The following is a 57671-nucleotide window of genomic DNA, read 5'->3' as shown; positions in this document are numbered from 1 at the left end:
GAGCAGGTTTTGTCCGAAACCATTTCGCGTTCTCCCGATGCAACTGTGAGTCAGGTGGCCTGGCAGGCTGCCATCCGGCGCCGGCCGGGCATGTTGCTGATCCACTACAACAGTCGGCATGTGATGGAGAAAATCCTGACACCAGGCGAGGTCAAGATCCCCCCGCAGGCTATCATCGATGGCAGCGTTCACGCCGGCCTCGATGTGGCGCTCGGCGATCTTCGCGAGTGGCATGTGTTGCGAGCCTGGTGCAGATCTTGTTCGCACCATGCAACGGTAAACCTGCCGGGCTCATCGAGCGCTATGGAAAACGCGCTTTGTTCGGTTCGGTCGAGCGAGGGCTTTTCTGCACCAGTTGCAGGGGAGGGCCTGTCAGACTGGAAATTCACAAGCTGCCACGCAATTGAGAGCCGAATAGGTGCAAGATCAGATCGATTTCTTCCAGGCCAACTCGGCGCTGGCATTATTCAAATCCATCGCATCGTCGCCGATCAGCGGCCGGACTGTCGAGAATGCGGGCAATCTCAGCCGGTCGGCTTCGGCGCATAACATTGCGGACCACCGCGGACGGGGACAGTCGGCCCCGCGTCCCGTCCTGCGGCCCGCGCTATGCTGACGCTCCTACGGCTGTCCCGTTCACCGCCCGCGGCGGGGGCGAATTTCCTTCGTCCTGCGCGCGACAATTGTCCGCTGTTGCGGACGCAAGCAGGACTGCGGCTTATACGCCTTTCTTCCTTTGAGCGCCGACGGTCGCCGGCGCGGGATGCTTGGGCATGGAACCGAATCCAAGGCAGGGTATTGAATCGGACTATGTATCCGAGTTCCGCATGTCGGCTGTAGACGGCACCCTCAGTAAAAGGCGCACACGGCCCAGAGACTCAGAATCTGTCCCTACAAATCGGCTCCCGCGGTTTCGACCCTTCCAGCTATGCACGCTGACAGACCACATACCGGTCGGCGGGGATTGGCTTTTCGAGATGAAGTTCGACGGCTATCGTGCCCAAATCGCCATCTCCGGCTCGAATGTCGTCGTTTATACGCGCAATGGCCACGACTGGACCCGACAGTTCAAGGTGATCTTGCCGCCGCTTCAGAGACTGACCAAAGGCGCGGTGCTGATCGATGGAGAGATCGTCGCTATCGACAGCCAGGGCCGCACGAACTTCTCCATGCTGAAAACCGGCATCGCCGCGGGTATGCCGCTCAAGTTCTACGCCTTCGATCTGCTTGAGTTCGATGGCGAAGATCTGTCGAACCAGCCGCTCCTCGAACGCAAGGCGCGACTTGAGTCCCTGCTGGGCACGCGCCGCCCTGACGACAGTCTGCAATTCTCCAGCCACATCGTCGACCAGGGCAAAAGGGTGTTCGACGCCATGTGCGAGGGCGGCCACGAAGGCGTCATCGCCAAGCGCGCCGACAGCACCTACGTCGGCGACCGCACCTGGAGTTGGCTCAAGATCAAGTGCACGAAACGGCAGGAGTTCGTCGTCGGCGGTTATCGCCCAAGTGACACGGGACGGGGCATGGCCTCGCTGATCCTCGGCACTTACGATCATGGCAAGCTCATCTATCGCGGCCGCGTCGGCACGGGGTTCACCGAGGCGGAGCGCAAGGACATCCTCGCGAAGCTCGAGAAACGCCGTCTTGAGAAATCGGCTTTCGCGTCCGTCCCGAGAGACATTGCCCGACGTGCCAAATGGGTGAAGCCCGAACTTGTTGCCGAGGTTACCTATGCCGAAGTGACACCGGACGGCAGTTTGCGGCATCCAAGCTTTGAGGGCATGCGCGAAGACAAGCGAGCCGACCAGGTGGTGATGGAAATGCCGAAGACGCCGGCAACTCCTGGCTCCGCCAACCTCGATCCGGGAATTGGCAAGGAGATCGCCGCTGCTGTCGGCGTCAAGCTGACGCATCCGGACAAGATCATGTATCCGGCGACCAAGGTGACCAAGGCCACGCTCGCCGCCTACTACGCCGCGGTCGCCGAGAAGATGCTGCCGCACATCCAGGATCGGCCGCTGTCGCTGGTGCGCGATACCGATGGCGACCTGCAGCAGACCTTCTTTCAGAAGCACAGACTGCCAGGCCTGCCCAAGGCCATCCATGACGGCCAGTTGGAGAAGATGTCCGGTAAGGAAAGCCGCATCTTGTGGGTCGATGACCTGGCTGGGCTGATCGCGGGCGTCCAGATGAACGTGCTCGAATTCCACATCTGGGGAAGCCGTCGCCAGCAGCCGGATCTGCCGCACCGGATGATCTTCGACATCGACCCCGACGAGGGCTTGGGCTTTGCTGCCGTCAAGCAGGCAGCCCTCGACATTCGGAGCATTCTGGAAGCGCTTGGACTGCAGTCGTGGCCGTTGCTGTCCGGCGGCAAGGGCGTTCATGTGGTCGTCCCGCTCCTCCCGGAGGCAGACTGGGACGAGGTCAAGAGCTTCTGTCAGGACTTCGCCGAACTGCTGGCCCGTACAGATCCGTCGCGCTTCGTCGCCAATATGAGCAAGGCGAAGCGCAAGGGCCGAATGTTTCTCGATTACCTGCGCAATGGCCAGGGCTCCACTGCAATCTGCCCCTGGTCGACTCGGGCACGCGCGGGGGCGTCGTGCGCGGTGCCTGTCAGCTGGGATGAGTTGCCCACCTGCGAAAGCGCCAACGGTTTCGATGTTTTAGCCGCCGCCGCGCGGGCTCAGTTGCCCGAAGCCTGGGAAGGTTATTTCGACGTCGCACAAACGCTTACCGACCGCATTCGGCACGCAGTCCGGCGGCAATAACCCATACTAAATGGTCAGCGACACTAGCTGATTGGCGCGGACCGCCCTTGCCCCAAGTTCGGGAGCGTTCCCCTTCGAGGCCCCGGCAACGCCTCTAGAGTGAGAGTACGGACCGGTTTGCCGTGACGGGTTGAGGGCTGGAGGAGAGGCCTCCGGCGCCCGTCGCGGAGAAACGCGATGTCCAGACATTACGCTCGCGCCGGCGCCAACCGGACAAGCCTCTATGATGATATCACCAACAAGATCATCGCCGAGCTGGAAGCTGGGCGCTTTCCCTGGGTGCAGCCCTGGGGCACGGCGGCGGCACAAGCACCCCTCGCCATGCCGGCCAATGCCGCCTCTGGCCGCGCCTATTCGGGGATCAACGTGCTGATCCTGTGGGGTGCGGTCGTTGAGCATGGCTTTCCCGTCCAGGGCTGGCTGACTTTCCGCCAGGCGCTATCGCTGGGCGGCCATGTCCGCAAGGGCGAACACGGGACCACCGTCGTCTATTCTGACCGCTTCATCCCTGACGACGAGAAGAAACGCGCGCGGGAGACCGGCGAGGCAGCCCAGGCGATACCGTTTCTGAAGCGCTTCACCGTGTTCAACGTTGCGCAATGCGAAAATCTGCCCGACGACCTGGCGGTGTTTCCGCCCGCACCAGAGCCCGGACTGATCGAACCGGCCGTCGAGGCACTGATCAAGGCGACAGGGATCGATTTCCGCATCGGCGGCAATAGCGCCTATTATGTGCCGGCGCATGACTACGTGCAGGTGCCGCCTCCGCAGGCGTATTTCGAGACCATCGACTGGCACCGCACCGCCCTGCACGAGCTTGGCCATGCGACCGGCCATGCCTCCCGCGTCGGCCGTGACCTCGGCGGCGCGTTCGGCACAAAGCGATATGCTTTCGAGGAACTGGTCGCCGAAATGAACGCAGCCTTCTGCTGCGCCTCGCTAGGTATTGTGCCGACCATGCGCCACGCCGATTACCTGGCCTCCTGGCTCGATGTCCTGCGCGAAGACAACCGCGCCATCGTGCGTGCCGCCTCCCAGGCCAGCAGGGCAGCCGACTGGTTGCTCGCCTTCCTTCCGCAACCTGACAACGGAACCAGGGCAGGGCCCGCCAACGTCGATGAGGTCGAAATCGAGAAGAGGGCGGCATGATCGTTCTCACCGAGGAACTGCGCGTGCCTGCTCGCCAATAGCCGCGATCGCGACGCCGAACGCGTACCGGTGGTGAAGCTCCTTCAAATCAACTCGGCGAAGGAATTTGGCGCGCAACCGCGCTCGAGATGACGTCGATCCGGCTGCCTTTCGGCATCGGCATCGAGCGGGACATGCTCTTTGGCACCGACCTGCCGATTTCCGTCTGGGCAGAGGCCGTCCGCCGGGGCGGAAACCATCGCGACGCCGAACGCAACTCGACCATGGCGGCCAATCCGGCCGAGACGGCGAGTGAGGTCTCAGCTTGTAATCCGCAAGCCGCAGATTGCCAAAGTCGTGTCTGCGGCGCTGTCCCACCTCTGGATCTTCGGTGCGGCGCAGTCCTCAGAGTGAGAGGGCTGCGCCCGCCTTTTTTGACGGGTTTGGAGGTCGAGAGAGTCTCGGTCGCCCCGTTGCGGAGATAATCCCATGGCTACGCCCAAGCAGAAGATCACCCTCAACGCTTCACGTGACATCCCCTTCAACAAGCTGATGCTGAGCCAGTCCAATGTCCGGCGCATCAAGCGCGGGGAAACCATAGAGGACCTCGCCGCGTCGATCGCACGGCGCGGCCTGCTCCAGAGCCTCAACGTCCGGCCAGTATTGGACGGCGAGGGTAACGAGACCGGCATGTTCGAGGTGCCGGCTGGCGGGCGCCGCTATCGCGCGCTGGAACTGCTGGTCAAGCAGAAGCGCATGATCAAGACCGAGCCAGTTCCCTGCGTCGTCAGCGACGCCCACAGCGCGGTCCCGATCGAGGAGGACTCGCTGGCCGAGAATTTTCAGCGCGAAGACCTCCACCCGCTCGACATGTTTCGGGCCTTCCAGACCCTGCACGACCAGGGCGCGAGCCATGAGGAGATTGCCGCACGCTTCTTCGTCTCCGCAACATTCGTGCAGCAGCGCCTCAGGCTGGCCAGGGTTTCGGCCAAGCTGCAGGAGATTTACGAGCAGGATCGCATGAAGCTCGAGCAGCTCATGGCCTTCACCGTGACCGACGATCACACGCGTCAGGAGCAGGTCTGGGAGGCGCTGGAAAACTCCTGGTCGAAGGAGCCGCAGCAGATCCGGCGCCTTTTGACGGAGACCACGGTGCGGGCAAGCGACCGTCGTGCGCTTTTCGTCGGTGTCGACGCGTATGTCGCTGCCGGCGGCATGGTGCTGCGCGACCTGTTCGAGGCCGACAATGGTGGCTGGCTGCAGGACCCCGCTCTGCTCGACCGCTTGGTCCGCGACAAGCTGAAGTCGATCGCCGACGAGATCGCGGCGGAGGGCTGGAAGTGGATCGTGGTCGATGTCGATCTGCCTTATGGCCATAATCGCGGTCTGCGGGCACTGGCCGGCACCCCCGCCGATCTGACCGACGCGGAGCGGGCGGAGCGCGAAGCCCTGCGGGCGGAGTACGATCGGCTGGAAACCGAGTATGGCGAATCCGACGAACTACCCGACGCGGTCGATCAACGTCTCGGCGAGATCGAGTCTGTGCTGGAGGCATTCGAGAACCGCCCGATGAACTACGATCCCGCCGATATCGGCCGCGCCGGTGCCTTCATCAGCATCGACCGTGACGGCGATCTCGTCGTCGATCGGGGCCATGTGCGCCCCGAGGACGAAGCGATGCAGGCGATCGACGGCGACTCTGCCGAGCCAGGTTGCGCCGCCGAGAACGAAGACAGCAGACACAATCCTTCGGCCCGCGCCATTATCACCATCGGCGCGCAGGCGTCTGAGGCTGAGGAGGATGACGGCGACACCATCAAGCCGCTACCCGAGCGCCTGGTCATCGAACTTACTGCCCATCGCACGTTGGCGCTGCGCAATGCAGTGGCCGAGAACCAGCATGTGGCCATCACGGGGCTCTTGCACAGGCTCGTCCTCGACACCTTCGGTCAGCGTTCCGCCATCGGCTGCGTCGAGGCCTCCGTCCGACATGTCCACTTGCCGTGGCAGGACGTCGGTCTCAAGGACAGCCCTGCGGCCAAGGCCGTCGATGAGCGCCATGAGGCATGGAAGAGCGTCATTCCACTGGATGACGACGAAACCCTATGGGCGTGGCTCGACGGACTCGATGAAGCAAGCCGGCAGACGCTGCTGGCGCATTGCGTCAGCTATGGGATCAACGCCCTGTTCGAACGACCCAATCCCTACGGCAGCGGCGTTTCCCAGCATGGACTCGATCAGCGCCTGCGTGAAGCCGATCGGTTGTCCCGTGCCACCGGGCTTGACATGGTAGATGCCGGCTGGCGGCCGACGGTGGATAACTATCTCGGTCGCGTCACCAAGTCCCGCATTCTCGAAGCCGTGCGCGAAGGCGCCGGCGACCAGGCCGCCCAGCTTATCGACCATCTCAAGAAGGCCGACATGGCCAAAGAGGCCGAGCGCCTCCTGGCCGATAGTGGCTGGCTACCCGAACCGCTCCGCCCTAGCGGCAATGACGCCGCCCAGCCGAATGCGAGCGAGGAAGCTGACCTCCCCGAATTCCTGGCCGGTGATGACGAGGACGGCTCGGCCGCCGATGACACTGCCGCACAAGCGGCAGCCGCCGAATAGCACCGTTGGCGGAGTGGCGCGGGTAGCTCGGCCCTTTCTTCTTCACTATGAGTTCACGCCGTTCGATCATCTTGCCGAGGGCAATCCCTATGATGCCTACCTGCCGCCCGATCCCGACAGCGCCAATGGTTTCCTACAGAAGTCGGAGCCTGACGGCGGAACATGATCGAGATCGGTTGATACCGGCAAGCGCTCCACCTCACGGCCGGGCGCTTGTTTCATGTTGGCTTCGGCGCGGTCCGAGAGGGAGAGGCGAGCCGGGATGGGTTTGAATCCGCGCGGTCCAGGGAGAGCGCCGCACGGGTCGATCCTGTCCCCGCTCTCCCGAGGTTCACACCATGTACATGATCTCGCCCGCTGCGACGGTTCCCGCAGTCGCGCCGCTCCCGCTCCCCCAAACCGGTGCAGCCGGCGCTATCTTCGCCGCCGCCGGCCTGCTGCTTCCCCATATCGAGCGCGGCGACTGCATCGACGCGCCAAAGCTGCGCTCGGCGATGGAAGCCGCATTCGGCGCCTCCGACGCCGCCGGCGCCTGGGACTGGAAGCAGGCCTACGATGCCTGCGAGGCCGCGACGGTCCTTTTCCTCCGCAAGTACGGAAAGGCGCTCTTCCGCAAAGCCGAATCTCCGGCTTCACGGCTGTCCGCTTTGTCGAAGATCGCAGGGCTCATGCCGACGCATACGCGCCGGTCCGAAGAAGCACAGACCTTCCAGCAGTTCTCGACGCCGATTCCGCTCGGCCTGGTCGCCGCAACGGCCGCCGCCATCACGCCCGGCGACCGTGTGCTGGAGCCTTCCGCCGGCACCGGGCTGCTCGCCATCCTGGCCGAGATAGCCGGCGCCTCGCTCATCCTCAACGAGCTTGCCGAGACGCGCGCGGCACTTCTCTCGTGTCTCTTTCCGGGCGTCTCCGCCAGCCGCTTCGACGCCGCCCAGATCGACGACCATCTCGATCCCGGCGCCGTGCCGAGCGTGGTGCTGATGAACCCGCCCTTTTCGGTCATGGCTAATGTCGAGGGCCGCATGGCCGACGCGGCCTGGCGGCACATCGCCTCGGCGCTGTCGCGCCTTGCGCCCGGCGGGCGGCTGGTGACGATCACCGGTGCGAGCTTCGCGGCCGACAGTCCGGCCTGGACCCCGGCCTTCACTCGCCTGCAGGAACGTGGCCGCGTCGTCTTCTCCGCCGCCATCGACGGCTCGGCCTACGCCAAGCATGGCACGACCTTTCCGACACGCCTCACCGTCATCGACAAGCTGCCGGCGAACGATCCCACCGTTTTCCCGGATGCTCCCGGCATCGCTCCGGATGCGGGAACGCTCCTCACGTGGATTGAGGAGCGCCTTCCCGCGCGGCCGCCGGTCGTGATGGCCGCCGTTTCGAGCGCGGCATCGGCGGTCGCCGCTCCCCGCACCGTGCACGGCTATCTCAAACGCTCGGCGAGAACCACGCTACGCATGTCGATCGCCGAACCGGAAGCCATCGACCTCGCTTATGAGGCTGTCGACTGGCAGGCGGCCGAGGGGGGTCAGATCAGCGACGCCATCTATGAGGCCTACGGGCTGCAGGCGATCCGCATCCCTGGCTCTCGGGCTCACCCCACCCAGCTCGTTCAATCGGCGGCCATGGCCTCGGTGGCGCCACCCAAGCCGAGCTACCGGCCGCGCCTGCCGAAGAACGTCCTTGACCTGCTCTCGTACGCGCAGCTCGAGACCGTCATCTATGCCGGCGAGGCTCATGCCGAGTATCTCGCCGACGCCTGGACGTTCGACGATACCTTTGACGTGGTTAGCGCCGCGGCCCATGACACCGCGGGTGCCGTGCGCTTCCGGCAAGGCTTCATGATCGGCGACGGTACGGGGGTAGGCAAGGGCCGCGAATCCGCCGCCGTAATCCTCGACAATTGGATGCAGGGCCGTCGTAAGGCGGTCTGGATCTCCAAGTCCGACAAGCTGATCGAGGATGCGCAGCGCGACTGGTCGGCGCTCGGCATGGAGCGCTTGCTGGTCACCCCGCTCTCCCGCTTCCCGCAAGGCAGGCCGGTCACGCTGGCGGAAGGCATCCTATTCACCACCTATGCCACGCTACGCTCAGACGATCGCGGCGAGAAGGTTTCGCGGGTCAAACAAATCGTCGAATGGTTGGGTCCGGATTTCGATGGGGTCATCATTTTCGACGAGGCGCACGCCATGCAAAACGCCGGTGGCGGCAAGGGCGAACGCGGCGACGCCGCTCCCTCCCAGCAGGGCCGTGCCGGCCTGCGGCTGCAGCACGCCCTGCCGAATGCCCGCATCGTCTATGTGTCGGCGACTGGCGCCACCACCGTGCACAATCTCGCCTATGCCCAGCGGCTCGGCCTCTGGGGCGGCGAGCATTTTCCATTCTCGACCCGCGCCGAGTTCGTCGAGGCGATCGAGGCCGGCGGCGTGGCGGCGATGGAAGTGCTGGCACGCGACCTCAGGGCACTCGGCCTCTATACGGCCCGCTCGCTCTCTTTCAATGGCGTCGAATACGAACTGCTCGAGCATGAGCTGACGCCCGAACAGGTCCGCATCTATGACGCGTACGCTGGGGCCTTCGGCGTCATCCACAACAATCTCGATGCGGCGATGCAGGCGGCCAACATCACTGGCAGCACCGGCACGCTCAATGCCCAGGCCAAGTCGGCCGCGCGCAGCGCTTTTGAAAGCGCCAAGCAGCGCTTCTTCGGTCATTTGTTGACCAGCATGAAGACGCCGACCCTGATCCGCTCCATCACCCGCGATCTGGAGGAGGGCCATGCGGCCGTTGTCCAGATCGTCTCGACGGGCGAGGCGCTCATGGAACGGCGGCTGGCCGAGCTGCCGACTGAGGAATGGAACGACGTCCGAGTCGACATCACGCCGCGCGAATACGTCCTCGACTATCTCGCCCATTCCTTCCCGGTGCAGCTCTATGAGCCCTTCACCGACTCCGAAGGCAATCTGTCGTCGCGCCCGGTCTACCGCGATGGCCAGCCCGTCGAGAGCCGCGAGGCGGTCGCTCGGCGCGACGAGCTGATTGCCAAACTCGCCAGTCTACCGCCCGTGCCCGGCGCGCTCGACCAGATCGTGCAACATTTCCGCGCGGACCTCGTGGCCGAGGTCACTGGCCGCTCGCGCCGCATCGTGCGCAAGGGCGACCGCTTGGTCGTCGAGAACCGAGCAGCGTCGGCAAATCTGGCCGAGGCGCAGTCCTTCATGGACGATCAGAAGCGCGTTCTGGTGTTTTCCGACGCCGGCGGGACGGGTCGTTCCTACCATGCCGAACTCTCGGCCCGGAACAGGCGCCTGCGCGTCCACTACCTGCTCGAGGCCGGCTGGAAGGCGGATACCGCGATCCAGGGCCTGGGCCGCACGCATCGCACCAATCAGGCGCAACCGCCGCTCTTCCGGCCAATCTCGACCAATGTGAAGGCCGAGAAGCGCTTCCTCTCGACGATCGCGCGCCGCCTCGACACGCTCGGCGCGATCACTCGGGGTCAGCGGCAGACGGGCGGCCAGGGCCTGTTCCGGCCCGAGGACAACCTTGAAAGCCACTATGCCCGCGATGCCTTGCGGCAGCTCTATCTCCTGATCGTGCGTGGCAAGGTCGAGGGCTGCTCCCTCGAGCGCTTCGAGGCGGCAACGGGCCTCAAGCTTATGGATGCGAACGGCATCAAGTACGAGCTGCCGCCGATCACCACCTTCCTCAACCGCTTGCTGGCGCTCACCATCGATTTGCAGGGCGTGCTGTTCGGCGCCTTCGAACAGTTGCTCGCTGCGCGGATCGAGGGCGCCATCGCCTCCGGCACCTATGATGCCAGCCTAGAGACCCTGCGGGCCGAGAGCTTTGTCGTCACCGATCGGCAGGTCATCTACACCCATCCGCGCACCGGGGCCGAAACCCGCCTGCTGACGATCACCGAACGCAAGCGCAATGGGCCGATCACGCTCGATGCGGCGCTCCATCATCTCGGCGACCCGCGCGCCATGCTGCTCGTCAACGCGCAGTCGGGCCGCGCGGCGGTGCAAATCCCGACCACCAGCGTCATGCTGGACGACGGCGAGATCGAGCGGCGCGTCCGTCTGATCAGGCCGATGGAAGGCCAGAACATGCCGCTCAAGGCTATGGGCGAGACCCGCTGGATCGAGGCCGACCGTGAAGCTTTCGCCGCAGCATGGACTGCGGAGGTCGCCGAGGTTCCCGAGTTCGCCGATGCCGTGCTGCACATGGTGACGGGCCTGTTGTTGCCGATATGGAAGCGTCTGCCAACCGAGTCGACTCGAGTCTATCGGCTCCAGACCGACGAGGGCGAGCGCATCATCGGCCGCCGCGTCTCCCCGGCTTGGGCCGCCAACGCCATGCCGACGGGCGTGGCATCGCTATCGCCCGCGCAGGCGTTTGCGGCTCTGATGGACGGCTCGACCATCCTCGATCTTGCCGAGGATCTCCAGCTTCGCCGCAGCCGCGTCATGGGCGCATGGCGCATCGAATTGTCCGGCTTCACCGACATGATGCGCGAACGCCTCACAGCCTACGGTCTCTTCCACGAGATCATTTCGTGGAAGCTCAGGATGTTCGTGCCGATAGACGTCAACGGGCTCGCCGTGCTGGAGCGCGTGCTCGACCGCTTCCCAATCGAGCGGGTCATCGAGCGGGAGGCTGCATGATTCCGCGTCACGCTGCATCCAACCTCGCAAACCGCCTCGGCGAATATGCCGAAGCGGTGTGCCGCCACTACCTCTCCAATGGCCGTCGCCAGGGCAACTATTGGACCGTCGGCGACGTCCGCAATGCGCCGGGCCGCTCGATGTTCGTGCGCCTGCAGCCATCCCCGAAGGGACCGCCAGGCAAATGGACCGACGCCGCTACCGGCGAGCATGGCGACCTGCTCGATGTCATCCGCGAATCCCTCGGACTGGTCAACTTCCGTGACGTCGCTGACGAGGCGCGCGTGTTTCTCGCTATGCCAGATGCCATGCCACCCCGACCGGCCGCGTCGATCCCGCGGGTCCCCATTGGATCTCCGGAAGCGGCTCGCCGACTGGTCGCCATGGCGAAGCCGATTATCGGCACCCTCGTGGAAACGTACTTGCGTGGACGTGCCATTACGACTCTGTATGGCACCGGATCGCTGCGGTTCCATCCGCGCTGCTACTACCGGCCCGACGATCATGGACCGACCGAGACCTGGCCGGCGATGATTGCCGCCGTTACCGATCTGGATGGGCATCTGACCGGCGCGCATCGCACCTGGCTCACACCGGACGGCACGGGCAAGGCACTCGTCGACACACCGCGTCGGGCAATGGGTGACCTTCTGGGTCACGCCGTCCGCTTCGGCGTACCTGGCAGCGTTATGGCGGCAGGCGAAGGCATCGAGACGACGCTATCGCTCAGATGCGCCTTGCCCGACATGGCGATGGCGGCAGCACTCTCGGCAGCCCATCTTGCCGCCATCCTGTTCCCGGCGAACCTGCAGCGGCTCTATGTCATCCGCGACAACGATCCGGCCGGTGACGGTGCCCGAGACAGCCTGCTCGAGCGCGCGACGGACGCCGGAATCGAGGCAATCGTGCTGTCGCCGGAGACGGAGGACTTCAACGAAGATCTCCGCCATTTCGGACTTGCCGCCTTCCGGGCCTCGATTGCGGACCAGCTCATACGCAAAGATCGTATCCGCTATCTGACACAGGCGGCATGAGCCGTGAGGGGAAGCGTGCGGCGGCGCACGGTGCCGGCAGCGTCGCATGGATGCAGGGCCGCCGGCAGAGAACCGCGACCCGGCCTTCGAGATGGCGATCGGGCCCACGAACTGGCCGGCCAGGCAATGGCGGCGGCCGACTATTTTCCGGCGGCGCGCGACTACTCGCACATAGCAGCGATTGGTCGCGACGCCTTTCCATCGCGAGGCAAAATAGCCGGCCGCCGCCATCCTCCGCTGCGCTCCGGCCCTCCGCTTCGCTTCGGGTGTCGGGCCAACCCGCCCGTGGGCTCTCGTCGCCATGAAGGCCGCGAGAGCCGCGGTCAAACCGACGGGAGCATCCCCATGAGCGAGCACGACGACATTGAACCGCACCACGCCGCTTCTCCGACCGATCACATCCTGACCGAACTCCAGCTCTATGGCTGGCGCCCATTTGCGGACGAGCCCGATCCGCGACCGCTCCCCGGTGGCGACCACGTGGCCGGAGCCGTGGCCGACATCTTTGACGCCCTCATCGGCACCCTGGCCGACACGCGCCTCGAACCCGACCTTGATGACCTGCTCTGGTCCCTCACCAATGTCTTCCACCGAGCTGCACAACGGATCGAGCGGCAACTGGACGACAATGAGCAGGCCCAGCGCCGCCTGCAGCGCGAACAGGATGGCAGCGAGATCAAGGCGGTTGAACTCGAGACACTCACCGCCCAGGGCCAGACCATGATCGAACGGCGCGATGCCTTCGAGTTGATGCGTGACCAGGCCGCCGACCACTACGATCAGTACACCGGCTCGGCCTGGCGACCGCGCACGGGATCGATGATCAACCACCACCATCTCACCGCCGCAATGATCGATAGCCGCGACTTCCTCGCGGCCAGGCGGCGCGCGGAAGCCGACGTCATGTTGCCCGCTGGCTCCAAGATCGCCTTCTCCGGCGGCGATACCGCCGATCACGAGCTAATCTGGGCAAAGCTCGACCAAATCCGTGCCAAGCACCCCGACATGGTGTTGATGCACGGCGGATCACCGAAAGGCGCTGAAAAGATCGCCGCCCGCTGGGCCGATCATCGCAAGGTGCCGCAGGTCGCCTTCAAGCCCGACTGGAGCAAACATGCCAAGGCCGCTCCCTTTAGGCGCAACGACCAGATGTTGGCGGTCATGCCGATCGGCGTCATCATCTTCCCAGGAACCGGCATTCAGGAGAACCTTGCGGACAAGGCCCGCAAGCTCGGCATTCCGGTCTATCGATTAGGCAGCTCGTGAGCGCCGGTGCAAGTACGTCTTTCACGACGCGAACGGCAGGTTTGCGCCCAATGCCGGCCATTCCCACCGGTGCTTGCGAATTCCCGTAAGCGGTCAAAGGATGCCTGCCCGAACGGTCGTGTTCGAGTAGTTGAACGCGGTTCAACGGTGTAGCTGCGGGACCTACAAGTGGCTGGTAACATTGGCGGCTAGTTCAAGAAGCTTTGGCGTCAGGGCCGGTAGCGTGTCGGCCCTGGTGCTCGGCACCAATATGCCTAGGCTGGCGTTGCAGCGGCCGTCCGGCTCGATCAGCGGGGCCGCGACGCCATGCACCCCCATCTGGAGTTCGTCATGCGAAATCGCGTAGCCGTCGCGCCGGGTCTGCTCGATACGTTCCAGGGCGACAACGGGATCGGCGGCTTTCTTGACGATGCGGGCAATCGTTTTCTGGTCCTGGAAGGCGAGCATCGCCCAACCGCTGGCGCCAAGGTGGAGCGGATGGCGCGATCCCGGAACGTGCTGCACACGAACGAGATGCCTGTTGCCCAGCGCTTGCTCGGTCACCACTGCCTCGTCCTTGTTGAGGAAATGCAGCACCACAGTTTCGCCAACGGCATTTGCCAATGTGCCCATCAGGGGCCGGGCTATGGCTGAAATGTCGCGGTCGAGCTGGCGGACCAACTCGTTGACCGCGCTGCCCAGCATGTAGCCGTCATGGCCGCGGCGGACGTAAGCCCGCTGCTCAAGCGTGACGAGTAGCCGATAGGCCACGGTCCGGTTGATGTCGCAGCCACGCGCGACGTCTGCCGCGCTGACGGGACCCTTCTTCGCGACGGCTTCGAGGACTGTGAGCATCTGGTCGCCGGTCAGCGATATCTCAGCCAAGGGGGGTACTCCAATCGTCCGGGGCAAATCATGTGTCCGTCACGTCCATCGTCGCGCCACGGCGCTGAGCCGCGATCGCTTGCAACAGACTCATGGATTATCGGACTACGATCGTCCGATAATCGAGACTAGTCTGAACCTCGAAAGCCTTCAATATGCCACTCGTCGCGCTCACTCGCGGCGGTGGCGCGCCGCCTCATGAAATGACCGACACCGTTTTCTCGACCGTATTGGCGAGAACGCCGGACCAACCGAGCTCCGACCCAAGCCCGCTGGTCTTAACGCCAAGCCAAGGCAGGGCCGGGTGCGGCGGACCCCAGGCGTTGACCCAGACCGAGCCCGTTTTGAGCTGCCGCGCAAACCGGTTGGCGGTAGCAAGGTCTCGCGTCCAGACGACCGAGGTCAGGCCGTAATCCGTCTGATTGGCGAGCTGCAGGGCCTCTTCATTGTCGCGGAAGCGGATGATGGTCCCAACCGGCCCGAATATCTCCTCGCGCGCGATGGTCAGGTCGTTGTCGCCGGCAAACAGAGTGGGCGCGTAGAAAGAGCCGGGACGGTCAATGCGGCTGCCGCCGGTCAGCAGGCGGGCGCCTTCGGCCTTGCCCTTCCTCACATACCCATCGACCCGTTCGAGTTGCCTTTCGCTGACAAGTGATCCCATCTGCGTGTCCGGCGCGAAAGGATCGCCGACGACGACGCTCTGCGCCGCCGCGACCAGTCGCTCGGTCACTTCGTCGGCGATCGCCTCGTGGACAAGCACACGGCTCCCAGATGCGCAGGTCTGCCCCTGATTGGCGAACATCGAGATCGACGCGCCTGGGATGACACGATCGAGATCGGCGTCACGGCACACGATCTGGGGCGACTTGCCGCCGAGTTCGAGCGTGACTTTTTTCAGGGCTTCCGAGGCGATTGCGGCGATCCGCCGGCCGACGCCGGGGCTGCCTGTGAAGGAGATCTTGTCTATGCCGGGATGCCGCACCAGCGCGTCGCCGGCGACCGCACCGCTGCCGGTCACCAGATTGACGACACCAGCCGGGAAGCCCGCCTCTTCGATCAATTCGACCAGCCGGATGGTGCTCAGCGAAGCATCCTCGGCCGGCTTGATGACCACGGTGTTGCCGGCGGCGAGCGCCGGCCCCAGCTTCCACGACGCGATCATCGTCGGCGCATTCCAGGGCGTGATCGCGCCGACCACACCGATCGGCTGGCGCAGCGTGTAGGAATGGCGTTGCCGGCCATCGAAGTCAGGCAGGTCGAAGGTGCTGCCGCCGATCTTGTCGGCCCAGCCGGCGAAATGACGGAAGGTGTCGGCGGCGAGTGGGATCTCAAACATGAACGGCTCGAAATAGGGACGCCCGATGTCGATGGCTTCCAAATAAGCGAGGTTCTCGCGGTTGGCCTCGACAAGGTCGGCCAGCCGCCACAGCAATCTGCCGCGATCGGCTCCCGACAGCCGAGACCACGCGCCTGTCTCGAACTGCGTGCGCGCCGCGACCACGGCGGCGGATACGTCAACCGACGTGGCCATGCTCAGGGCTCCGAGCGGCTGGCCGTTGCCGGGATTGATGATGGGGTGAACCGCGCCATCCGCCGCCGCCCGCCACCGTCCACCGATATGGAGTTCGGTACGCGGCAACCGCCTCGCCGTTTCACTTAGTCCGCTCATGCGCTTCCTCCCGGCAACGGCGACGTCAATACATGGTCTCGTTGACCAAGACGCCGGTGGCGCCGACGATGACCTGGCTGATGAGACGTGTGTCAGCATCCCAGCCGACCAGCCGGCCGGCCGATTTCGGTGCCGCGTTGAGGTCGATCACCAGGGCGCCGTTGAAAGGCGTGGCGCGGTCGGACCAAGTGAACAGATAGAGTTTTTCGGCGATCTTGCGCACGGAAGTCGGTTCCACCGCGCCCATTCCGGCCTCCGGCCCGATGATGCCGTGCCAGACATAGAGTTCCGGTTCGATATAGATATGCTCGAAGAAATGGGTCGGGCCGTAGGTCCAGTGGATGCGCTTGCCGACCAACTCCTTGGTCGGCTCGAAGCGCTCGCCGATCTCACCGTCGATGCCGGCCTCGATGATGAGGCTGCGTTCGGCCACCGTTGAGGTGCCTGCCATCATCACCGAGTGAACGATCACCGCGCGTTTGCCGGCAAGATCGAAAACCACCATGTCGTTGGAGTTGCTCTGCGGATGATTGATCGTCGCAGCCAGCAACCCTTGCCGCACTTCGATCGCTTCGTAGCTCGCCTCGCCGACCGGATAGGCGACGTTGGCGGCCGGCTCTGACGTCCAGCGCACGGTCTTCTCGTTGAAGCTCATCGAGAGCGGCGGCCGGTCGGCGAAATGCAGAACCTGCGTCGTTCCGACGAGCGACTGCGACGCGTCGAGCCGCAGTGCATCATGGCCCGGAAACAGCTTATCCGGTGTGACGGTGTCGAGGCGTTTGTAGTTCTCGGCGATCTGGCTCATGGCTTTTGACCTTTCGAAGGTGCGTCGGGTTGGGTTTCAGGGCTCTCCAGGACCTCCTGCGCGATGCGGAAGGATTCCACGCCGGCAGGAACGCCGGCGTAGATCGCGAGCTGGAACAGGGCGTCGCGGATCTCGTCTGGGGTGACGCCGTTACGCAGAGCGCCACGCAGGTGCAGCGCAAGCTCGGCGTTGCGGCCGAGCGTGCCGAGCATAACTATGTTGAGCAGGCTGCGGTCGCGCCGGCTGAGCGCCTCTCGCCCCCAGGATGCGCCCCAGCAATATTCGGTGACCAGTTCCTGGAACTCGCGGCCGAATTCGCCCGCTTTGTCGAAGGCGCGCTGCACATAGTCCGCGCCGACAACTTCCCTGCGGATCTTCAGCCCCTTGTCGAACAGCGCCGATTTGCTCATGCCGGCGTCCTTTCATCGACGACCGGGTTGCTGAGCGTGCCGAGGCCCTCGATCTCGACGGAGATGACATCTCCATGGGTGAGAAAACGCGGCGGCTTGCGGGTGAACCCCACGCCGGCCGGCGTTCCCATTGGGATGACGTCGCCGGGCTCCAGGTCGATGAATTCGGAAAGGTGTTCGATGATCGCAGGGATATCGAACAGCATTTCACTGGTATTGCCCGACTGCACCACCTCACCGTTGAGCGTCGTGGTGATCTGCAGCGCATGCGGGTCGGTGATCTCGTCGCGCAAGGCGAGATAGGGACCAAACGGTCCGCTATGGGCGAAGTTCTTGCCCGCCGTGTATTGCGAGATGCGGAACTGGTAGTCGCGCACGGTCACATCGTTGAAGATCGAATAGCCGGCGACGTGGTCGAGCGCGTCCTGTCGCGAAATATAGCGGCCGCTCTTGCCGATGATGACGGCGAGCTCGCCCTCCCAATCGAGTTGATGGGAGACACGCGGCACCACCACCTTGCCGCCGGGGGCAACGAGTGTCTTGGCGAAACGGGCGAAGATGATCGGGATTTCGGAGATGGGGCGCCCGGCCTCCTCGGCATGCTTGCCGTAGTTGCGGCCGACGCAGATGATCTTGGGCGGGAAGGGGATCGGCGGCAGCAGGCTGACGGAAGCCGCCTGAACCAGGATCGCGTTTCGGCGCGCATCCGTTTCGGCCAATCCCGACACGGTCTCGACGAGACGGCCCAGGGCCGTCAACGCCGCGTCGCCGGCCTCCAGAAAGCCGATGCTGTCCAGCGCCCAGCGCTCACCCGAAGGCACGTCCCGGGGAAAGGCGCTATTTGCCTGGGCGAGATCGATGATCAGGTCGCCATAGACCGCGCCGAGGTGTGGCCGGTCGCCTGATGTGTATGTGACGAGCTTTGTCATTGCGCTCCCTGTGGTTTGCCGGAATGACGAAAGTATTCCGAATATCGGACATTTATGGTTCGATATTCGGTACCATAGGGAGCTTTGTGGAAGCGGTCAAGGTGCGGCGCAAGCTTGGCCGTGAACATGCCTCACCCCTGCTGACAGCAGGCCGACAGACCTCTGAGGCCTTGTTTTCCTCGGCTTTCAGGGGTTTTCCGCCTCTCCGGTCGTTCGGCGAGCAAGCCCCCTTGACGTCAGGCTGAAGCTAATCTAGTTTTCGAATAACGAACACAAGTCGTCCGATTATCGGAACACATATAGGAGAGGAAGCACAATGACTTTGCGCGTTGGTCGGCTCGGACATGTGGGGATCGCTGTCCGGGATATGGAGCGGTCGGTGAGCTTCTATACGGAGGTTCTGGGAATGCAGCTGACCGAGCAGTTCAACTACGGAATGGATGAGGTCGGGCACGGCGTGGCGGTGCTGTCGGGATCTTTCGTCAGAAACGACTCCACGCATCACTGCCTTTCGATCTTCACGCTCAGGAATGCAGTCGAGCCACCCGCCCAGCATGCTTTCGGCCTGCACCACATTGCCTTTGAGATGAATAGCTCGGACGATCTGCTGGCGCTGTACCGCCGTTTCGAGGAACGCGGGATCGCCATCGTCAATGCGCGCAAGGGTGGCCCCGGCAATCAGCCGCGCTTCTACGGACGCGATCCCGATGGCAACCTGCTAGAGTTCTACTGGAGCATCGACCAGATCGGCTGGGACGGGATTCCTCGTCCGTATCCGCCTATCGAGGAGATCGAACTGGAGAGCTTCGATTTCGAGGCTTTCGAGCGCGATCGCGAGCGTATGGCCGCAGCCGCCAGGGCCGCAATTAAAGCCTGAAAAAAGGACAGCGCGAGCCGGCCGAGAGGCGGCGCCGTGCATTGAGAATGGGGAAGACCGATGGTCACCAGTGCCGTTTCATCCGCCGCCGCCCATTGGCCGCAGATCGGAGACATCCTGCAGAACCATTCCGGCGGCAGGCCGGACCCGACATCCGATCTCGCCGGCAAATCCTTTGGGATTTCCCTCAATGATGGCGGTAGGCTCGACCTTGCTTTCAGCACGGCGGAATTCCTGTCCTGGAGCGCCGCGGGCGCTGGCGGGCATGAGCGGCAGCCCTATCAGGCCTTCCGTGTCCGCGATGGCATGTATTTCGTCGACTTCATCGATGCCAACGACGAGATGAGATCGATCAGCCTCTGGCTGGACCTGGCGCGCAATGCCGCCCTCCTGATCGAAGGCTCGGTATCCGATCGCACGGCCGAAGACATGAATCTTCTCACCCGCGTCGAGAAGACCGGCGCGCAGAGCGTGCCGACGCTGACCTATCGTTCAGGCGGAATAGGGCGGTCCCTTCCGGATTTCCCGCGCACCGAGAAGCTGTTCGGAAAGTTCTTTCGGTACGAGTACAGTGATACGCACGTCTACGACCACTACTACGTGAACCCAAAATACTATTTCTGGTACTGCTGGCATGGTCCGGATGCCGGTATCGGCGAATTCGACGAGGCCGATTACTTCGAGCTGGCCGACGATGTCTATCTGATCTGCTGGCGCGAGAAATTCCTGCCCTGCCTTGCCGTCACTATCGAGGACCTCAGCACGATGCGGTCCATCGGCAAGGTCTTCGGCGCCGATTCTCATACATGGCGGACCGGGAACAGCACCGTGGGCGCGACGATGAGCATCATCGCGGCCATCCCGCCCGGTGCTGCAGGGTCTCCTGCCTAGCACGCCGGCCTTGAGGCGCGCTGCAGGAGAGGCGGAGCGAGCGACGAGAAACGGCAAGGCCGTTTTCGCGTTATGAACCTTGGAAAGAATCGCCGGAGATGACTCAGTCCGACACGACAACAACAGGGCCGTCGCCGCCGCCGATCGTGCGCTTCAGCGGCGTCTCGAAACACTACGGCGCATTCCGGGCTCTGCATGACATCGACCTGGAGATCCAGCGCGGCGAGTTTTTGACCCTGCTTGGACCATCGGGTTCGGGTAAGACGACCTCGCTGATGCTGTTGGCGGGCTTCGACACCCCGACATCAGGCACGATCGCGATGGACGGCACGCGCATCGAAGGCTTGCCGGCGCACAAGCGCGACATTGGCGTGGTGTTCCAGAACTACGCGCTGTTCCCGCATCTCACAGTGGCCGAGAACCTGGCGTTTCCGCTCTCCGTGCGCCGCGTGCCGAAGGCGGAAATCGGCGAGCGGGTCGAGAAGGCGCTGAGCCTTGTCCATCTCGACGGCATGGGCGGGCGCAAGCCGTCGCAATTGTCGGGCGGACAGCAGCAGCGCGTCGCGCTCGCCCGCGCCATCATTTTCAAGCCCCGGCTTATCCTGCTGGACGAGCCGCTCGGCGCCCTGGACAAGAACCTTCGCGAGCATATGCAGGCGGAGCTGAAGCACCTGCACCGGCAACTCGGCATCACCATGGTGTTCGTCACCCACGATCAATCCGAGGCCCTCAACCTTTCGGACCGGGTCGCGGTCTTCAACAAGGGCCGGCTCGAACAGATCGACGCTCCGGAGCTGCTGTACGAACGGCCGTGCACGCCCTTCGTCGCTTCCTTCATTGGCGAGAACAACCTGCTCGACGGGCGGATCGAGGCGCTTGCCGCCGGCCAGGCCGCGATTCGGCTGGATCGAGGGACCGTCCTCACCATGAAAGTCGCGGGACAGTCGGCCATCGGCGATCGCGTCAAGGTCGGCATCCGGCCCGAGCATGTGAAGGTCGGCGGCGGCGAAGGCGCATTCGCCGCGACGGTTGCCGAGATCTCCTACCTCGGCGACGCACGCCGCGTCGCCGTCGAATGCGACGGCATAGGGCGCATGGCGCTGAAACTTCCAACAGGGGCCGAAGCCGGCCAAATCGGCATCGGCGACGAAATCCGGGTCGTCATACCGGAGACGCTTTGCAGGGCACTGCCCGTTACAGGCGGCGAATGACGCTCGCGATGCGTTTGAAAACCACCAACCAAGAAAGGGGACTGATCATGAAAACAAGAACCAAAATCCTTCATGCGGCACTTCTGGCATCATTCATTGCGCTGCCCGGCATCGCCGTAGCACGCGATCTTACCGTCGTGTCGGCGGGCGGCATCTTCCAGGATGCGCAACGCGAGGTGTATTTCGATCCCTTCCGCAAGGAGACCAGCATTCCGCTCGCGGAAGACAGCTGGGATGGCGGCATCGGCGTTCTGCGCACCAAGGTCGGCGCCGGCGAAGCCAACAACTGGGACGTGGTTGAGGTGGAAGCCGAGGAGGAAGCACTCGGCTGTGAGGAAGGTCTCTTCGAGACCATCGATCCGGCCACGGTTGGCGGCGTCGATCGCTACATCGCCGGAAGCGTCACCGAATGCGGCGTTCCCGCCAACGTCTTCAGTATCGTGCTCGCCTATGATAGCGCGGTGTTCAAGGATGGCCCGAAAACATGGGCTGACGTATGGGACACCAAGAAGTATCCAGGCAAGCGCGCCTTCCGCAACGGACCGAAGTTCACCCTCGAGGCCGCGCTGATGGCCGATGGCGTCGCACCGACCGATGTTTACAAGACGCTGCGCACCAAGGAAGGCGTGGACAAGGCTTTCAAGAAGCTCGACGAACTCAAGCCCAATATCGTCTGGTGGTCGTCGGGCAACCAGCCGATGCAGTTGCTGGGCTCGGGCGAGGTGGCGATGACCACCTCGTACAATGGCCGCATCCGGGGCGCCAACGCCGAGAACAAGCGCGACTTCAAGATCATGTGGAGCGGCAACGTCCTCAACATGGATTCCTGGGTCATCCTCAAGGGCTCGCCCAACAAGGACAACGCCGTCAAGCTGCTGGAGTATCTCGGCCGCACCGACCGCCAGGTCGAATGGCCAGCCAAGCTAGGCTACGGCGTCGGCTCCGTCGCGGCGCAGGCCGCCCTGCCGGCCGATGTGGCGACGACGCTGCCGACATCGCCGGAGCACATTGCCGCCGGCCTCACCGTCGACCCCAATTTCTGGGTGCAGAACATCGACGCCCTGAATGAACGGTTCACCGCCTGGGCGGCGAAGTAACGGCAAGCATGGCGGCGGACTCCCTGTCCGCCGCCATGCCCCGCGGAGGTAAAGATCATGGCCATCGAGAAAACCAGGCGGCGACGGGCGCTCGGTGCGAATGCCGTGGGCATTGCCCTGGTTGCCCCGCTGGCGCTGTTTCTCCTTGCCGCGTTCTTCATCCCGCTCGCCGGTATGCTGTTTCTGTCGGTTGACGACCGCGAACTTGCCGCGGTGATGCCCAGAACGGTCGCGGTATTGGCAGATTGGGACGGCGCCGACCTTCCGCAGGCGGCCGTGTTCGAGGCGGCGGGCAGGGATCTGGTCGATGCGCGCACCGCAAAGGTCGCCGGAACCGCCGCTCGCCGTCTCGGCTACGAGTCAGGCGAGTGGCGAACGATCGTCCAATCGACCGCGCGTGCCCTGCCGCGCGACAGCGCTGCCGTTTCCGATTGGAAATCCGCATTGACTACAGCCGATGCCGCATGGGGCAAGCCAGATATCTGGCATGCGCTTGCGCGGGCCAAGGGGCCGCTCACCGGTCTCTACCTCAAATCTGCCCTGGGCCTGCAGGGCGGGCCGGACAGCGCAATCTATGTCAATGTGCTGGCGCGGACCTTCGGGATCGCCCTGTCGGCAACGGCGATCTGCATCGTCCTCGCGCTGCCTGCCGCCTACCTCTTGGCCAGTGTCGGTCAGGTGACGGCCAATTTCCTGATGCTGGCGCTGCTGTTGCCATTGTGGACGTCGGTTCTGGTGCGCTCGACGTCCTGGCTGGTCATCCTGCAGAAGAACGGCATCTTCAACCAGGTGCTGATGGGGCTCGGGATCATCGATGCCCCGCTCGAGCTCGTCTACAACCGCGTCGGCGTGCTGATCGCGCTGACCCATATCCTGCTGCCATACGCGGTGCTGCCGCTCTACGCCTCGATGAAGGCGCTGCCGCGCTCGCAGATGCAGGCGGCGCGATCTCTAGGCGCCGGTCCGCTCAACTCGTTCTTCCGGATCTACCTGCCGCAGATCCTCCCGGGCATATCAGCCGGCGGGCTGCTCGTCTTCATCCTGGCGCTGGGATACTACGTCACGCCGCTGCTGCTTGGCGGTCAGGGCGACCAGATGCTGCCCTTCTACATCGCCTACAACACGCTGCAGGCGCTCAACTGGGGGCTGGCGGCCGCACTCGCCAGCATTCTGCTGTTCGCGACGGTGGTCCTGTATTCGTTCTACGTGCGGCTTGTCGGCGTGCAGCGGGTGGGGATCTGACATGCTCGACAGTACGCGCATCTGGCTGTGGGGTGCCCGGCTCGCCGGCGTGCTGGTGCTGGGATTCCTGCTTTTGCCGATTTTCGCCATCGTGCCGCTCTCCTTCAATGGCGGCTCGATTCTGGCCTATCCGCTCCAGGGCCTGTCGCTGAAATGGTACGCAGCCGTCATCTCGACGCCACGCTGGGTCCATGCGGTGGGTAATTCCCTGATCGTGGCAGTGTCGACGGTCGCCATCGCAACGCCGCTCGGCACCCTTGCCGCGCTTGGTCTCGACCGGATCAACCTGCCTGGCAAATCCCTGCTGATGGCGCTGTTGATCTCGCCTATGATCGTGCCGGTCATCATCACCGCCGTGGGGGTCTATTTCTTCTTCGCGCCGCTCGGACTTGCCAACAGCCTGACCGGCCTGGTGCTGGCCCATTCCGTCATCGCTGTCCCGCTTGTGCTGGTTACCGTCAACGCTGCGGTGAGCCAGTTGGACAAAGGCTTGCTGCGGGCCGCGCAAAGCCTTGGGGCGCCGCCCATAACGACCTTCCGCCGGATCACCATTCCGCTCATCCTGCCCGGCATCGTCTCGGGTACCATCTTTGCCTTTGCCGCCTCCTTCGACGAGGTGGTGATTGCCCTCATGATCACCGGGCCTGGCCAGAAGACCCTGCCGCGAGAGCTGCTGAGCGGCACGCGCGAAAACCTCGATCCGACCGTGCTGGCGGTCGCCACCATATTGATCGCCATATCGGCGGGCCTGCTTCTGCTGCTGAACTTCGTTCAACACCGGTCGGCCAAGCATTGAACCTGAGTTAAACCTGGAAGGAAGATTGCATGAACATGAACCGAAGAACGGCCCTGGGCCTGGCGGCGAGCGCGAGTCTGCTGGCAACTGCCGGCAACGCACTGGCCGCCGGCGTCTATCCCGAGAGCCGCAGCCTGGATCAGCTCTACAAGGCAGCGCTTGCCGAGGGCGGACGCGTCATCGTCTATGCCGGAGGCGACACGCCCGGCCAGCAGGACGGCACCAAAAAGGCGTTTGAGCAGAAGTTCCCGGGTGTGACGCTCGACGTCATCGTGGACTATTCCAAGTTTCACGAAGCCCGCATCGACAACCAGATCGCCACCAAGACACTGGTCCCCGACATCGTTCAGATCCAGACGCTGCAGAACTTTCCGCGTTGGAAGAAGGAGGGCGTTCTCCAGCCCTACAAGCCGATAGGCTGGGACAAGGTCTTCCGCGCCTTCAAGAATGCAGACGGCGCCTATACAGGCGTCTTCGTCGACGCGTTCTCCAACCTCGTCAACTCGAAGCTGCTCCCGGATCAGGCGACATGGCCGCGAGAGGCGAAAGACTATCTGCGCCCTGAATTCAAGGGCAAGATCGTGTTGACCTATCCGACCGACGACGATGCCGTGCTGTTCTGGTTCAAGCAGGTCGTCGACAAATACGGCTGGGACTACGTGGCGCAACTCGCCAAGCAGGAGCCGATCTATGTGCGCGGCACGCAAGCGCCGACGGACATGGTGGAAGGCGGCCAGGCCACCGTCACCTTCTCGACCGATGGCGGGCTGGTGCCGTTCCCCGGCACGGTCTCCCGCTTCGTCCTGCCAAAGGAGGATCCTTTCGTCGCCTGGCCGCAGCAGGCCGCCATCCTCAAGGGGGCAAAACATCCCGAGGCCGCCAGGCTCTATCTGAGCTGGTTGCTCGACAAGGAGACGCAGAAGAACGTCTGGTACATGTGGTCGGTGCGCACCGATGTTGCGCCGCCGGACGGCTACAAGCGGATCTGGGAGTACAAGAACGGCGATCCGACGGCTTTCGGAAAATTTCTTGCCGACCGTGCCGCCGTCGAAAGCTTCCGGTCCCAGATAGCACTCTACCTCGGCGAGCCAAAAGGCGAACCCTCGCCAGGGCACCCCGGACTGCATCCCGACAAGGCGCTGCCGCACTAGAGGCCGTCAGGGTATCGGGTCAACGGGCCGGTGGCGGACCTTCGCCCCGGCCCCACGTTTGCAACAGGTGAGCAATGAATATCGTAGTCATCTGCGGGAGCCTGCGTAAGGCCTCGTTCAATATGATGCTTGCGAGGAACCTCGCTGCACTGGCGCCAGGCGACGTGCGGCTCACGCTGCTCGATGGCCTGGAACACTTTCCGCCCTACTGCGCCGATATCGCGCAAACCCCTGAGATCGTCACGAGATGGGCTGACGCCATCGCAGCCGCTGATGGCGTCATCGTGGTGTCGCCCGAATACAACCACTCCGTCCCGGGCACGCTCAAGAATGCGCTCGACTGGCTTTCCCGAGATACTAACAACCCTTTCGCCAGGAAGCCCGTTGCCCTCCAATCGGCTTCAACGGGGATGCTCGGCGGCGCGCGCATGCAGTACCACCTCCGTCAGATCATGGTCTTCTTCGATGCGCGCTTGCTGAACAAACCTGAATTTTTCGTCAGCCACGCCGCCTCCAGGTTCGCCGCCGACGGAACCCTTCGCGACGAAAACACCGCTGAAGCAATAGCCGGGCATTTGGCCGCTTTTCGGCTGTTCGTGCGCGACCATCAATCTGAAAGACCGTGGGGCTCCAATGACGTTCAACAGGCGGGCGCCGGCTAACCGAACGTCTGCAAGGCTGGAGGACTGACACATCGAAACGTCTCCAGCAGATACGCTGCAGACGACGTTGGGAACAGGAGGACACGATCCATGCAACTCAAGGACAAGACGCTATTCAGGCAAGCAGCCCTGATCGGAGGATCGTGGGTTGAAGCCGATGCCGCAAATGCCATTGAGGTCAATGACCCTGCTTCAGGCGAGGTGATTGGCATCGTTCCCAAGCTTGGGGCCGCGGAGACGAAAGCCGCCATTGTGGCGGCCGAGAGGGCTCAGAAGGAATGGGCGGTGCGCACCGCGAAGGAGCGAGCCGGTGTCCTGCGTCGTTGGTTCGAACTGATGATGGAGAACCAGGGAGATCTTGGACGTATCCTCACACATGAGCAAGGCAAGCCGCTGGATGAGGCGAAGGGGGAGATCGCGTACGGCGCCAGTTTTGTGGAATGGTTCGCGGAAGAAGCACGCAGGATCTACGGCGATATTGTTCCCGGGCATCAGCGAGACAAGCGTATCCTGGTGATGAAGCAGCCGATCGGCGTGGTGGCGGCGATTACACCTTGGAATTTTCCCAACGCCATGGTCACACGAAAAGCCGGCCCAGCGCTGGCCGCCGGCTGCGCCATGGTACTTAAACCTGCCGCGCAAACCCCGTTCTCCGCAATCGCTCTTGGCGTCCTTGCGGAGCGGGCCGGCCTTCCAGCCGGGCTGCTTAGCGTCATTACCGGTTCGGCTCGCGAAATTGGCGGGGAGATGACCAACAACCCTATGGTGCGGAAACTCACCTTCACCGGTTCTACCGAGATCGGCGCTGAGCTGTATCGCCAATGTGCTCCGACCATCAAGAAACTCGGGCTGGAACTCGGCGGGAACGCCCCATTCATCGTGTTCGACGACGCCGATCTCGATGCGGCGGTCGAAGGAGCGTTGATAGCGAAATTCCGCAATAACGGTCAGACCTGCATCTGCGCCAATCGCTTCTACGTGCAGGATGCTGTCTATGATGCTTTCGCCAACAAACTTGCCGCCGCTGTCGGCAAACTGAAGATCGGGAACGGGTTCGAGGAAGGGGTTGCGCTCGGGCCGCTTATTGATGCACCCGCACTTGCCACGATCGAAGCGCATGTCTCGGACGCCGTTGCGAAAGGGGCACGCATCGTCCATGGCGGGCGGCGCCATGGGCTGGGCGGCACGTTCTATGAGCCTACCGTCCTTGCTGACGTCACCCCGCGAATGTCCGTCGCCAAGGAGGAAACCTTCGGTCCGCTTGCCCCGCTTTTCCGCTTTGCGGACGAGCCGGACGTAATCTCGCAAGCCAATGACACTGAATTCGGCCTCGCCTCTTACTTCTACGCCAAAGATCTGTCGCGAGTGTTTCGCGTCGCTGAGGCACTTGAATACGGAATGGTCGGCGTCAACACCGGGCTGATCTCCACAGCAGAGGCGCCCTTCGGCGGCATCAAGGCCTCCGGTCTGGGCAGGGAGGGGTCGACCTACGGCATCGAGGAGTTCACTGAAATCAAATACGTGTGTCTCGGTGGCATCACCTAAGAAGGCGTGGCGAGTTCACGGGTATCGCTGCATTCGTGTCCAATGCCTGCTTCGGGCTGCGTGTGCGAGTTGAGCCGGATGGCTTTCGGAAAAAGCAACAACCAGCCGCATCTCTGTCGGGGAGTGCGCGTCTTCTTGGTCGAACTCAATCGTCTAAATGGCTGGCTGGCTGCTATTCGTTTTGCGACCTCCGAAGCGGACAGTCCGCTTGCGGCCATCATCGGCCTTTCCGCGACTCGATCATCGCCCGCCGTTTGATTAGCCACAATGTTAACATGGATGCCCGCCGGCAATGAGCTGCCGTTGAAGCCGATCCGTTCATTTCGTGCGCGGAGCAACGGCAGCTTAGCTAGGTCATTCAGAATTTAGCAGCCGCTTCCAAAAGCAGACATCACAGGGGGCTGAGTCGTAGCCTTGAGCCGCCCCAGATGGGTGGCGGGTGCCTTGGTTGGACGGGGCTGACTTCCTGTCCACCTTGCAACCCTATCAGATTTCCCGACTGGCCAGCAGCCTTGTCAGCCAGTCCGGATCCATTTCGGGAACAGAAGACAAAAGCCGCTCCGTGTACGCGGCATGGGGAGGAGAGAGAACCTCGCTCTTCAATCCCTGCTCGACGACTTTGCCGCGGTGCATGACGACAATTTCGTCGGCTATCGCGCGCACAGTGGCAATGTCATGAGTAATGAAGATGTACCTGATTCCGAGTTCACGCTGTAGGCGCATGAGAAGCTTGAGGATCTCCTCCTGCACAATTTGGTCGAGCGCGGATGTGATCTCGTCGCAGATGATAAGCTCCGGTTCGGCGGACAGCGCCCGTGCAATGCAGACGCGTTGTTTCTGGCCACCTGATAGCTCGCCAGGCAGACGTTCCAGAAAATCCTCGTTCATCTCGACCATGTGCATAAGTTCGCTTATCCGGCGATCTCTCTGCGCGCCTTTGAGGCCGAGGTAGAATTCGAGTGGCCGATCTAGGACTTCTTCGACCGTTTGGCGCGGATTGAGGGCATTGTCGGGCATTTGGTAAATCATCTGAACGCGGCGCAGGACCTCCTTCGGCCGGGCCTTCAGGCTCTTGGAAAGGAGCTGGCCTGCCGCCAGAAACCTGTCGGACGTCGATCCCGACACCTACATCCGCCCAGGCTACACCGTCGTGCTGGAGAAAACGCACGCAGAGATGCTGGCTCAATTGGCGATCTGCCGACTTTCGACCGGATCGGAAGCTCTGGCGGAGATCATGCTCCGGCGAACGGGCGGCACTTGCTACATGCGCAGCGATGATGCGCGCAGGTTTACCGGTGAGCTTCCATCGTTCCTGGTCGAAGGAGCGCCGACCTTGCACCAGCCAGTCCATACGGCGATACTGGCACGCCGCAAACACGAACCGATCATTCGCAAAGGCATCCGTGCTCTCCATCTCGCCGTTATGTCGCTGGAGGTTTAATCGATATTCCCGATCATAACGCTGGAATAATATTGCTGTTCAGCGGGGTAAGAACTGGCATGTTCGCTCGACCTAACGCCGAGCCGCACGATGAATGCATACGCCTCCACCCAAGCCTCAGATGTCGTGCCCACCATGCGTCAGCGGCGATGGGCACAAAAGACGCGAGATATAGTGCTCTGCCGTCGCGTGATCGACGAGACGCACGATGTGAAAACATTTGTTCTCAGGTCTGCCGCTGGTCGGATGTTCTGCTTCAGCGCGGGCCTTGCCGCTCGCTTTCCCAATGTTCAAGTGACTTTGGTTTGCGGCCAGGGAGGTCCCGCTTGGACGGGTTCAACCGGCCGAATTGATGGTCGGATGCTGCTGAGCCTGGTTCCCGATCTTCACAAGCGCACCGTTTTTGCCTGTGGGCCCGAAGGGTACATGAAGACGGCACGCGCCTGCCTTGATGCAATAGGCTTCCCGCCGGCGCAGTATCACGAGGAGAGTTTCGGAGGCAGCAATGGTTCTCGGTCGGAAATGGGCTTGGCGATTTCGTCTTCGGTCCGTTTTGTCCGCTCGGGTGTGGAGCATCGCTGCGCGCCCGGAGAGACCCTGCTGGACGCGGCGCGGAACTGTGGCATCTACATCCCAACCGCCTGCCAGCAGGGCGTTCGCGGAACGTGCCGAATAGCCAAACTATCCGGCGAGGTTACCATGGACGATTTAGGCGGACTGAATGCTAAAGAGAAATCGGCCGGCTATGTCCTGGCATGTTGCAGCCGCCCGCGAGGGACGGTTTTGCTCGACGCTTAGCTCGGCATTGTTGACTGTTGGAAGATTCCGTCGGCGCACGCACCGGCGTCAGGGTCTAACCCAACGGCTCGACGCCCGAAGCTGTCAGTCCGCTATCGGCCCCCAAATGAGACGTTGGAAGCATTGAGGGCAGGGAACAGTTCGTGGCGCAGACGAGATAGCAGCTCCGAGTAGTCATCGCTGTTCGCGAAACGGTCGATTTCTGGACATCGCAATGTCGGGTATCGACTAACGCGCTATCTCGGCTCGAGGACCAATTCAGGTACGCGCCTGACATTAGGTATTGAGCATAGATCCGTGCGTCCCGGAAAGCGGACGCGTCACGATCCGGGTTAGGCGAGTAAGATACGCTCGATGACGGCGGCGCGCGCGGGAACGTCGCAACCAAGGATGAAGCTGTTGCTGGAGTCGAGCGGGCATTCACGCGGCCATGCCAGAGCAGATCGGCGCTACGACGGCCCAGCAGCCTTTGTCGCGGGGGGACACTTTGCGGCGGGCGGGCCGCTGGGCCCGACCGGTGAGACTCAGCGCCCGCCGGCAAACAATATACGCACGCCTGCCAATGCCAACGAATCATACAAACGATTTAACCAGCGATCGCCATTTCCGATGCCAGCGCCTAAGCCTTTTATGAGACCTAAGCGCAGCTTGCCGGCCGCAGCATGGTCCCAATTTGGGACGAATAGTTTGGCACCCATATTGCACCCACATCTTTCGCCGGCTGATCCCCGTCCTGATCGCGTACTCTGATCAGGTGAAAGGCTCGCCGGGCTCGAGGTAGTTGGGGTCTTCGCCCGGCGAGTTGTCTGCCAATGCGCAGTCACAGCCACATGGTGACGCCATACTCCGAAATGCCGCAAGCATTCCGCGGTTGTGCATCGCCCGACCAAGGTCCGATCGGTATGGGACTTCAGTCGCGCAAAGGCCGATACGGTCTGCGACTCCGAATTTTTTGTTAAATTTCTGATGGTTGCAAAGAGCTTCGCAGTCGTCAGTCGCTCATTGCAACAAGCATTTATCTAAAGTTCCTTCAGTCGGATTAGGAAACTCTTATAGGCCGCTCTATAACGAATCGGCGAGGTGACTATTCGCCTGAGGAGGTACCATGACATCCCGAACAACCCTTTTGGCAGCGCTTGCCGCGCTTGCGCTGGTGACCGCTCCTGCTTTCGCTGGCGCGGGTGGAAACGGTGGTGGTCACGGCAATGGTGGTGGTCACGGCAATGGTGGTGGTCACGGCAATGGTGGTGGTCAAGGCAATGGCGGTGGTCACGGCAATAGCGGCAAGTCCGGCAACAGCGGCGGGAAGTCCGGCAACAGCTCTTCGCACGGCAAGTCGGCATCGGCTCACGCCGGAAAGAAGGCCTCGGCCGACGACCAGGTCGCCGTCGACGACATTGAGGTCGCCGCGACGCCTAAGGACAAGAACATTCACGCCAAGCTTGGCCGGCTGAACTCGCTGCAGCGCAACATCAACGCATATATGAACTCCAAGAGCAAGAAATTCGCCGGCATTCAGGCTTATGTGACAGCGTCGGCGGCCGCGAAGAGCGCCCAAGCCGCGGTGGATGCCGCCCAAGCCGAAGTCGACGCTTTGAACGCCAAATTGAACGACCCGAATACTCCGGCTGACCAAGTCCCGACCCAGGAGCAGATCGATGCAGCGCAGGCAGCGCTCGATGCGGCCAATATAGCGGCGGCCGATGCTGCTGCCGCCGTCCCATCGCTGGATGACGCGCTCGCCGATATGGCCAACAAGCCGGTCGACGCCAAGGTCACCGAATGGGCCAACGGCGTGCTTGCCGAGAAGATCGACGAGATGGCTGCCAAGCAGACTCCCGCGGCAACGCCGTAAGGCGGTCACAGCTGAGCGATCCTAGCCGAACGTCCAAGCCGCCGGGTCACACCCCCGGCGGCAGGGCGACGACGAGCTTGCCACCTTATTCTCCTCTTTGAGGGCGACCCTAAACAAGCGGAGTCGCTACCGACGCGTAGGAACAAAAGTGCCGAAATACCGTGTTGAGGAGATCGCAGCCGATGCCGTGACGGCCACCCACACCGTCAACGCGAAAACGTCGATCAGGGCGGTGCGCGAAGCGGCGGAACGCGACGTCATTCTACGCCCGGCCACATCTTCGAATACAGCTCAGCCTGTAGGGCGGTCCATACCCGGCTGGCCGCGGCTCACGCTGGTTTCTTGAAACGCACCATGCCGTCGACCTCGATGCGCAAGTTCGACTATTGTCCGGGACCAGGGTTCTCTCGGTCTAGTTTTGAGCCAGGGGGAAGCAACACGATTTCCTGGACGTGCCGCTTGAGGCGTTTGTCGCGTTCAAATCTGCCTTCGCCAAGGGCCGCTATTTCAACAATCACCTCCGCAACCAACTATGCATTCCGGCTCGCCCAAGAAAAGGCTGCAGGCTCGTTGGAGATTAAGGGAGGTACTTTCAGAAAAACGGCCCGCGCTGATCGAAGGGCGCGCGGGCCGGACCGTTGCCGCCGGTCGGCAGCGGGAGGCATCCATTCCGGCCGGTGCAAACCAACCTCTCCCGGCACAATCAGCAACCTTCGGCAGTCGTTTTCATCTGTCCAGGGGCTGCGGACTTGGCACTGGTGTCCTCCTGTTGACCAGGAGCGGCCTGCTTGGCACTGCCACTCTGCTGGCCCGGCGCACAGTCCTTCGCTGAGTTCGAATTGGTCGACTTCGTTGTGGTAGAATCCGTGTTGTTATCTGTCGTCGGCATCGTTGTGGTAGTGGAGGAGCCACTCGACGTCGTCCCTGTTGTCCCTGTCGTCCCCGCGAACGCAAGCCCGCTGGAAAGAGCCATCATGGCAGTGGCAAAAAGAAGCCGTTTCATTCTTCATCTCCTAATGGCAAGTAATGTCCCTTCCATTCGATAACGGGGGATGCGAAGGATCGGTTCCAACCTTGTCTTGACCGGCAGCTTTGGGGCGGTCGTTAGCGGACTGGCAGCCTTCAGGCGGCGGATCTTCGGTAGCGGACATTCCGGCTAGCGCGGACATCGCCTTCCCCATTGGCAGAAATTAGTCTCTTGGGGCCCGCCCACGTTTCTCTAAAGCCACCGATTTCATGGCCGACAGGTTATCACGATGTGTCTGAAGGTGGAGAGGCTGATCGTCGCCCCTTGGTTGTGCAGCCCTTCAGCCGTGGGCCAACCTCCGAACACCCTTGAAAAAGAACTTGAAGTCGTCCCGCACCAGAGCGAACGTCTTCGGATGATCGGGATAACACGGCGGTCACGAGACACCTGACGAGTTGAAGGAATGGGAGCGACGCTCCCTGGAAGGCGACTTCTCGCAAATGCCGCGTCCCTTCCGTTGGTGTGATGAACTCGCTCGTCTGCACCGCAGAATTGCCAGAGATGTCCTGGACGGCCGTTCGCCGTGGTACGGAAGCGCGCGGGACTTCATGGCTCTGGCTTTTCTTTGAGCATCGTGCCGCTCGCCACACCGGATCAGATGGTGATGAGGGCGTGCCAGGGTCTTCTTGCCGTCGGCTGGCGATATCGTCCATTCATAGAAGCCATCGGCAGGGATCAGGCAGCGTTTGCGTCGCGGAAGGCGGGCGCTGTATGGATGCCCTCCATCCTCGCCTTGTCTTCGCACAGGTCGTCAAGGACGCGTCGTCGGGTCCGCCGGCCGCGCTTATGGGTCACGCCGCAGGCGTTGCAATCCCTTCTAAAGCGATGATCCTGGTGTTAGCGGAACGTTTGCGGATCTCGATCAGCCGGGCGTATTCCGGCGAATTATACCAGCCCATCAATGACGCCATGTCGGGGAATTCGACAATGACCAGTCGGTGTGGATCCCAATCACCTTCCAGAACCTTGGTGGCACCACCGCGGCCCAGGTACCGCCCACCGTACCGCTCTTCGGTAGCGGGAACGTCCCGCCGATATTCCTCGAACAAGGCAGCGTCTTTTACGTCTACATCCGCTATCAGATAGGCAGCCATCTGTGTTTCCTCCTTAGACCTAGCTCGCCCTCCTCGGCTTCGGCGTCGTCGGTCCGCACCCTGTCGACGATCTCCGTGGCGACATCCAGCGCCAGCGCGCTTTTCGATGATTGTTGGCGCTGCCACGGCTTTCCTTCTTTCGCATGGTTCGCAAAGATTAGCATGATCGCATGCTCTCGTGTCTGGCGGCCTCCCTCAAAGCGTCATCGACCGACCTTCAGATGAGACACCGCCGTCTTGACAGGTAGGCTCGGCAGGGTTCGGTTTTTCTTCGGTTCTTTTCAACCAAAACTTGTCGAAAAGCGCGAATGAAAATAGGAAATATGCAACCTGAAAGATGATAAAAATCAGCAAAGTCCATGCAAGGGACTTCCAGAACGAATCTGTCGCTAGGTAAATCCAGGTCGCTACCACGGTCGACGTAGCAAACATCCCAATCAGCAATCGCGGAAAAAACATTATGTTCAATGCCGCCCCATAGCTGGACCGACCGGTCTCACGTCTACTCCCCAGAAGAACGTAAGGTTTCACTGAATTAGTAACTGCGCAAGCGCCAATGGCCAGAACCAAACCTTCCGGCCAGCTTTCCCGGGCTGAGATCGACCGCTTCCTGGCAGCAGCCGAAGCCCTGCACAAGAGCATCGTCGGGCCGCTGTGGCGCCTGACGCGCGGCGGCTTCTCGACCAAAATCCATCTGAAGACACCGAACGGCATTTGGACAGCGACCCATACTTGGGCCCGCCGACTCATGCTGGCGGGCTTTTTTGCGTCAGTCGGGAACATCCTTCTCTGAGGCTGTTCGGTCACACCCGGCTCGTTCTTTCCTGCCGGTGACCAAGATGTCCTCTCCACTCGTCATGGTCGGCCCGCGCAGCCTCGGGAGCAGGCGCGGGCCTCATTCCCCGTCATTGCTGTGTTGTCGGTGCGCAACCGCTTCTTTGAATGCGCGTGCTGCTGCATCGCAAGCGACACGTGAGGAGCCGTTCACGGACAAGATGATTTCGGCTGCCTTCATGGTCAAACCGTGTTTTTCGGCGAACTCTGCGGCTGTGTATGCCAGTTTTGTTTTTTAGCTACTCCGCATTTCTGACTCCATAGATCTCTTGCGCCTCGTGCAAGCTCTGTCGGGCCTGTTGCAGTGATTGATGCAAGTTCGCCAGCAATTCGTCGGCGTCGGCCGTCGGACTGCCTTCGTGATCCAGTAAGCCGACGATAATATCCTGCTTGGAAACGATGCTCTCGTTGTGAACGAGTTGGCCCATAAAATACATGAGCCGGCTCTGTGCCGGTGTGGGCATGGGCCTTCTCCCTGGTCGGGCGAAAGCCTGATGATCGCTCCCAAGCGCCTCGTGCCTGTTTGTTTTTGATTTTTCGAGGCGACCGCAGCAGTGTGCGCTCGTTAGCAGGCAATGGCAACCGGCCAGGCAATTGCAGCATCCACGCTGCGCACGCCGCCCTGACCGCGCGTGCCGGTCCCCTGGCGTCGGTCGGCCGCTACTTCAGTGTTTCTGGTTGACAATCGTGGCGGCCTCACTGCATTTTTCGCGTTGAGGGACAAACGTGGGGACCCTGCATGAAGAAGCCTTATCAGAAGCCTGAATTAAAGAAGCGCGAGAAGCTCTCGGCCGTAACGGCTGTGTGCACGCCATCAACCTGCACCGATGAGTGACAACATTTAGACCGGCGCTTTGCCGAAATCGCTAGAGAGGGACTGCCGTGAAGAAAGAATACAGCAAGCCAGTACTGGCCAAACGTGGGCGTCTCAGCGCAGTGACGGCGCAATTGGCACCCAGTGTTGAACCCAGAGCAACCTAGGCAAACCCCTGCAACAAAGCCAGTTGGCTTCGGCGGCGGGCTTTTCCGCTTCCAGGCGCCGAAACCTACCTTCGCATGCCTGTCACAACGAGCCAGGCGGCTTCCGTGCTCGGTCTCCGCACTTCAGGGTCGCTGAACCCTGCCTCCGCAAGGCAGCAATGACCTCATCCGGCTCGTGAGGTGTAAAAATATCGGCCGGCATGTTCATGCGGTCCATATGTGCCTTCGGGAGGAAGCCAAGCACGACGCGACCGCCTGGTTTGAGGACGCGATGGAGCTCTGCGGATCCAGCTCGAAGGCTTTGCCAGAAGTACACTGTGGGACGCTGACTTGTCGAATGTGCTATCCGGCAAGGGCAAGTCCTCGACTAGCCCGGTTCGGAACTCGGCTCGTCCGACGCGCACTGCATCGGCGAACCGGTGGGAGGCAGCGTTCACGACATCCTGCGAGCGATCAACACCGCAAACGAATGCTGCCCCACCGAGAAGGTGCGGCAGTAAAACGCGCCGCCGAAACCGACCTCCACGGCACGATCTTCCAGGACCAGTTGCAATTCATCGAGAGCGTAGCTTGAGCCGAGCATTGCCCCGGTTCATTCCGGCCCGGACCAGCCAGCCGCCGATTCCGGTCGGCCAAGGACAGTGGTTTCGCTATAATCGTGGCGCCATCCGATCCCACCCGTATTCGGGTCATCTAGCCACCATGCGCCTACAAGCGGCCGCCCCACAAACGCTGCTTCGATAGCGATGACCAGTTGGGTTGTGCTGCGCTCTTAGCCGTCGAATTCCAGCGGCTGGTGGTCCGGTTGCTCGTGCCACATCACTCGGCGGAAATCGCGACGGTCTACCTTTTGCGAGCAAATGGGGCGCGCATAGAAATGCTCTTCCCAGCCAGGTCATGTGGCTTGCGGGCGGTCCGAGGTCGGCTATTCTGGCCATGCCCGACCGAACCCGTCGCAGCGGCAAAAGTTCCGGAAAGGCGTGCCTGTTGCCCGATCGCCCGCTCGCTTTTTTGTACCATATATTCGCGGCTTCCATTAGCATCCTCTCATGGCAACTCTGCGGTACGGCGTAAGGCGGGAACCAGATGGGACGTGGACGGTATTCGACGTGTTCACCGGGCTGCCGGCTAATGTAGCGGGCCACCCATCTGTCGACCTTCCCGACATGGAGTATGCCGAAGAGCTGGCGGCCATCCTGAATGCCAACGACCTAAAGCAGAGGCTATCTCACGGAAGGTTCCCGGGAGGGTTCGCCTGACTGAGGTGTGATTCGCCCGGCTTCGTACTGCCCATCCAGGGTGGTTCGTCCGATCCGAACAACCATTTGTTATTGAACTGCCGACTACCAGGGTCTTAAATCGACTTGCCATTGCTTTTCGTAGGGAGGACGTGATGAGCAACGTGGTGCCAATCCGCAAGGCGTTGCCTCGCGTGGAAGTGGTCGGAGCCAGTGGCGAATGGGTCGTGCGCATCATAGAGACCGACCAGGAAATTACACGCTCATTCGGCTTGGAATCGTTCGCCCTGTCCTTCGCTGAAGGCCAGCGGATACGGCCACATCTCGACAAGGTTGTGCGGCTTTAGGACCCTCCTGCGGCTGGGTAACCTCAGGGCCGCGACGGTGATGGCCCATGGATGTGCTTGAACAGGAGATTGCCGATCTCCTGCATTGCCGTCATATCCGGGTTAGCCGCTAAACGGAGACTTCACCGCAGACGCTGCCGAGCAGCGGGATCAACACGAAGCTGTCATCCCGAAACTTGGGGGTGATCGTGAAATCTTGTGCTCGACAAGCCACACCCATGAGGAGAATGCTTCCGCTGTCCGAACTCACGACCTGGCAATTTGGCGCCTTGCGCGAAGCGCGATCGACCCAAGATACGCGTGTGTGTGGATCTAGGACTCCTGTCGAGGCTCAATAGCGGAACAGCCGCGCAGCCATGTGGCTCCCAATCACGGACGGTCAGGTTGCGGCCCCAAAGCTGCCGGTCAGCAATGCGCCTCCATTGGCCGTAGTGATGACGCCGCGTGAAGCACATGCGAGGCGAGGAGGAATTGGAGCACACCTATTTCGTCTGGCAGATCGGACTTCATCGAATCGGAATGGGTTTTTTACACATTCGTTTATCTATTCGTGGTTTCTAATACATATGTCATCCAAAGCGTTCACCCGGATCTGGTTTGCTTTGGGCCGCCTAAGGCGCCTCACGAACGGTAACGTTGCCGTCATCTTCGCCTTCACCTTGCCGGTCGTGATCGCCGGCGCCGGCCTCGGTATGGAGACATCCTTCTGGTACTACAGCAGCCTTAAGCTGCAGGCCGTTGCCGATGCCGCGGCCTATGCCGGTGCGCTCGAGAAAGTCGCGGGTTCCGATAACCCGACCATCATCGCCGCCGCCACGCAGTCCGCGACCTCGAACNGCGCTCGAGAAAGTCGCGGGTTCCGATAACCCGACCATCATCGCCGCCGCCACGCAGTCCGCGACCTCGAACAATTTTGCCACGCCGGGCACGATCCAGGTCAACACGCCGCCATTGTCCGGCCCGAACACCGCGAAGAAGGCAGTGGAGGTCATCGTCAAGCAGAACCTCGACCGCTACTTCACGGCGATTTTCAACCAGGCGCCCGTTGCCGAACAGGCAAGGGCGGTGGCGCTGATCAATGACGCCTCCAANGACGCCATAAAGACGCAGGGCTCGGCGGTGCTCAAGGCCGACTGCCTGATCACGGTCGGCGGCATGGTGCTGAACAATCCAGCGACCACAGTCTGCAAGTCCAACATCACCCGAGCCTTGCCGGCAGCTGATCCTTTTTCCGGCCTGGCGACGCCGACAGCAGGCAACCCTTGCAAGAATGTCAACGGCAACAAGACGTCGCAAACACTCCAGCCTGGCACCTACTGCAGCGGCATGAGCCTCAGCGGCAACGTCACCCTGCAGCCCGGCGTCTACGTCGTGCAAGGTGATATGAAGGTCAACGCCAACGCGGTCGTCGCCGGCAGCGGGGTAACCATCTTCATGGCAGGCAGCAACACCGTCAGCATGAACGGCAACGCCAAGGTGACGCTGAGCGCGCCTACCTCCGGAGCCTATTCCGGCGTGCTGTTCTNCCGTCAGCATGAACGGCAACGCCAAGGTGACGCTGAGCGCGCCTACCTCCGGAGCCTATTCCGGCGTGCTGTTCTACGGCGACAGGACTGGGACTGCGGCGCAGAGCACCTTCAATGGCACCGCGAACTCGCTTTTGACCGGCGCCATCTATTTCCCCAGGCAGCAGGTCAACTACCTTGGCAACTTCTCGGGGAACGGCGGCTGTACTCAGGTCGTCGCCGACACCATCCAGTGGTCAGGCAGTACGACCATCAAGCAGAACTGCAAAGGCCTCGGGATGGACGACATTGCGGCGGCACTGTCCGTTCAGCTTGTCGAGTAGCCGGATGGGTGGGCGGACGTTGCGCATTGTCCGGGACAAATCCGGGATAGCGGCCGTGGAGTTTTCCATGTTGCTGCCGGTCCTGTGCTTGGTCTGCCTCGGCATCGCCGATGGCTGGTCCTACGTGACGAGTTACCTGCAGATGCGCGCGGGCGTCAAAACCGCGGCCAATCTCGTGATGGCCGGCGCGTCCAATGACACCGGGACGCAGGCGGTCGCGCTTTCGAGCTGGAACGACAAGCCCGAGGACGCCGCGGTCGTGCTGGTCCGCTCCTATTTGTGCGGCGCCACGGTCGTGGATGAGACCACCATCTGCGGCGGAAAGAAAATCTTCGTCCAGATAACGGCGACGGGCACCTGGGTGCCCCCGTTTAACTTCGGTGTCTTCCCGGACCCGCGCGCNCGTCCGCTATACACTGGAAACCTCTTCTCGGGCGCTGCAGCTGAACAACACGCTTTCGCAGAGCGACATCCAGGCTATCGCCACGCAGAAATTGGTGAACCTGGGTCTGAAGAACGTCATTGTGACGATCGCGACCGACCCTGCCAGCGGCGGTTTCAAGATGGCGCATCTGACCGCCAGCTATGCCTTCGTCATCGCTTTCCCGTATTTCGACCAGTATCCGATAAATTACGCCACGACCGTCACGGTGCCCCTGGTTGCCAGCTAGGATACGGCCGGCTTCGTTGAGTTGGCGGCGCCGAACTCAGACCGTAACGGATCGACTGGGAACCATCGCTCGATCTGGAATTGTACTTGCAAGAGGTCGATTCTCTTCGCGGGTGTAGATGCTTAAAGCTCGCTCCTGAGACCTCAGGGATGGACTTTTTCTATGGAACTAAAGTCAGGCTGCTTGCTTGGTCGCGTCCGTGAAAATCACCGAAAACCAGTCCATCAGTGCTGCAACATGCCGACAGGCTATCTCAGTCACCAAGCCTTTGATCTTGCTGGTGATCCCGACAGGAATCGAACCTGTGACCTACAGATTAGGAATCTGCCGCTCTATCCTACTGAGCTACGGGACCACGCGGCCCGACACATAGCCGCTTCCGATCGTTTCGCCAAGAGGCTCGCCGAAGGCAATGAAGAGGCCGGCCGAAGGCTAATCGGCCGGCCTTTCGTCGGGGCAGGTCAGGCTGCCAGCGCCGTTTCGGCCAGTTTCACCCAGTAGCTCATGCCGTGCGGTATGACTTCGTCGTTGAAGTCGTAGGCCGGATGATGGAGGCCGGCGGTCTCGCCATTGCCGATGAAGATGAAGGCGCCAGGTCGGGCTTCCAGCATGTAGGAGAAGTCTTCGCCGCCCATCACCGGCTGGATGGCGCGGTGGACCTGGGTGTCGCCGGCGACATTTGCCGCGACATCGCCGGCAAAGACCGTTTCTTCCGGATGATTGAAGGTCACGGGATAGTTGGCGTCATAGTCGACAGTGATCGTCGCGCCGAAGGCGGTGGCTATTCCTTCGCAGATGGTGCGGATGCGCTCTTCCGATTTCTTGGCGATCTCTTTCTTCAGTGTGCGCACCGTGCCGGCAATCTCGGCGGTCTCGGGAATGACGTTGTACGCGTCGCCGGCGTGGAACTTCGTCACCGAAACCACCACGGCCTCGACCGGATCGGTGCTGCGCGAAGCGACCGTCTGCAGGGCGCCGACCAGCTGGCTGGTGATGACGATCGGGTCGATCGTGCCGTGCGGCATCGCCGCATGGCCGCCGCGGCCCTTGACCGTGATGGTGAACTCGGCGGTCGCCGCCATGATGGGACCCGGCCGGATGGCGAACTGGCCCACCGGCAGGCCCGGCATGTTGTGCATGCCAAAGACGCGCGAAATGTCAAAACGCTCCATCATACCGTCCTTGACCATCTCGTTGCCGCCGCCGCCGCCCTCTTCGGCTGGCTGGAAGATAACCGCGACCGAACCGGCGAAATTGCGCGTTTCGGTCAGATATTTGGCGGCGCCCAAAAGCATCGCCGTATGGCCGTCATGGCCACAGGCGTGCATTTTGCCGGGAACGGTCGAGGCATAGGGCTTGTCGGTGATCTCGTTGATCGGCAGCGCGTCCATGTCGGCGCGCAAGCCGATGGTCGCGCCTTGCCCCTTGCGGCCATGGATGATGCCGACCACGCCGGTCTTGCCGAGGCCCGTCACCACGTCGTCGCAGCCGAATTCCTTCAGCTTCTCGGTGACGAAGGCGGCGGTCTTGAAGACATCGAAATTCAGTTCTGGCGTCTGGTGCAGATGGCGTCGCCAGCCGGCAACTTCATCCTGCATCTCGGCGGCGCGGTTGAGAATCGGCATAATGGTTCCATCTCGCTGTTGGAGCAGACGATCTGGCCTGCTTGATTGCAATTGTGATTGCCATGCTTGTTGCCATCTTGGCACTTTGCCATCTTGGCGTCACATAGGGTAAATAGCACCCCAGACAATGTGATCCGGAAATTGAGGGCCGGATCAGGTCATGCTGGCCATCGCGTAACGAAATCTTACGGAGCCAGGGGCGACTACGGCAAGAGGCGATTTCGGATTCCATGATGCGGCACAGCCATATCCTCAAATTACTGCTAACGGGCGGCTTGGCGCTACCCATGCTGGCTGGGCCAGCTTTGGCCAATCCGGTGATCCTGTTCGACCTCAACAGCGGCAAGGTTCTGCAGCACCAGGACGCCTTCAAGCGCTGGTATCCCGCTTCGCTGAGCAAGCTGATGACCGCCTATGTCACCTTCCGGGCGATTGCCGCCGGCGAGGTCCAGCTCGATTCACCGATCAAGGTGACCAAGCATTCGGCGGGCGAACCGCCCAGCAAGATGGGCTTCAAGCCGGGCTCGGTGATGCGGCTCGACAATGCGTTGAAGATGATGCTGGTCAAATCGGCCAACGATATCGCCATGGCCATCGGCGAAAACATAGGCGGCTCGCAGTCCGGATTCGCCGTTCGCATGAATGCGGAGGCGGCGCGGCTCGGCATGACCGGAACGCATTTCGTCAATCCGAACGGACTGTTTTCGCCGGAGCAGTATACGACGGCGCGCGATCTTGCCCTGCTGGTGATGGCGATCCGCAAGGAATTCCCGCAATACGCCCCCTGGTTCTCGATCGAAGGCCTTGCCGTCGGCAAGAAGGCGATCTCCAACTACAATCTCTTGATCGGGCGCTATCCCGGCGCCGACGGCATGAAAACCGGGTTCGTCTGTCCCTCGGGCTTCAACATGATCGGCTCGGCGACACGCAATGGCCGCACGCTGGTCGCGGTCGTGCTCGGCGAAAAATCGGCGATCAGCCGTGCCGAGACCGCCGCCAGGCTGCTCGACCAGGGCTTTGCCACGCCCGACCCGAACTGGCTCACGGTCGCGGCCATGCCTTCCTATGGCGATACAATGTCACCCAACGACATGCATGATGAGATCTGCAAGAAGAAGGCGCCGCACGAGCAGTCCGAGGCGGCTCCGCCGGTGGCCGCGAAGGGTGCCGACGTGCCGAAATCGCCCTATCAGGAAAAGCTCGACCACGTGCCGACGCTGGTTGCCGTGGGCCTCGGCGGCGCCACCGGGCCGGCGCCGAAGGCGATGCTCGACCAGGGCGGCCAGGAATTCGCCGATGTGCCGCTGCCGAGCTGGCGGCCAGACATTCCGGCGCCAAAGGGCGCCGAACCGGCCGTGGTGGGCCAGGCAACCGCGGTGCAGGGCGACCAGCTGGTCAAAGCCGCGAACTAGGCGATGGCTGGCTTTCCGATACCCGTCACGGTGGTCACCGGCTTCCTCGGCGCCGGCAAGACGACATTGCTCAACCGGCTGCTCAAAGATCCGGCACTGGTCGACACGGCCGTCATCATCAACGAATTCGGTGAGGTGGCGATCGACCACCTTCTGGTCGAGCAGGCCTCGGACGGCATCATCCAGTTGTCCGACGGCTGTCTGTGCTGCACGGTGCGCGGCGAACTGGTCGATACGCTGGCTGACCTCGTCGACCGGCTGCAGACCGGCCGTATCGCCCGCCTTGCCCGCGTCATTGTCGAAACCACCGGACTCGCCGATCCGGCGCCGGTGCTGCAGTCGATCATGGCGCATCCCGCCCTTGTGCAGGCCTTCCGACTTGATGGCGTCATCACGCTGGTCGACGCGGTCAACGGCAATGCGACGCTCGACGGCCATGTCGAGGCGGTCAAGCAGGTGGCGGTCGCCGATCGCATCGTGCTGACCAAGGTCGATCTGGCCAGCGATCCCGGCGACGTCGATGCTTTGCGAACGCGACTCCATCAGCTCAATCCAGGCGCCGTGGTGCTGGACGCCGGCGACGGCCGAACCGGCGTCACGGCGCTGTTCGATTGCGGCCTCTACAATCCGGCGACCAAATCCGCCGATGTCCGGCGCTGGCTCGGCGAAGAAGCCGCCCATGAGCACCACCATCATCATGATCATGACCACGGCGAGCATGAGCACCACCACCGCCACGATTCCCGCGTGCGCTCCTACTCGCTGGTCCATGACGGCCCGGTGCCGTTTTCGGCGATCGAGATGTTCCTCGACCTGCTGCGTTCTGCGCATGGCGACAAGCTTTTGCGGATGAAGGGCGTCATCGAGCTTGCGGAGGACCCGTCGCGGCCGCTTGTCGTCCACGGGGTGCAGAAGATCCTGCATCCGCCGGCGCGGCTGCTGGCCTGGCCGGACGGCCAACGCGGCACCAGGCTGGTGCTGATCACGCTCGATATGCCGGAAGATTATGTGCGCCGGCTGTTTTCCGCCTTCACCAACCGGCCGTCGATCGACACGCCGGATCGCGCGGCGCTGGAGAGCAATCCGCTGGCGATAGCCGGGGGCTGATTGTCAGGCTCGCTATGCGCCGCGTTCGACCAGGAAGCGGTGGCCGCCGCTGACGGCTGATGTTTCAACAAGCTGGTGGCCAGCGTCGGCGCAAAAGGCGGGGATGTCGATGACCGCCAGCGGGTCGGTGGTCTCCAGCCAAAGCCGGCTGCCCGGCTGCATTGCCGCCAGGCGTTTTTTCGCCTTGAGAACGGGCAGGGGGCAGTTCAGGCCCTTGAGGTCATAGATCGCGGTGTGATTTGTTTGTTTGTCTTCATGCATGTCTTTGTCCCAAACCGCTGCGCACTTTTGGGCGACATGCATCGGCAAGGCGAAAAACCTCAGCCGCCGAACATGCCTAGCAGCTTGTTCTTGATCTTCGACATCCGGCTTTCGTCCGCCGGCGGTTCTGCAGGCGCCGCCTCGACGCTCGCAGTGGCGACCGGCTGCTGGGGGGCCTGCTTGGCTGCTTCCTTTTCGGCCAGCGCTTGGGCCTTTGCGGCTTGCTTTTCAGCCAGTGCCTGGGCCTTGGCGGCTTTCGCAGCCTCGATGGCAGCAACCCGCTGTTCCTCGGCCTTGCGCTTGGCTTCCTTCTCTGCGTCCAGCGCCGCCATCTTGCGGCCGGCGGGCGAATCGATGCGCCCCATGCGCGCCGTCTCGGTCAGCGTGCCGTCGGAATTCAGCGACGGCGGTTCGATCGGCACGCGCTCGCCCCGGGCGCGGCGCTTCGACCAGTCGGAAACGATGCTGGCTTCCTTGATGCCGGCAATGGTCGGCTTGGGCGCCGGAACACTGGCCTTGACCGCGCCGGTGAAGGCCGCGTCATAGCTGCTTTGATAGGCGTTGAGTGCGCTCTTCAGCGAATCCGGCTGCGTGGTCGCGGGGCAGGCGCCAGTCGGATCGAATGTCGTGCCCTCAGGCGCCACCTGGTTGAAGACATAGCGCTTGTCGCAGACATCGACCTTCGGCGGCACCTTGGTGATCTCGAAGTTGTCGTAACCGACCTTCAGCATCTTCCAGAACTCATAGTTCGGGTCGTTGCGGTAGCGCGCCATGTTGGCGGCGGTCATGCGGAATGGGAAGGCCTGGATCTGGAACTCGGTCTGGCCGCCCTGGAAGGCATCGCGACCAAAAGCGTAGATCTGCTCGATCTGCGGGTCGGTCATCGAATAACAGCCCGACGACGAGCAGGCGCCATGCACCATCAGATTGGCGCCGGTGCGGCCATTGGCACGGTCATAGGCGTTGGGATAGCCGATGTTGAAGGACAGATGATAGTTCGAGCGCGGATTCATCTGCGACGGGCGGACCGTATAGAAACCTTCCGGCGCCTGGCGGTCGCCCTCGGTGTATTTCGGGCCGAGCTTGCCCGACCATTTGCAGATGTCGTAGCTGGCGACCATCTCGTAGCGGCCGGTGGTCTTGGCCTTCCAGATTTCGAGCTTGCCTTCTTCCTTGAAGATGCGAGCCATCACCGACGAGGTGCGGATCATGCCCTTGGCCTTCATGTCGGCCAGGATCTTGTCCGGCAGCGGCTTGCTGGCTTCCGGCGCAAAATTCTTCATTGAGGAATCGTTGCAGCCGGCAACGCCAAGCGCGGCGATCAGAAGTCCAGTGCGGGCAAGCTTGGCAAACATGGATACGGCTATGTCTTTTTCTCGCGTCACGGCCGGATAGCGCCCGGGCCTGCATGCTGAACACTGACGGACCCTAAGCCCGTTAACCTTGAAAATTCCTTACCGCAAGCGTCGGACGGCGCCCCCCACGGCAATTCGCCCGGTGTCACGGATTTTTTATTGAGCCGAATGCGGCGGCATTTTTGTGGCGAAATTGCTCCTTGACGCCACATTGCGGTGCGCTGCCGGCCAAAATCAGAGGCTGCGGCCCATCGCCAGATATTTTTCGCGGCGCTGTTCGCGAAAATCGGTGTTGGCGCCGGCAAAATCCTTCATCGTCTTGGCGATGAGGTCGCCGGTGGCGGCGATCACCGTTTCGGGCGCGCGCTGGGCGCCGCCGAGCGGCTCGGCAATGATGGCGTCGATGATCTTCATTTCCAGAAGGTCCTGGGCGGTGATCTTCATGTTGGTCGCCGCATCTTTCGAGCGCGTCGTGTCGCGCCACAGGATCGAGGCAGCGCCTTCCGGCGAGATCACCGAATAGATGGCGTGTTCCAGCATGTAGACGCGGTTGGCGGTGGCGATCGCAATGGCGCCGCCCGAACCGCCTTCGCCGATGACGACCGAAATCGATGGCACTTTGAGGCCGAGGCAGGCCGAGGTTGAGCGGGCGATGGCTTCAGCCTGGCCGCGTTCCTCGGCGCCAACGCCGGGGTAGGCGCCGGCGGTGTCGACCAGCGTCAGAAGTGGAATCTGGAAGCGGTCGGCAAGTTTCATCAGCCGCACGGCCTTACGGTAGCCTTCAGGGCGCACCGAGCCGAAATTGTGCTTGAGCCGGCTCGCCGTGTCGGAGCCCTTTTCCTGGCCGATGACGGCCACCGGTTCGCCGCGGAATCGGGCGAAGCCGCCGATGATCGCCTGGTCCTCGCCGAAATTGCGGTCGCCGGCGAGCGGCGTGAAATCGCTGAACAGACCCTTGATGTAGTCGAGGCAATGCGGCCTGTCGGTGTGGCGCGCGACCTGCACCTTCTGCCACGGCGTCAGCGCCTTGTAGATGTCGCGCAGCGCGTCGCGCACGCGCTTCTCGAGCCGGCTGATTTCGTCGCCGACATCGACCGCCTCGCCATTCTCGGCAAGCTTCTTCAGCTCGAGGATCTTGAGTTCAAGGTCCTGCACCGGCTTTTCGAAATCGAGGTAATTGTACATTCTTGAGCGGACCGATGCGTCGGAAGGCAAACATCGCGCAGATGTAGGCTCCGCGCGGGCACGTTGCCCTCACATAGCGATATGAGGCCTAGTCGGCAAGCGGATGATGATCGTTGACCAGCCGCACCAACCGCTCTTCCAGCACATGCGTGTAAATCNTGCGTGGTCGAGATATCGGCGTGGCCGAGCAGCTGCTGCACCGCCCTGAGATCGGCGCCGTTCTGCAGGAGATGGCTGGCGAAAGCATGGCGCAGCACATGCGGCGAAATTTTCGCCGCCGATATGCCGGCCCGCGCGGCAAGGCCTTTGAGGTCGCGGGCAAAGACCTGCCGGGAGAGAAAGCCGCTGTCGCCGGCGGCCGGGAACAGAAACGGGCTGTCGGCGAAAGCCGGCACCGACGCCCGGGCCGTGAGCCATGCCCGCATCGCCATGCGGGCCTTGGCCGACAGCGGCACCATGCGCTCCTTGTCGCCCTTGCCGCGCACCATGAAGAAGCGGTCGTCGCGCTGGGCGACGGTCACCGGCAGGCCGACAAGTTCGGAGACGCGCAGGCCGGTGGCATAGAGCACCTCGACCAAAGCGTGCAGGCGCAGTGCCGCCACCCGGTCGCCATTGACGCCATCGCCTGTCTCAAGCGCCGCACGGTCGAGCAGCCGACCGGTATCGGCCTCGCTCATCGTCTTGGGCAGCGGCCGGCCCTTTTTCGGACTGTCCAGCGTGCCGGTCGGGTCGTCGCCGCGCAAGCCCTCGGCGTAGAGAAACTTGAAGAACTGGCGGATCGCCGACAGTTTGCGCGCCTGCGACGTCGACGCAAAGCCGCGCGCCGCGATATCGTCGAGATAGGCGCGGATGTCGGCTGCGGCGGCAGCGGCAAGCCCGCCGGCAATCTGCTGCGAAGCGTCTTCGAGATCACGGCGGTAGGAAGACAGCGTGTTTGCAGCGGCACCGCGTTCGGCGCTCATCATCTCGAGAAAGGCTTCGATGCGAGCCGCGCTGTTCATGTTCCAAGGGTCAGTTTGGGTCAGTTTTCTTGGGGTTCAGCTTTTCCGGTGGGATGCGCACGGTGATTTCGGCTTTTTTCGGCTCGACGAACATCGCCAGCGCCACCATCGTACCATAGGCAATGCCGGCAAGAATCATCATCGTCACGACAAAGCGGAACAGTGTCGGCATCAATCTTCGCCCGTCTTCTTGCTCTGCGATTCCAAGCCCGTGTCCTTATGGGACGCTAATTCCGTCAATTCAAGGACGAAGGGCTCTGCGTGCGAAAGGCGCTATGCTTGACGCAAACGGGCTTTTGATGTCGATACGCCGGCAAAGACGGCTTAGAAACAGCATGGTCTCATGAACGCGTTACCAGCAAATCCTCCCGGCGATAGCCATGCCGCGCTGCTCGACAGGCTGGGAAGCCGCTCGATCGTCTTTGTCGGCCTGATGGGCGCCGGCAAGACGGCGATCGGCCGCAAGGTGGCGACGATGCTGTCGCTGCCCTTCGTCGACAGCGACCAGGAGATCGAAACCGTGTCGCGCATGACGGTGCCGGAACTGTTCGAACGTTATGGCGAGACCGAATTCCGGGCATTGGAGCAGCGCGTCATCCTGCGCGTGCTGGAGAGTGGGCCGCAGGTGCTGTCGACCGGCGGCGGCGCGTTCATGAATGCGCAGACGCGGGAAGCGATCGCCGGGCATGGCGTGTCGGTGTGGCTGAAGGCCGAGATCGACCTGTTGATGGAACGCGTGTCCAAGAAGCAGAACCGGCCGTTGCTCAAAAGCGCCGATCCGCGCGCCGTGCTCGAGCGGCTGATGGGCGAGCGCTACCCGGTCTATGCCACGTCCAACATCACCGTGCCGACACGCGACGACCGCAAGGAGGTCATTGCGACCGAGGTTGTCGACGCGCTGTGCGGGCATTTCGGCATTCCGGCTCCGACTGCGCCGGGCGAGGTGCGGCTGTGAGCGAACCGGTCACTGTCGAGGTCGGCCTTGGCGAGCGTGCCTATGACATCCTGATCGGCCCCGGCCTTTTGGCGCGCGCCGGCGCCGAGATTTCGCGCCGCCTGCCCGGCACGAGAGCGGCGGTGGTCACCGACGACAATGTCGCGGCGGCACATCTCGACGCGCTGAAGGCCGGTCTGGAAACAGGCGGCATCCAGCCTGCCGTCATCACTTTGCCGGCCGGCGAAAAGACCAAGAGCTTTGCCCATCTCGAAGAGGTGGTCGACGGCGTGCTCGCCGCCAAGCTGGAGCGCGGCGATGTCGTCATTGCGCTCGGCGGTGGCGTCATCGGCGACCTCACCGGCTTTGCCGCCGGCATCGTGCGCCGCGGCATGAATTTCGTCCAGATTCCAACCTCGCTGCTGGCGCAGGTCGATTCCTCGGTCGGCGGGAAAACCGGCATCAATAGCCCGCGCGGCAAGAATCTGGTCGGCGTCTTCCATCAGCCGAAGCTGGTGCTGGCCGACACCGAAGTGCTCGACACGCTGCCGATCCGCGAATTTCGCGCCGGCTATGCCGAGCTTGCCAAATACGGATTGATCGACCGACCGGCGTTTTTCGCCTGGCTGGAAGCGAACTGGGAAAAGGTGTTCGCCGGTGGTGCGGAACGGGCGGAGGCGATTGCCGAGGCGTGCCGCGCTAAGGCCGATGTCGTCGCCCGCGACGAGTTCGAAACCGGCGACCGCGCACTGCTCAATCTTGGCCACACATTCGGCCATGCGCTGGAAGGCGCCACACAGTATGACGGCGCCCGCCTCGTCCATGGCGAAGGCGTCGCCATCGGCATGGCGCTGGCGCACCGCTTTTCCGCAAGGCTCAATCTGGCCAGCCCGGACGACGCGGCGCGGGTCGAGGCGCATCTTCGCGCCGTCGGTCTACCCTGGCGGATGGCCGACATCCCTGGTGAGTTGCCCGATGCCGAGGCGCTGCTTGGCTTCATCATCCAGGACAAGAAAGTGTCGCGCGGCGCGCTGACATTCATCCTGACGCGCGGCGTTGGCCAGGCTTTTATTGCCAAGGATGTACCGGCGTCGGAAGTGCTTTCGTTCCTCAGGGAGAACCACCCGGGCCAGGAAAGCCGGCAGCGATGATCAACGAGCCCGGCTGGACCGTCGTCGCCGTCCTTGCCATCCTCATCCTGCTGGTCCTGGCCGTGCGCACGCGCCTGCTTGCCATGTTCGGCTATGAGCTGTCGCGCATCGAGCCGCAGCGCTCGACACAGGACGAGTTGCGCGGCGCGGTCGACGATTTCCGCCGCGACGGCCAGATGGTGCGTGAGGACCGCGACCGCGTCGGCGGGCTGTTCGATCTCGCCGAGCTCGAAGTCTCCGACATCATGGTCCACCGCACCAATATGCGCTCGGTCAATGCCGACAATGGGCCGGAAGCGGTGGTGCGCGAGATCCTGCAAAGCCCGCACACCCGCATGCCGTTGTGGAAAGGCTCTCTCGACAACATTGTCGGCGTGCTGCACGCCAAGGACCTGCTGCGAGCGCTGAACGAGGTCGGCAACGACTTTTCCCGGATCGACGTGATGAAGATCGCTTCGAAGCCTTGGTTCGTGCCCGACACCACGACGCTGCAGGAACAGCTCAACGCCTTCCTGCGCGCCAAGGCGCATTTCGCTATCGTCGTCGACGAATATGGCGAGGTCGAAGGGCTGGTGACGCTGGAGGACATTATCGAGGAGATCGTTGGCGAGATCGCCGACGAGCACGATGTAGACATTCAGGGCGTGAAGCAGGAGGCGGACGGTTCCGTGGTCGTCGACGGCACCGTGCCGATCCGCGATCTCAACCGGGCGCTCGACTGGAACCTGCCTGACGAGGAAGCGACCACCATTGCCGGCCTGGTCATCCACGAGACGCAGTCGATCCCCGAGGAAAAGCAGGCTTTCACCTTCCACGGCAAGCGCTTCGTGGTGATGAAGCGCGACAAGAACCGGATCGCCAGAATCAGGATCAGGCCGGCGGGCGAATCTTAAAGGTACCGAGCAGGCCCGCCACATGACGCTCTTTGCCGAGCTTATGCCGCGATCTGGCTCGTAGACCGTTCGTGGATGGTCGCACCGGTTTGAGCGTCAACTGCGACCAGGCTGACCTCGTAGCCCCAGAGGCTGCGGACATGGCGGAGCGTCGCGTCACGGCTGGCCCCTTCGAGCACAACACCATCCTTTACCCTGTGTTGCAGCCGCAACTGCCGGTCGCCGAGCAGGTCGACATCAATCACCTGGATGTCCGGCCGATTCGCTCCAAGGTCGTAACTGTGGGCAAGCTGGGCGCGTATCTTGTGATAGCCACGTTCGTTGTGGATCGACGCGACTTCGAAATGCGGTTTGTCGGCTCCATCGCCAAGCACGAAGAACCGCCATTTTCGGATCAAGCTCGGGCTGAGGTACTGGCGGATAAAGGATTCGTCGCGGTGGTTGGCCCAGGCCTCAAGCAGGACCTCGCGCCAGTTGCCATGTCCTGCAATGTCCGGGAACCAGTCGCGGTCCTCCGCCGTCGGCTCGGTCGAAATGCGCTGTATGTCCTGCATCATGTCGAGGCCGAGGGCATAGGGATTGATGCCTGAAAACCGGGGATCGTCAAAGGCCGGCTGGAAGATCACGTTCGAATGGTTGCGCAGGATTTCGAGCATGGCACCTTCGCCGATCCGGCCACGATCGAATAGCATGTTCATGAGCGTATAATGCACGAAGGTGGCGCAGCCTTCATTCATCACTTGAGTCTGTCGCTGCGGGTAGAAATATTGCGCGATGACGCGGACGATCCTGATGATCTCGCGCTGCCAGGGTTCCAGGATCAGGCTGTTCTTCTCGAGGAAATAAAGGAGGTTTTCCTCGGGAAGGTTGAGCGATCTCTTGCGCTCCGCCATCCCTTGATCCTCATTGCCGGACTTGTTTTTGTTCTGCGACGGCGGCAGCGTGCGCCACAGATCGTTGTAGGAGCGCTCTTCGTATTCGAGGCGCTCGCGAAGCCCTTCGCGCTGTCGCTCCGACGAGAGCTTTGGCGGCCGGTGGTAGCGGAACACCCCTTGTTCCATCAGCGCATGGGCGGAATCGAGAATGGCCTCCACTGCTGCAAGGCCGTGCCGCTCCTCGCACCGGGCGATGTAGCCCTTGGCGAAGTCCAGATAACCCAGGATTGCCCCGGCGTCGGTCCATTGCTGAAACAGATGATTGTTCTTGAAGAAATGATTGTGGCCAAGCGCCGCGTGGGCCGTCACAAGGGCCTGCAACGCCATGGTGTTTTCCTCCATGAGGTAGACGATGCAGGGATTGGAGTTGATGACCAGTTCATAGGCCAGCCCCCGACCACCCTTACGGTAAAGAAGCTCCTGGTGAAGGAAATGTTTGCCGAACGACCAATGCCGATACATCAGTGGCATGCCGATAGATGAGTAGGCGTCGAGCATCTGCTGGGAGGAGATTATCTCCATCTGGACCGGGTAAGTATCGAGATGCAACTCGTCGACCGCGATCGCCTCGATCTCTTCAAAAGCCCGCGATAATTTCTCGAAATTCCAGTCAGAACCGGAAAACAACAAATTCGTTTCGTTGGCTCGCCTGACCATCTCTCTCTCTCAAGCGCTCTTGATGGCCACCGGCTGCCTGGCGAAGAGCCGGTGGAAGACCGGGTAAATATCCGCGGGAGCAGCGATGCGGCTCATCTGGAAGTTGGGCCATTTCAGCTCGATCGTACTGTAGGCGCGCCAAAGCGACGTCCCGTTTTCGGTAGCACCGAATATGTGGCTCTCGCGTTCGTCGATGATCTCGACATAGGCGAAATACTGGCACAGGCGCATGAGCTTGCCGTTCATGAGCTCTATGCATCGCTCGGAATCGGTGGTGAAATTGTCCCCGTCAGAGGCCTGCGCGGCGTAAATGTTCCACTCGCTGGCAGGATAGCGCTGGCCGATAATGCGGTGCATTTCGTCGAGCGCGGTGGAGACGATCGTACCGCCGCTCTGCGTGTTGTAGAAGAACGTGTCCTCATCCACTTCGTGCGCCTCATGGGTATGGCGGATGAAGACGATCTCCGTGCGTTCGTAGCGCCGTTTCAAGAACAGGTGCAGCAGCACGAAGAAGCGTTTGGCCAAGTCCTTTTCGCGTTGGCCCATCGATCCGGACACGTCCATAAGGCAGAACATGACGGCATTGGCATTCGGCACCGGCCGGGCGTCGAAGCGGTTGAATCGGATATCGACCGGATCGACAAAGGCAATTCGCCTGCGCCGTCGCTCCAGCCGGTCAAGCTCGTCGCGTAATTCCGCGATGCGCTGGCGCACCGCCGCGCCGGCCGGGGCCGACTCAAGGGTGACGATTTCCCGGAGGATCGCCTCCAGTTCCTGCTGCGTGGGGCGCCTCAGCGCAATGCGCCGGCCTAGGCTGTTGCGCATGGTGCGGCCGGCATTGATGTTGGTCGGGGAACCGGTTGCCGCGAAGCCGGCCCGGCGCGGCTTGAAGGCAAGGATTTCCTTGAGATTGAGCTTAACCAGGTCGGGCAGTTCGAGATCCTCAAAAAAGAGTTCGAGCACCTCCTCGCGTGACAGCACGAAACGAAAATCGTCTTCCGACGCCGTGTTTCCTGGCGACGACGCCGCGCCGCCCCCATGCGGCTTCGGGAGCAGGTCTCCAGGGGAAAAATGCCTGTTGCCCGGAAGGATGTGTCGGCGCCGTCCGCTGGCCCTGTCATCGTTGAAGCTCGGCTCGGCCGTTTTCCTTTCAGGCATGGGCACGGCGTGCTCGGTATCCACGTCGGCGATCCTGCCAGTGCGGATTTGATCGCGAATGCTCCGCTTCAACTCCTCGCGAGCACGCCTGAGGAAGCGTTGTCGATTGCCAAGGCTCTTGTCCTTGGGGTTCAGGCGACGGTCGATGAAGATCGGCATGGAACCATCCGGCTCTGTCAACCCGCCTTGTTCACCCGCATGTACCAGTCCACCAGCCGGCGTACCTGCCGTTCTGTGTAGCCACGCTCGATCATGCGCTGCACGAATTCGTTGTGGCGCTTTTCCGTAACGCTGTCTTGCTTGGAGCCGAAGCTGATCACCGGCAAGAGGTCCTCGACCTGTCCGAACATCCGCTTCTCGATGACCTCGCGCAATTTTTCATAGCTGGTCCATGACGGGTTGCGGCCGTGGTTTCTTGCGCGAGCGCGCAGAGTGAACTTCACCACCTCGTTACGGAAGTCCTTGGGATTGGCGATGCCTGCCGGTTTCTCGACCTGCGAAAGTTCGTTGTCCAGGATCTCCCGGTTGAGGATCTGGCCGGTGTCGGGGTCCTTGTAGTCCTGGTCCTCAATCCAGGCATCCGCATAGGCGATGTAGCGGTCGAAGAGGTTCTGGCCGTATTCGCTATAGGACTCCAGATAGGCCTTCTGGATTTCGTGGCCGATAAACTCGGCGTAGCGCGCTGCAAGCTCCGACTTGATGAATTCAAGATATGCCGCTTCCGTTTCCTTCGGGAACTGCTCCCGCTTGATCGCCTCCTCCAGAATGTACATCAGATGCACAGGATCGGCGGCGACCTCCTCATTGTCGAAGTTGAATGTCTGCGAAAGGATCTTAAAGGCAAAGCGCGTGCTGACGCCCGTCATGCCTTCATCGACGCCGGCGGCGTCGCGATATTCTTGGACCGACTTTGCCCTGGGATCGACTTCCTTCAGATTTTCGCCGTCATAGGCGCGCATCTTGGTGTAGAGCGGCGAGTTGTCGTGCTCGGCCAAGCGCGTCGAAACTGCAAAGCGGCTGAGGATGTCCAAAACTTCAGGGGCACAGGGGCTGGCGGCCAACTCGCTCTCACGCAACAATTTCTCATAGATCTGCCTCTCTTCGGTGATCCGCAGGCAATAGGGTACCTTGACCACCAGGATGCGATCGAGAAACGCCTCGTTGTTCTTGTTGCTCTTGAACTGTTGCCATTCCGACTCGTTGGAATGGGCGACGATGATCCCCTGGTAGGGAAAGGCGCCGAAATTTTCAGTGCCGTTGTAGCTGCCTTCCTGTGTCGCGGTCAGCAGCGGATGCAGAACCTTGATGGGTGCCTTGAACATCTCGACGAATTCAAGCAGACCTTGCGTGGTCCGGTTCAGGCCACCGCTATAGGAATAGGCATCGGGGTCGGACTGGCTAAAATTTTCCAATTGCCTGATGTCGACCTTGCCGACCAGGGCCGAGACATCCTGATTGTTCTCATCGCCAGGTTCGGTCTTGGCAATGCCGATCTGGCGCAGCCGCGAAGGCATCAGCTTGACGACGCTGAATTTGGAAATGTCGCCAGACAATTCGTCGAGGCGCTTGGCCGCCCATGGCGAAATCAATCCGTTCAGCCGGCGCCGGGCTATGCCGTATTTATCCTCTAGCAGATCACCCATGTGATCGGGATGGAACAGCCCAAGCGGCGACTCGAAAACCGGGCTGATCTGGTTGCCGACCTTCAGCGTGTAGATCGGGCGCTGCTCCATCAGTTTCTTCAGGCGCTCGGCCAGAGAGGATTTGCCGCCGCCGACCGGGCCGAGGAGATAGAGGATCTGCTTGCGTTCTTCGAGCCCCTGCGAGGCATAGCGGAAATATCCAGCTATGCGCTCGATCGTATCCTCCATTCCATAGAAGTCGGAAAAATGAGGGTAGATCTTGAGGGTCCGATTCGCGAAAATGCGGCCGAGGCGCTCGTCTTTGCTGGTGTCAACCAGTTTTGGTTCGCCGATTGCGTCGACCATCCTTTCGGGCGCCGAAGCGTACATCGATTTGTCTTCCCGACAGGCAAGAAGATACTGTTGGATGCTGACCTCTTCGTCCGCCGCATTGGCATAAATTTCCGAAAAAAGATCGAAGACGTCGGATTGGGTTGCACGCATGATGTTCTGCCCTCGGAGCCGATCTGGATTCCAATCGCCTCATCACCTTCAACTGTCGGAAAGCATTGTTGGTTCCCTTCACATGAAGGAGAGTGGCTGCAATCCGGGTAGAAGGCTTGGGAGGAAACATTCGGAGTGGCTGGAATGGCGGGTTGCCCGGTGCTGCGGCGCTGATGGGCGGCGTTGTCGCCGGCCAGCTATCTCGATGGACACAAGCATCCGCCGACCTTCATCGCCTATTCGCGCGCCGAAGGCCGCGACGACCAATCGAAGGCTTTGCCAAACGCCTGCGCGCCATCGGCACTGAAGTGACGCTGTTCGACGGCAACGCCTACACGCATATGTCGATCAATCACGACTTCGGCGAGGACGGCGACGCGTTGACCGCCGCGATGCTGGCCTTCCTGAATGGACCGTCGGTTGATCGCCGGATCCCGCGAGGCGTCCTGGATCAGACCAAAAGCCCCGGCGGGACATTGCCGACCCGGCGCCTACAGGTGCAATTGTTCCTGAATTGTCGATTGGGAAAGAAAATCATGAATGGCGCCGATCTGCTGTGCGACGTGCTCCTGGCCAATGACGTCACGGTCTGCTTCGCCAATCCTGGCACATCCGAAATGCATTTCGTTGCCGCACTGGACCGCAAACCTCAGATGCGTTGCGTGCTCGGCCTGTTCGAGGGCGTGGTGACCGGCGCCGCGGACGGCTATGCGCGCATGACCGACCGCCCGGCAGCAACGTTGCTGCATACCGGACCGGGTCTCGCCAACGGTTTGGCCAACATGCACAACGCAAGGCGTGCGCGCAGCCCGATGATCAACATTGTCGGCGACCATGCTTCTTACCATCTGCCGCTCGATGCCCCGCTGACCAGCGACATAGAAGGCCTGGCGTCGCCGATGTCGAACTGGGTTGGCCGCGTCAAGGGGCCGGCCGATATTGTGCCGGCCGCAGAGGCGGCTTTCCGCGCCTCACTCACGCCGCCTGGCGTCACGACGCTGATCCTGCCTGCGGATGCCGCCTGGGGCGAAGTTGCTGCGATTTCACCTGGCAAGGTGAAGCTGGAGCCGCCGCCCGCCGTCGACATGGCTGTTGTGCGCACGATCGCCGAAGCAATCCGCGCCGCGCCGGGCCGTGTCGGCATGGTGGTGCGTGGGCAGGCGGCGCGCGCCGATGGACTTGAAATCGCAGGGAGAATGTCATCGGGAAGCGATGTCAGGCTGTTCAGTGAGGTTCTGATCGCCCGCATGCAGCGCGGCCGCGGGCGGTTCGCCCCGACCCGCATTCCCTATCCGGTCGATGCGGCGACGGCCATGCTCCGGGATATCGACTTGCTGGTGCTGGTCGGCGCCAAGGAGCCGGTTGCCTTCTTCGCCTATCCCGGCAAGCCCGGGCGGCTGGTTCGGGACGATTGCAAGGTGCTTTCGCTGGCGGCGCATGGCCAGGATCTGAAAGCGGCGCTGGAGGCGCTGGCTGCCGAGGTCGGCATCAAGCCGACGCAGCAATTCGCCGCCGCAACCGCCTTTCCAGACGAACCGACGCTGAGCGGCAGACTGACGGACGATGCCATCGCGCTGTCGGTGGCGCGCAAACTTCCGGCCAATGCCATCGTCTGCGACGAAGCGGTCACCTCGGCGAGACGGTTCTTCGCGCTATCCGCCTTTGCGGCGCCGCACGACTACATGATGGGTACGGGCGGATCGATCGGCGGCGGCATTCCGATGGCGACAGGAGCAGCGATCGCCTGCCCGGACCGCAAGGTGATCAATCTCGAGGCCGACGGCAGCGGCATGTACACGGTGCAGGGACTGTGGACCCAGGCCAGGGAAAAGCTTGACGTCGTGACCATCATCTTTTCCAACCGGACCTACGCCATCCTGCATGGCGAAATGAAGAATGTCGGGGTCAATGAGATCGGCGAGAACGCTAGGCGCATGCTCGATCTCGACCATCCGGCGCTGGACTGGGTTGCGCTGGCCAAAGGCATGGGCGTCGAGGCGGCCCGCGCCGACACGTGCGAGCGGTTCGACGCGCTGCTCGACAGTGCCCTGTCGCGTCCGGGACCGTTTCTCATCGAAGCGGTGATCTGAGGCGGAGAGACTTACCAACGG

At 62.2% G+C, this 57671-nt stretch carries 49 protein-coding genes, 1 tRNA gene and 5 pseudogenes (2 of these 55 only partly in view); 33 read left to right on the top strand and 22 right to left on the bottom strand.

Going from position 1 to position 57671, the window contains the following annotated elements:
- From X727_RS1000000165910 to X727_RS163490, 9 genes and pseudogenes are all read left to right on the top strand, one after another.
- A protein-coding gene (locus X727_RS1000000165910; protein WP_245274094.1) for a hypothetical protein crosses the window boundary here: on the top strand, positions 1-549 show its 3' portion. It extends 81 nt beyond the left edge of the window; the window shows 549 of its 630 coding nt (coding positions 82-630); its start codon lies off the left edge, out of view; the stop codon is at positions 547-549.
- Between the two features lie 224 nt (positions 550-773).
- Positions 774-2771: a DNA ligase D gene (ligD, locus tag X727_RS163465; protein WP_023833424.1), complete on the top strand. Its 1998-nt coding sequence runs from the start codon at positions 774-776 to the stop codon at positions 2769-2771.
- A 177-nt stretch (positions 2772-2948) separates the two neighbouring features.
- Complete coding sequence (locus tag X727_RS163470) at positions 2949-3920, top strand: zincin-like metallopeptidase domain-containing protein (protein ID WP_023833423.1); 972 nt, start codon at positions 2949-2951, stop codon at positions 3918-3920.
- Positions 3917-4174, top strand: a pseudogene (locus tag X727_RS1000000168750) (DUF2958 domain-containing protein); the annotation flags it as partial. The gene X727_RS163470 and the pseudogene X727_RS1000000168750, both read left to right, overlap by 4 nt.
- Positions 4175-4388: 214 nt before the next feature.
- Positions 4389-6509, top strand: a complete 2121-nt coding sequence (locus tag X727_RS163475; protein ID WP_023833422.1) for a ParB/RepB/Spo0J family partition protein — start codon at positions 4389-4391, stop codon at positions 6507-6509.
- Positions 6475-6675 carry a DUF6117 family protein gene (locus X727_RS1000000169755; RefSeq protein WP_023833421.1) on the top strand — a complete coding sequence of 67 codons (201 nt, stop codon included), beginning with the start codon at positions 6475-6477 and terminating at the stop codon, positions 6673-6675. Before X727_RS163475 ends, X727_RS1000000169755 begins: the two co-directional genes overlap by 35 nt.
- 172 nt (positions 6676-6847) lie before the next feature.
- Entirely contained in the window at positions 6848-11176 is a 4329-nt protein-coding gene (locus X727_RS163480) for a strawberry notch family protein (protein ID WP_023833420.1), read from the top strand.
- Positions 11173-12210: a toprim domain-containing protein gene (locus X727_RS163485; RefSeq protein WP_031203790.1), complete on the top strand. Its 1038-nt coding sequence runs from the start codon at positions 11173-11175 to the stop codon at positions 12208-12210. The genes X727_RS163480 and X727_RS163485 overlap by 4 nt, the downstream gene beginning before the upstream one ends.
- 345 nt (positions 12211-12555) lie before the next feature.
- Entirely contained in the window at positions 12556-13476 is a 921-nt protein-coding gene (locus X727_RS163490; RefSeq protein ID WP_023833418.1) for a DUF2493 domain-containing protein, read from the top strand.
- Between the two features lie 162 nt (positions 13477-13638).
- Here X727_RS163490 and X727_RS163495 read toward each other — a convergent pair whose 3' ends face one another.
- The 5 genes from X727_RS163495 to X727_RS0133040 form a co-directional block, all read right to left on the bottom strand.
- Entirely contained in the window at positions 13639-14340 is a 702-nt protein-coding gene (locus X727_RS163495; protein WP_023833417.1) for an IclR family transcriptional regulator, read from the bottom strand.
- A gap of 196 nt (positions 14341-14536) precedes the next feature.
- Complete coding sequence (locus tag X727_RS163500; RefSeq protein WP_023833416.1) at positions 14537-16009, bottom strand: aldehyde dehydrogenase family protein; 1473 nt, start codon at positions 16007-16009, stop codon at positions 14537-14539.
- A gap of 25 nt (positions 16010-16034) precedes the next feature.
- Positions 16035-16814: a MoaF C-terminal domain-containing protein gene (locus X727_RS163505; protein ID WP_023833415.1), complete on the bottom strand. Its 780-nt coding sequence runs from the start codon at positions 16812-16814 to the stop codon at positions 16035-16037.
- Entirely contained in the window at positions 16811-17224 is a 414-nt protein-coding gene (locus X727_RS163510) for a carboxymuconolactone decarboxylase family protein (RefSeq protein ID WP_023833414.1), read from the bottom strand. The genes X727_RS163505 and X727_RS163510 overlap by 4 nt, the downstream gene beginning before the upstream one ends.
- Positions 17221-18153 carry a fumarylacetoacetate hydrolase family protein gene (locus tag X727_RS0133040; RefSeq protein WP_031203788.1) on the bottom strand — a complete coding sequence of 311 codons (933 nt, stop codon included), beginning with the start codon at positions 18151-18153 and terminating at the stop codon, positions 17221-17223. The genes X727_RS163510 and X727_RS0133040 overlap by 4 nt, the downstream gene beginning before the upstream one ends.
- Before the next feature lie 316 nt (positions 18154-18469).
- Between X727_RS0133040 and X727_RS163515 the strand changes: the two genes are divergently transcribed.
- From X727_RS163515 to gabD, 9 genes are all read left to right on the top strand, one after another.
- Positions 18470-19030 (top strand): VOC family protein, encoded by a 561-nt coding sequence (locus tag X727_RS163515; protein ID WP_031203787.1) that lies wholly within the window; start codon positions 18470-18472, stop codon positions 19028-19030.
- Positions 19031-19090: 60 nt separating this feature from the next.
- Positions 19091-19921, top strand: a complete 831-nt coding sequence (locus X727_RS163520) for a MoaF C-terminal domain-containing protein (protein ID WP_023833411.1) — start codon at positions 19091-19093, stop codon at positions 19919-19921.
- Between the two features lie 98 nt (positions 19922-20019).
- The gene (locus tag X727_RS163525; protein ID WP_050591253.1) at positions 20020-21132 is read left to right on the top strand and encodes an ABC transporter ATP-binding protein; all 1113 of its coding nucleotides are present in this window, start codon (positions 20020-20022) and stop codon (positions 21130-21132) included.
- A gap of 47 nt (positions 21133-21179) precedes the next feature.
- Positions 21180-22229 carry an ABC transporter substrate-binding protein gene (locus tag X727_RS163530; protein WP_023833409.1) on the top strand — a complete coding sequence of 350 codons (1050 nt, stop codon included), beginning with the start codon at positions 21180-21182 and terminating at the stop codon, positions 22227-22229.
- Between the two features lie 57 nt (positions 22230-22286).
- A complete protein-coding gene (locus X727_RS163535) occupies positions 22287-23471 on the top strand; it encodes an ABC transporter permease (RefSeq protein ID WP_023833408.1) in 1185 nt (394 codons plus the stop codon).
- 1 nt (position 23472) lies between these two features.
- Positions 23473-24267 carry an ABC transporter permease gene (locus X727_RS0133035; RefSeq protein WP_031203785.1) on the top strand — a complete coding sequence of 265 codons (795 nt, stop codon included), beginning with the start codon at positions 23473-23475 and terminating at the stop codon, positions 24265-24267.
- 35 nt (positions 24268-24302) lie between these two features.
- On the top strand, positions 24303-25418 hold the full coding sequence (locus X727_RS163540) for an extracellular solute-binding protein (RefSeq protein WP_023833407.1): 1116 nt from the start codon (positions 24303-24305) through the stop codon (positions 25416-25418).
- Positions 25419-25492: 74 nt separating this feature from the next.
- On the top strand, positions 25493-26080 hold the full coding sequence (locus X727_RS163545; protein WP_023833406.1) for an NADPH-dependent FMN reductase: 588 nt from the start codon (positions 25493-25495) through the stop codon (positions 26078-26080).
- A gap of 90 nt (positions 26081-26170) precedes the next feature.
- On the top strand, positions 26171-27625 hold the full coding sequence (gabD, locus tag X727_RS163550; RefSeq protein WP_023833405.1) for an NADP-dependent succinate-semialdehyde dehydrogenase: 1455 nt from the start codon (positions 26171-26173) through the stop codon (positions 27623-27625).
- Between the two features lie 486 nt (positions 27626-28111).
- On the opposite strand, the pseudogene X727_RS163555 reads toward gabD, so the two are convergent.
- Positions 28112-28693, bottom strand: a pseudogene (locus X727_RS163555) (ATP-binding cassette domain-containing protein); the annotation flags it as partial.
- A gap of 82 nt (positions 28694-28775) precedes the next feature.
- On the opposite strand from X727_RS163555, the gene X727_RS163560 reads away from it, so the two are divergent.
- The 4 genes from X727_RS163560 (at position 28776) to X727_RS1000000169750 (ending at position 32300) form a co-directional block, all read left to right on the top strand.
- Positions 28776-29066 carry a hypothetical protein gene (locus X727_RS163560; protein ID WP_155923505.1) on the top strand — a complete coding sequence of 97 codons (291 nt, stop codon included), beginning with the start codon at positions 28776-28778 and terminating at the stop codon, positions 29064-29066.
- 90 nt (positions 29067-29156) lie between these two features.
- A complete protein-coding gene (locus tag X727_RS163565) occupies positions 29157-29864 on the top strand; it encodes a 2Fe-2S iron-sulfur cluster-binding protein (protein WP_081726014.1) in 708 nt (235 codons plus the stop codon).
- 1105 nt (positions 29865-30969) lie between these two features.
- Positions 30970-31719, top strand: a complete 750-nt coding sequence (locus tag X727_RS163570; RefSeq protein WP_023833401.1) for a hypothetical protein — start codon at positions 30970-30972, stop codon at positions 31717-31719.
- 452 nt (positions 31720-32171) lie between these two features.
- Complete coding sequence (locus X727_RS1000000169750) at positions 32172-32300, top strand: hypothetical protein (protein ID WP_348524515.1); 129 nt, start codon at positions 32172-32174, stop codon at positions 32298-32300.
- A gap of 122 nt (positions 32301-32422) precedes the next feature.
- On the opposite strand, the gene X727_RS1000000168390 is transcribed toward X727_RS1000000169750, so the two are convergent.
- The 3 genes from X727_RS1000000168390 to X727_RS163575 all read right to left on the bottom strand — a co-directional run bounded on the left by X727_RS1000000168390 (position 32423) and on the right by X727_RS163575 (position 33840).
- Positions 32423-32722, bottom strand: a complete 300-nt coding sequence (locus tag X727_RS1000000168390; protein ID WP_196814959.1) for a hypothetical protein — start codon at positions 32720-32722, stop codon at positions 32423-32425.
- A gap of 400 nt (positions 32723-33122) precedes the next feature.
- The gene (locus X727_RS1000000169745) at positions 33123-33491 is read right to left on the bottom strand and encodes an SOS response-associated peptidase family protein (protein ID WP_348524514.1); all 369 of its coding nucleotides are present in this window, start codon (positions 33489-33491) and stop codon (positions 33123-33125) included.
- Positions 33492-33537: 46 nt separating this feature from the next.
- Positions 33538-33840, bottom strand: a complete 303-nt coding sequence (locus tag X727_RS163575) for a DUF1330 domain-containing protein (RefSeq protein WP_023670645.1) — start codon at positions 33838-33840, stop codon at positions 33538-33540.
- 556 nt (positions 33841-34396) lie between these two features.
- Here X727_RS163575 and X727_RS1000000167645 point away from each other — a divergent pair.
- Complete coding sequence (locus tag X727_RS1000000167645; protein ID WP_023833398.1) at positions 34397-34633, top strand: hypothetical protein; 237 nt, start codon at positions 34397-34399, stop codon at positions 34631-34633.
- A gap of 280 nt (positions 34634-34913) precedes the next feature.
- Here the strand turns inward: X727_RS1000000167645 and X727_RS163585 are convergent, their stop codons facing one another.
- A complete protein-coding gene (locus tag X727_RS163585) occupies positions 34914-35138 on the bottom strand; it encodes a hypothetical protein (RefSeq protein ID WP_023833397.1) in 225 nt (74 codons plus the stop codon).
- Positions 35139-36088: 950 nt separating this feature from the next.
- Positions 36089-36238, bottom strand: a complete 150-nt coding sequence (locus tag X727_RS1000000168740) for a hypothetical protein (protein ID WP_023707523.1) — start codon at positions 36236-36238, stop codon at positions 36089-36091.
- Between the two features lie 810 nt (positions 36239-37048).
- Between X727_RS1000000168740 and X727_RS0133020 the strand changes: the two genes are divergently transcribed.
- The 4 genes and pseudogenes from X727_RS0133020 to X727_RS1000000168730 all read left to right on the top strand — a co-directional run bounded on the left by X727_RS0133020 (position 37049) and on the right by X727_RS1000000168730 (position 39760).
- Positions 37049-37240: a hypothetical protein gene (locus X727_RS0133020; protein ID WP_031203777.1), complete on the top strand. Its 192-nt coding sequence runs from the start codon at positions 37049-37051 to the stop codon at positions 37238-37240.
- A 566-nt stretch (positions 37241-37806) separates the two neighbouring features.
- Positions 37807-39089: pseudogene (locus tag X727_RS01000000164250) on the top strand (pilus assembly protein TadG-related protein).
- Positions 39090-39093: 4 nt separating this feature from the next.
- A pseudogene (locus tag X727_RS1000000169740) lies at positions 39094-39198 on the top strand (TadE/TadG family type IV pilus assembly protein); the annotation flags it as partial.
- 388 nt (positions 39199-39586) lie between these two features.
- Entirely contained in the window at positions 39587-39760 is a 174-nt protein-coding gene (locus X727_RS1000000168730) for a hypothetical protein (RefSeq protein WP_245264553.1), read from the top strand.
- A gap of 278 nt (positions 39761-40038) precedes the next feature.
- Here the strand turns inward: X727_RS1000000168730 and X727_RS163600 are convergent.
- Positions 40039-40115: transfer RNA gene (locus X727_RS163600), tRNA-Arg, on the bottom strand.
- Positions 40116-40221: 106 nt separating this feature from the next.
- Positions 40222-41385, bottom strand: coding sequence for a M20 aminoacylase family protein (locus X727_RS163605; protein WP_023833390.1), 1164 nt, complete (start codon positions 41383-41385; stop codon positions 40222-40224).
- 233 nt (positions 41386-41618) lie between these two features.
- Here X727_RS163605 and X727_RS163610 point away from each other — a divergent pair, with 233 nt between their 5' ends.
- Positions 41619-42797, top strand: coding sequence for a D-alanyl-D-alanine carboxypeptidase family protein (locus tag X727_RS163610; protein WP_023833389.1), 1179 nt, complete (start codon positions 41619-41621; stop codon positions 42795-42797).
- A gap of 3 nt (positions 42798-42800) precedes the next feature.
- Positions 42801-43904, top strand: coding sequence for a GTP-binding protein (locus X727_RS163615; RefSeq protein WP_023833388.1), 1104 nt, complete (start codon positions 42801-42803; stop codon positions 43902-43904).
- Between the two features lie 12 nt (positions 43905-43916).
- Here the strand turns inward: X727_RS163615 and X727_RS163620 are convergent, their stop codons facing one another.
- The 5 genes and pseudogenes from X727_RS163620 to X727_RS163635 all read right to left on the bottom strand — a co-directional run bounded on the left by X727_RS163620 (position 43917) and on the right by X727_RS163635 (position 47878).
- Positions 43917-44165: a sulfurtransferase TusA family protein gene (locus X727_RS163620; protein ID WP_027050749.1), complete on the bottom strand. Its 249-nt coding sequence runs from the start codon at positions 44163-44165 to the stop codon at positions 43917-43919.
- 59 nt (positions 44166-44224) lie between these two features.
- On the bottom strand, positions 44225-45520 hold the full coding sequence (locus X727_RS163625; RefSeq protein ID WP_023745799.1) for a murein L,D-transpeptidase family protein: 1296 nt from the start codon (positions 45518-45520) through the stop codon (positions 44225-44227).
- A gap of 234 nt (positions 45521-45754) precedes the next feature.
- Positions 45755-46705, bottom strand: coding sequence for an acetyl-CoA carboxylase carboxyltransferase subunit alpha (locus X727_RS163630; protein WP_023745800.1), 951 nt, complete (start codon positions 46703-46705; stop codon positions 45755-45757).
- 88 nt (positions 46706-46793) lie between these two features.
- Positions 46794-47706, bottom strand: a pseudogene (locus X727_RS01000000164245) (site-specific tyrosine recombinase XerD).
- A 10-nt stretch (positions 47707-47716) separates the two neighbouring features.
- Positions 47717-47878 carry a hypothetical protein gene (locus X727_RS163635; RefSeq protein ID WP_023745801.1) on the bottom strand — a complete coding sequence of 54 codons (162 nt, stop codon included), beginning with the start codon at positions 47876-47878 and terminating at the stop codon, positions 47717-47719.
- Positions 47879-48049: 171 nt separating this feature from the next.
- Here X727_RS163635 and X727_RS163640 point away from each other — a divergent pair, with 171 nt between their 5' ends.
- Genes X727_RS163640 through X727_RS163650 form a run of 3 tightly spaced genes read left to right on the top strand, consistent with a single transcriptional unit; the run spans position 48050 to position 50684 of the window.
- Positions 48050-48661, top strand: coding sequence for a shikimate kinase (locus X727_RS163640; protein ID WP_023670667.1), 612 nt, complete (start codon positions 48050-48052; stop codon positions 48659-48661).
- Complete coding sequence (gene aroB, locus X727_RS163645) at positions 48658-49791, top strand: 3-dehydroquinate synthase (protein WP_023833387.1); 1134 nt, start codon at positions 48658-48660, stop codon at positions 49789-49791. The genes X727_RS163640 and aroB overlap by 4 nt, the downstream gene beginning before the upstream one ends.
- Positions 49788-50684, top strand: coding sequence for an HlyC/CorC family transporter (locus X727_RS163650; RefSeq protein ID WP_023670669.1), 897 nt, complete (start codon positions 49788-49790; stop codon positions 50682-50684). The genes aroB and X727_RS163650 overlap by 4 nt, the downstream gene beginning before the upstream one ends.
- A gap of 41 nt (positions 50685-50725) precedes the next feature.
- Here the strand turns inward: X727_RS163650 and X727_RS163655 are convergent, their stop codons facing one another.
- Genes X727_RS163655 through X727_RS163665 form a run of 3 tightly spaced genes read right to left on the bottom strand, consistent with a single transcriptional unit; the run spans position 50726 to position 55560 of the window.
- Positions 50726-52276, bottom strand: a complete 1551-nt coding sequence (locus X727_RS163655) for a SpoVR family protein (RefSeq protein ID WP_023670670.1) — start codon at positions 52274-52276, stop codon at positions 50726-50728.
- Between the two features lie 9 nt (positions 52277-52285).
- The gene (locus X727_RS163660) at positions 52286-53593 is read right to left on the bottom strand and encodes a YeaH/YhbH family protein (RefSeq protein WP_023685368.1); all 1308 of its coding nucleotides are present in this window, start codon (positions 53591-53593) and stop codon (positions 52286-52288) included.
- Positions 53594-53610: 17 nt separating this feature from the next.
- Positions 53611-55560 (bottom strand): PrkA family serine protein kinase, encoded by a 1950-nt coding sequence (locus tag X727_RS163665; RefSeq protein ID WP_023686732.1) that lies wholly within the window; start codon positions 55558-55560, stop codon positions 53611-53613.
- A 536-nt stretch (positions 55561-56096) separates the two neighbouring features.
- On the opposite strand from X727_RS163665, the gene X727_RS163670 reads away from it, so the two are divergent.
- Positions 56097-57650, top strand: coding sequence for an acetolactate synthase large subunit (locus X727_RS163670; protein WP_023701378.1), 1554 nt, complete (start codon positions 56097-56099; stop codon positions 57648-57650).
- Positions 57651-57661: 11 nt separating this feature from the next.
- On the opposite strand, the gene X727_RS163675 is transcribed toward X727_RS163670, so the two are convergent.
- Positions 57662-57671, bottom strand: partial view of a BolA family transcriptional regulator gene (locus X727_RS163675; protein ID WP_023670675.1) — the 3' end only. 293 nt of this gene lie beyond the right edge of the window; the window shows 10 of its 303 coding nt (coding positions 294-303); its start codon lies beyond the right edge, outside the window; its stop codon occupies positions 57662-57664.

It is taken from the genome of Mesorhizobium sp. L103C105A0 (assembly GCF_000502215.1).
Taxonomy (GTDB): domain Bacteria; phylum Pseudomonadota; class Alphaproteobacteria; order Rhizobiales; family Rhizobiaceae; genus Mesorhizobium.
The sequence above is the reverse complement of the archived record's forward strand: the minus strand, read 5'-3'. Positions and strand labels throughout refer to the sequence as shown.

Bases quoted from the DNA above. Each gene is read 5' to 3' on its own strand.
- ligD (WP_023833424.1), top strand. From the start codon at position 774: ATGGAACCGAATCCAAGGCAGGGTATTGAATCGGACTATGTATCCGAG.
- X727_RS163470 (WP_023833423.1), top strand. From the start codon at position 2,949: ATGTCCAGACATTACGCTCGCGCCGGCGCCAACCGGACAAGCCTCTAT.
- X727_RS163475 (WP_023833422.1), top strand. From the start codon at position 4,389: ATGGCTACGCCCAAGCAGAAGATCACCCTCAACGCTTCACGTGACATC.
- X727_RS1000000169755 (WP_023833421.1), top strand. From the start codon at position 6,475: ATGACACTGCCGCACAAGCGGCAGCCGCCGAATAGCACCGTTGGCGGA.
- X727_RS163480 (WP_023833420.1), top strand. From the start codon at position 6,848: ATGTACATGATCTCGCCCGCTGCGACGGTTCCCGCAGTCGCGCCGCTC.
- X727_RS163485 (WP_031203790.1), top strand. From the start codon at position 11,173: ATGATTCCGCGTCACGCTGCATCCAACCTCGCAAACCGCCTCGGCGAA.
- X727_RS163490 (WP_023833418.1), top strand. From the start codon at position 12,556: ATGAGCGAGCACGACGACATTGAACCGCACCACGCCGCTTCTCCGACC.
- X727_RS163500 (WP_023833416.1), bottom strand. From the start codon at position 16,009: ATGAGCGGACTAAGTGAAACGGCGAGGCGGTTGCCGCGTACCGAACTC.
- X727_RS163505 (WP_023833415.1), bottom strand. From the start codon at position 16,814: ATGAGCCAGATCGCCGAGAACTACAAACGCCTCGACACCGTCACACCG.
- X727_RS163510 (WP_023833414.1), bottom strand. From the start codon at position 17,224: ATGAGCAAATCGGCGCTGTTCGACAAGGGGCTGAAGATCCGCAGGGAA.
- X727_RS0133040 (WP_031203788.1), bottom strand. From the start codon at position 18,153: ATGACAAAGCTCGTCACATACACATCAGGCGACCGGCCACACCTCGGC.
- X727_RS163515 (WP_031203787.1), top strand. From the start codon at position 18,470: ATGACTTTGCGCGTTGGTCGGCTCGGACATGTGGGGATCGCTGTCCGG.
- X727_RS163520 (WP_023833411.1), top strand. From the start codon at position 19,091: ATGGTCACCAGTGCCGTTTCATCCGCCGCCGCCCATTGGCCGCAGATC.
- X727_RS163525 (WP_050591253.1), top strand. From the start codon at position 20,020: ATGACTCAGTCCGACACGACAACAACAGGGCCGTCGCCGCCGCCGATC.
- X727_RS163530 (WP_023833409.1), top strand. From the start codon at position 21,180: ATGAAAACAAGAACCAAAATCCTTCATGCGGCACTTCTGGCATCATTC.
- X727_RS163535 (WP_023833408.1), top strand. From the start codon at position 22,287: ATGGCCATCGAGAAAACCAGGCGGCGACGGGCGCTCGGTGCGAATGCC.
- X727_RS0133035 (WP_031203785.1), top strand. From the start codon at position 23,473: ATGCTCGACAGTACGCGCATCTGGCTGTGGGGTGCCCGGCTCGCCGGC.
- X727_RS163540 (WP_023833407.1), top strand. From the start codon at position 24,303: ATGAACCGAAGAACGGCCCTGGGCCTGGCGGCGAGCGCGAGTCTGCTG.
- X727_RS163545 (WP_023833406.1), top strand. From the start codon at position 25,493: ATGAATATCGTAGTCATCTGCGGGAGCCTGCGTAAGGCCTCGTTCAAT.
- gabD (WP_023833405.1), top strand. From the start codon at position 26,171: ATGCAACTCAAGGACAAGACGCTATTCAGGCAAGCAGCCCTGATCGGA.
- X727_RS163565 (WP_081726014.1), top strand. From the start codon at position 29,157: ATGAATGCATACGCCTCCACCCAAGCCTCAGATGTCGTGCCCACCATG.
- X727_RS163570 (WP_023833401.1), top strand. From the start codon at position 30,970: ATGACATCCCGAACAACCCTTTTGGCAGCGCTTGCCGCGCTTGCGCTG.
- X727_RS1000000168390 (WP_196814959.1), bottom strand. From the start codon at position 32,722: ATGAAACGGCTTCTTTTTGCCACTGCCATGATGGCTCTTTCCAGCGGG.
- X727_RS163575 (WP_023670645.1), bottom strand. From the start codon at position 33,840: ATGGCTGCCTATCTGATAGCGGATGTAGACGTAAAAGACGCTGCCTTG.
- X727_RS1000000167645 (WP_023833398.1), top strand. From the start codon at position 34,397: ATGGCCAGAACCAAACCTTCCGGCCAGCTTTCCCGGGCTGAGATCGAC.
- X727_RS163585 (WP_023833397.1), bottom strand. From the start codon at position 35,138: ATGCCCACACCGGCACAGAGCCGGCTCATGTATTTTATGGGCCAACTC.
- X727_RS1000000168740 (WP_023707523.1), bottom strand. From the start codon at position 36,238: ATGCTCGGCTCAAGCTACGCTCTCGATGAATTGCAACTGGTCCTGGAA.
- X727_RS0133020 (WP_031203777.1), top strand. From the start codon at position 37,049: ATGAGCAACGTGGTGCCAATCCGCAAGGCGTTGCCTCGCGTGGAAGTG.
- X727_RS163605 (WP_023833390.1), bottom strand. From the start codon at position 41,385: ATGCCGATTCTCAACCGCGCCGCCGAGATGCAGGATGAAGTTGCCGGC.
- X727_RS163610 (WP_023833389.1), top strand. From the start codon at position 41,619: ATGCGGCACAGCCATATCCTCAAATTACTGCTAACGGGCGGCTTGGCG.
- X727_RS163615 (WP_023833388.1), top strand. From the start codon at position 42,801: ATGGCTGGCTTTCCGATACCCGTCACGGTGGTCACCGGCTTCCTCGGC.
- X727_RS163620 (WP_027050749.1), bottom strand. From the start codon at position 44,165: ATGCATGAAGACAAACAAACAAATCACACCGCGATCTATGACCTCAAG.
- X727_RS163625 (WP_023745799.1), bottom strand. From the start codon at position 45,520: ATGTTTGCCAAGCTTGCCCGCACTGGACTTCTGATCGCCGCGCTTGGC.
- X727_RS163630 (WP_023745800.1), bottom strand. From the start codon at position 46,705: ATGTACAATTACCTCGATTTCGAAAAGCCGGTGCAGGACCTTGAACTC.
- X727_RS163635 (WP_023745801.1), bottom strand. From the start codon at position 47,878: ATGCCGACACTGTTCCGCTTTGTCGTGACGATGATGATTCTTGCCGGC.
- X727_RS163640 (WP_023670667.1), top strand. From the start codon at position 48,050: ATGAACGCGTTACCAGCAAATCCTCCCGGCGATAGCCATGCCGCGCTG.
- X727_RS163650 (WP_023670669.1), top strand. From the start codon at position 49,788: ATGATCAACGAGCCCGGCTGGACCGTCGTCGCCGTCCTTGCCATCCTC.
- X727_RS163655 (WP_023670670.1), bottom strand. From the start codon at position 52,276: ATGGTCAGGCGAGCCAACGAAACGAATTTGTTGTTTTCCGGTTCTGAC.
- X727_RS163660 (WP_023685368.1), bottom strand. From the start codon at position 53,593: ATGCCGATCTTCATCGACCGTCGCCTGAACCCCAAGGACAAGAGCCTT.
- X727_RS163665 (WP_023686732.1), bottom strand. From the start codon at position 55,560: ATGCGTGCAACCCAATCCGACGTCTTCGATCTTTTTTCGGAAATTTAT.
- X727_RS163670 (WP_023701378.1), top strand. From the start codon at position 56,097: ATGAATGGCGCCGATCTGCTGTGCGACGTGCTCCTGGCCAATGACGTC.